The organism is Ruegeria lacuscaerulensis, assembly GCF_013034685.1.
GTDB classification, from domain to species: Bacteria; Pseudomonadota; Alphaproteobacteria; order Rhodobacterales; family Rhodobacteraceae; genus Ruegeria; species Ruegeria lacuscaerulensis_B.
Genome location: NZ_WQGO01000009.1, coordinates 56,778 through 114,448, shown reverse-complemented (window position 1 = coordinate 114,448; position 57,671 = coordinate 56,778). Strand labels below are relative to the sequence as shown.

General features: G+C 58.3%; 54 protein-coding genes (2 of these 54 cut by a window edge). 21 read left to right on the top strand and 33 right to left on the bottom strand.

Features of this window, described 5'->3' with window-relative positions; genetic code table 11:
- Window positions 1-169, bottom strand: the 5' portion of a protein-coding gene (locus tag GOV80_RS19470; RefSeq protein WP_170787235.1) for a sulfatase-like hydrolase/transferase. 1,529 nt of this gene lie to the left of the window's left edge; the window shows 169 of its 1,698 coding nt (coding positions 1-169); its start codon is at window positions 167-169; the stop codon falls past the left edge of the window.
- 173 nt (window positions 170-342) lie between these two features.
- Here GOV80_RS19470 and GOV80_RS19465 point away from each other — a divergent pair, with 173 nt between their 5' ends.
- Window positions 343-1,641 carry a tetratricopeptide repeat protein gene (locus GOV80_RS19465; protein ID WP_170787233.1) on the top strand — a complete coding sequence of 433 codons (1,299 nt, stop codon included), beginning with the start codon at window positions 343-345 and terminating at the stop codon, window positions 1,639-1,641.
- Window positions 1,642-1,891: 250 nt separating this feature from the next.
- On the opposite strand, the gene GOV80_RS19460 is transcribed toward GOV80_RS19465, so the two are convergent.
- The 4 genes from GOV80_RS19460 to GOV80_RS19445 all read right to left on the bottom strand — a co-directional run bounded on the left by GOV80_RS19460 (window position 1,892) and on the right by GOV80_RS19445 (window position 6,053).
- Window positions 1,892-2,566, bottom strand: a complete 675-nt coding sequence (locus GOV80_RS19460; RefSeq protein ID WP_170787231.1) for a lipid-binding SYLF domain-containing protein — start codon at window positions 2,564-2,566, stop codon at window positions 1,892-1,894.
- A gap of 57 nt (window positions 2,567-2,623) precedes the next feature.
- Window positions 2,624-3,484, bottom strand: a complete 861-nt coding sequence (locus GOV80_RS19455) for a tyrosine-protein phosphatase (protein ID WP_170787229.1) — start codon at window positions 3,482-3,484, stop codon at window positions 2,624-2,626.
- Window positions 3,485-3,572: 88 nt separating this feature from the next.
- Window positions 3,573-4,289: a porin family protein gene (locus tag GOV80_RS19450; protein ID WP_170787227.1), complete on the bottom strand. Its 717-nt coding sequence runs from the start codon at window positions 4,287-4,289 to the stop codon at window positions 3,573-3,575.
- A gap of 108 nt (window positions 4,290-4,397) precedes the next feature.
- Window positions 4,398-6,053 carry a sulfatase-like hydrolase/transferase gene (locus tag GOV80_RS19445; protein ID WP_336510180.1) on the bottom strand — a complete coding sequence of 552 codons (1,656 nt, stop codon included), beginning with the start codon at window positions 6,051-6,053 and terminating at the stop codon, window positions 4,398-4,400.
- 268 nt (window positions 6,054-6,321) lie between these two features.
- Between GOV80_RS19445 and GOV80_RS19440 the strand changes: the two genes are divergently transcribed.
- The gene (locus GOV80_RS19440; protein WP_170787225.1) at window positions 6,322-7,335 is read left to right on the top strand and encodes a helix-turn-helix domain-containing protein; all 1,014 of its coding nucleotides are present in this window, start codon (window positions 6,322-6,324) and stop codon (window positions 7,333-7,335) included.
- Window positions 7,336-7,460: 125 nt separating this feature from the next.
- On the opposite strand, the gene GOV80_RS19435 is transcribed toward GOV80_RS19440, so the two are convergent.
- The 9 genes from GOV80_RS19435 to GOV80_RS19395 form a co-directional block, all read right to left on the bottom strand.
- On the bottom strand, window positions 7,461-9,410 hold the full coding sequence (locus tag GOV80_RS19435) for a multiheme c-type cytochrome (RefSeq protein ID WP_170787223.1): 1,950 nt from the start codon (window positions 9,408-9,410) through the stop codon (window positions 7,461-7,463).
- Window positions 9,411-9,427: 17 nt separating this feature from the next.
- Complete coding sequence (locus tag GOV80_RS19430) at window positions 9,428-10,756, bottom strand: BatD family protein (protein WP_170775058.1); 1,329 nt, start codon at window positions 10,754-10,756, stop codon at window positions 9,428-9,430.
- Window positions 10,753-12,282, bottom strand: a complete 1,530-nt coding sequence (locus tag GOV80_RS19425) for a VWA domain-containing protein (protein WP_170787221.1) — start codon at window positions 12,280-12,282, stop codon at window positions 10,753-10,755. Before GOV80_RS19425 ends, GOV80_RS19430 begins: the two co-directional genes overlap by 4 nt.
- Window positions 12,279-13,265: a VWA domain-containing protein gene (locus GOV80_RS19420; protein WP_170787219.1), complete on the bottom strand. Its 987-nt coding sequence runs from the start codon at window positions 13,263-13,265 to the stop codon at window positions 12,279-12,281. The genes GOV80_RS19425 and GOV80_RS19420 overlap by 4 nt, the downstream gene beginning before the upstream one ends.
- Window positions 13,262-13,741, bottom strand: coding sequence for a DUF4381 domain-containing protein (locus GOV80_RS19415; protein ID WP_170787217.1), 480 nt, complete (start codon window positions 13,739-13,741; stop codon window positions 13,262-13,264). The genes GOV80_RS19420 and GOV80_RS19415 overlap by 4 nt, the downstream gene beginning before the upstream one ends.
- A complete protein-coding gene (locus GOV80_RS19410; RefSeq protein ID WP_170787215.1) occupies window positions 13,738-14,715 on the bottom strand; it encodes a DUF58 domain-containing protein in 978 nt (325 codons plus the stop codon). The genes GOV80_RS19415 and GOV80_RS19410 overlap by 4 nt, the downstream gene beginning before the upstream one ends.
- A 7-nt stretch (window positions 14,716-14,722) precedes the next feature.
- Complete coding sequence (locus GOV80_RS19405) at window positions 14,723-15,721, bottom strand: AAA family ATPase (RefSeq protein ID WP_473774199.1); 999 nt, start codon at window positions 15,719-15,721, stop codon at window positions 14,723-14,725.
- On the bottom strand, window positions 15,709-16,680 hold the full coding sequence (locus GOV80_RS19400; RefSeq protein WP_170787211.1) for an HAD family hydrolase: 972 nt from the start codon (window positions 16,678-16,680) through the stop codon (window positions 15,709-15,711). The genes GOV80_RS19405 and GOV80_RS19400 overlap by 13 nt, the downstream gene beginning before the upstream one ends.
- Before the next feature lie 71 nt (window positions 16,681-16,751).
- On the bottom strand, window positions 16,752-18,317 hold the full coding sequence (locus GOV80_RS19395; RefSeq protein ID WP_174819508.1) for an arylsulfatase: 1,566 nt from the start codon (window positions 18,315-18,317) through the stop codon (window positions 16,752-16,754).
- Between the two features lie 247 nt (window positions 18,318-18,564).
- On the opposite strand from GOV80_RS19395, the gene GOV80_RS19390 reads away from it, so the two are divergent.
- Window positions 18,565-19,599 carry a helix-turn-helix transcriptional regulator gene (locus tag GOV80_RS19390; RefSeq protein ID WP_170787209.1) on the top strand — a complete coding sequence of 345 codons (1,035 nt, stop codon included), beginning with the start codon at window positions 18,565-18,567 and terminating at the stop codon, window positions 19,597-19,599.
- A 206-nt stretch (window positions 19,600-19,805) separates the two neighbouring features.
- Window positions 19,806-21,146, top strand: a complete 1,341-nt coding sequence (locus GOV80_RS19385; RefSeq protein WP_170787207.1) for a hypothetical protein — start codon at window positions 19,806-19,808, stop codon at window positions 21,144-21,146.
- A 62-nt stretch (window positions 21,147-21,208) separates the two neighbouring features.
- On the opposite strand, the gene GOV80_RS19380 is transcribed toward GOV80_RS19385, so the two are convergent.
- The 12 genes from GOV80_RS19380 to GOV80_RS19325 form a co-directional block, all read right to left on the bottom strand.
- On the bottom strand, window positions 21,209-21,415 hold the full coding sequence (locus GOV80_RS19380; RefSeq protein ID WP_170787205.1) for a hypothetical protein: 207 nt from the start codon (window positions 21,413-21,415) through the stop codon (window positions 21,209-21,211).
- Window positions 21,416-21,699: 284 nt separating this feature from the next.
- The gene (locus GOV80_RS19375) at window positions 21,700-24,330 is read right to left on the bottom strand and encodes an Ig-like domain-containing protein (protein ID WP_170787203.1); all 2,631 of its coding nucleotides are present in this window, start codon (window positions 24,328-24,330) and stop codon (window positions 21,700-21,702) included.
- 538 nt (window positions 24,331-24,868) lie between these two features.
- Window positions 24,869-26,389 (bottom strand): histidine kinase dimerization/phospho-acceptor domain-containing protein, encoded by a 1,521-nt coding sequence (locus GOV80_RS19370; RefSeq protein ID WP_170787201.1) that lies wholly within the window; start codon window positions 26,387-26,389, stop codon window positions 24,869-24,871.
- 29 nt (window positions 26,390-26,418) lie between these two features.
- Entirely contained in the window at window positions 26,419-27,168 is a 750-nt protein-coding gene (locus GOV80_RS19365) for a response regulator transcription factor (protein WP_336510179.1), read from the bottom strand.
- Window positions 27,165-29,201: a VIT and vWA domain-containing protein gene (locus GOV80_RS19360; RefSeq protein ID WP_170787199.1), complete on the bottom strand. Its 2,037-nt coding sequence runs from the start codon at window positions 29,199-29,201 to the stop codon at window positions 27,165-27,167. The genes GOV80_RS19365 and GOV80_RS19360 overlap by 4 nt, the downstream gene beginning before the upstream one ends.
- Before the next feature lie 20 nt (window positions 29,202-29,221).
- Window positions 29,222-30,643: an exosortase T gene (gene xrtT, locus GOV80_RS19355; protein WP_170787197.1), complete on the bottom strand. Its 1,422-nt coding sequence runs from the start codon at window positions 30,641-30,643 to the stop codon at window positions 29,222-29,224.
- Between the two features lie 90 nt (window positions 30,644-30,733).
- Window positions 30,734-31,174, bottom strand: a complete 441-nt coding sequence (locus GOV80_RS19350; RefSeq protein ID WP_170787195.1) for a hypothetical protein — start codon at window positions 31,172-31,174, stop codon at window positions 30,734-30,736.
- A gap of 111 nt (window positions 31,175-31,285) precedes the next feature.
- Window positions 31,286-32,017 (bottom strand): MbnP family protein, encoded by a 732-nt coding sequence (locus GOV80_RS19345; protein WP_170787193.1) that lies wholly within the window; start codon window positions 32,015-32,017, stop codon window positions 31,286-31,288.
- Window positions 32,017-33,138 carry a cytochrome-c peroxidase gene (locus tag GOV80_RS19340; RefSeq protein WP_170787191.1) on the bottom strand — a complete coding sequence of 374 codons (1,122 nt, stop codon included), beginning with the start codon at window positions 33,136-33,138 and terminating at the stop codon, window positions 32,017-32,019. Before GOV80_RS19340 ends, GOV80_RS19345 begins: the two co-directional genes overlap by 1 nt.
- 15 nt (window positions 33,139-33,153) lie before the next feature.
- Window positions 33,154-34,449 (bottom strand): hypothetical protein, encoded by a 1,296-nt coding sequence (locus GOV80_RS19335; protein ID WP_170787189.1) that lies wholly within the window; start codon window positions 34,447-34,449, stop codon window positions 33,154-33,156.
- Window positions 34,450-34,647: 198 nt separating this feature from the next.
- Window positions 34,648-35,160 carry a TetR/AcrR family transcriptional regulator gene (locus tag GOV80_RS19330; RefSeq protein WP_170787187.1) on the bottom strand — a complete coding sequence of 171 codons (513 nt, stop codon included), beginning with the start codon at window positions 35,158-35,160 and terminating at the stop codon, window positions 34,648-34,650.
- 209 nt (window positions 35,161-35,369) lie between these two features.
- Window positions 35,370-36,239, bottom strand: coding sequence for a LysR family transcriptional regulator (locus GOV80_RS19325; RefSeq protein ID WP_170787185.1), 870 nt, complete (start codon window positions 36,237-36,239; stop codon window positions 35,370-35,372).
- 101 nt (window positions 36,240-36,340) lie between these two features.
- Here GOV80_RS19325 and GOV80_RS19320 point away from each other — a divergent pair, with 101 nt between their 5' ends.
- The 5 genes from GOV80_RS19320 to GOV80_RS19300 are packed head-to-tail and all read left to right on the top strand — an operon-like array spanning window position 36,341 to window position 42,089.
- Window positions 36,341-37,786 (top strand): aldehyde dehydrogenase family protein, encoded by a 1,446-nt coding sequence (locus GOV80_RS19320; RefSeq protein ID WP_170787183.1) that lies wholly within the window; start codon window positions 36,341-36,343, stop codon window positions 37,784-37,786.
- Window positions 37,786-38,760, top strand: coding sequence for a membrane dipeptidase (locus tag GOV80_RS19315; protein ID WP_170787181.1), 975 nt, complete (start codon window positions 37,786-37,788; stop codon window positions 38,758-38,760). Before GOV80_RS19320 ends, GOV80_RS19315 begins: the two co-directional genes overlap by 1 nt.
- Window positions 38,757-40,442 carry a hypothetical protein gene (locus GOV80_RS19310; protein ID WP_170787179.1) on the top strand — a complete coding sequence of 562 codons (1,686 nt, stop codon included), beginning with the start codon at window positions 38,757-38,759 and terminating at the stop codon, window positions 40,440-40,442. Before GOV80_RS19315 ends, GOV80_RS19310 begins: the two co-directional genes overlap by 4 nt.
- Window positions 40,439-41,068 carry a DUF3726 domain-containing protein gene (locus GOV80_RS19305; protein WP_170787177.1) on the top strand — a complete coding sequence of 210 codons (630 nt, stop codon included), beginning with the start codon at window positions 40,439-40,441 and terminating at the stop codon, window positions 41,066-41,068. Before GOV80_RS19310 ends, GOV80_RS19305 begins: the two co-directional genes overlap by 4 nt.
- A gap of 13 nt (window positions 41,069-41,081) precedes the next feature.
- Complete coding sequence (locus GOV80_RS19300; RefSeq protein WP_170787175.1) at window positions 41,082-42,089, top strand: Ldh family oxidoreductase; 1,008 nt, start codon at window positions 41,082-41,084, stop codon at window positions 42,087-42,089.
- 72 nt (window positions 42,090-42,161) lie between these two features.
- Here GOV80_RS19300 and GOV80_RS19295 read toward each other — a convergent pair whose 3' ends face one another.
- The 5 genes from GOV80_RS19295 to GOV80_RS19275 form a co-directional block, all read right to left on the bottom strand.
- Window positions 42,162-43,934, bottom strand: coding sequence for a Tad domain-containing protein (locus GOV80_RS19295; protein ID WP_170787173.1), 1,773 nt, complete (start codon window positions 43,932-43,934; stop codon window positions 42,162-42,164).
- A 403-nt stretch (window positions 43,935-44,337) separates the two neighbouring features.
- Entirely contained in the window at window positions 44,338-44,712 is a 375-nt protein-coding gene (locus tag GOV80_RS19290) for a hypothetical protein (RefSeq protein WP_170787171.1), read from the bottom strand.
- A gap of 81 nt (window positions 44,713-44,793) precedes the next feature.
- The gene (locus tag GOV80_RS19285; protein WP_170787169.1) at window positions 44,794-46,137 is read right to left on the bottom strand and encodes a sensor histidine kinase; all 1,344 of its coding nucleotides are present in this window, start codon (window positions 46,135-46,137) and stop codon (window positions 44,794-44,796) included.
- Window positions 46,137-46,796, bottom strand: coding sequence for a response regulator transcription factor (locus GOV80_RS19280; protein WP_170787167.1), 660 nt, complete (start codon window positions 46,794-46,796; stop codon window positions 46,137-46,139). The genes GOV80_RS19285 and GOV80_RS19280 overlap by 1 nt, the downstream gene beginning before the upstream one ends.
- A 35-nt stretch (window positions 46,797-46,831) precedes the next feature.
- On the bottom strand, window positions 46,832-47,383 hold the full coding sequence (locus GOV80_RS19275) for a PepSY domain-containing protein (RefSeq protein WP_170787065.1): 552 nt from the start codon (window positions 47,381-47,383) through the stop codon (window positions 46,832-46,834).
- A 197-nt stretch (window positions 47,384-47,580) separates the two neighbouring features.
- Here GOV80_RS19275 and GOV80_RS19270 point away from each other — a divergent pair, with 197 nt between their 5' ends.
- The 10 genes from GOV80_RS19270 (at window position 47,581) to trmD (ending at window position 55,234) form a co-directional block, all read left to right on the top strand.
- Entirely contained in the window at window positions 47,581-48,615 is a 1,035-nt protein-coding gene (locus tag GOV80_RS19270) for a hypothetical protein (RefSeq protein WP_170787165.1), read from the top strand.
- A 902-nt stretch (window positions 48,616-49,517) separates the two neighbouring features.
- Window positions 49,518-51,023 carry a signal recognition particle protein gene (ffh, locus tag GOV80_RS19265; protein ID WP_170775113.1) on the top strand — a complete coding sequence of 502 codons (1,506 nt, stop codon included), beginning with the start codon at window positions 49,518-49,520 and terminating at the stop codon, window positions 51,021-51,023.
- On the top strand, window positions 51,020-51,574 hold the full coding sequence (locus GOV80_RS19260) for a GNAT family N-acetyltransferase (RefSeq protein ID WP_170787163.1): 555 nt from the start codon (window positions 51,020-51,022) through the stop codon (window positions 51,572-51,574). The genes ffh and GOV80_RS19260 overlap by 4 nt, the downstream gene beginning before the upstream one ends.
- Window positions 51,571-51,867 (top strand): chorismate mutase, encoded by a 297-nt coding sequence (locus GOV80_RS19255; RefSeq protein WP_170775117.1) that lies wholly within the window; start codon window positions 51,571-51,573, stop codon window positions 51,865-51,867. The genes GOV80_RS19260 and GOV80_RS19255 overlap by 4 nt, the downstream gene beginning before the upstream one ends.
- A 67-nt stretch (window positions 51,868-51,934) precedes the next feature.
- The gene (gene rpsP / locus GOV80_RS19250) at window positions 51,935-52,324 is read left to right on the top strand and encodes a 30S ribosomal protein S16 (RefSeq protein ID WP_010437590.1); all 390 of its coding nucleotides are present in this window, start codon (window positions 51,935-51,937) and stop codon (window positions 52,322-52,324) included.
- 12 nt (window positions 52,325-52,336) lie between these two features.
- Window positions 52,337-52,972, top strand: a complete 636-nt coding sequence (bluB, locus tag GOV80_RS19245) for a 5,6-dimethylbenzimidazole synthase (RefSeq protein WP_170775125.1) — start codon at window positions 52,337-52,339, stop codon at window positions 52,970-52,972.
- A gap of 4 nt (window positions 52,973-52,976) precedes the next feature.
- On the top strand, window positions 52,977-53,123 hold the full coding sequence (locus GOV80_RS19240; protein ID WP_170356104.1) for a hypothetical protein: 147 nt from the start codon (window positions 52,977-52,979) through the stop codon (window positions 53,121-53,123).
- On the top strand, window positions 53,116-53,619 hold the full coding sequence (rimM, locus tag GOV80_RS19235; RefSeq protein WP_170775128.1) for a ribosome maturation factor RimM: 504 nt from the start codon (window positions 53,116-53,118) through the stop codon (window positions 53,617-53,619). Before GOV80_RS19240 ends, rimM begins: the two co-directional genes overlap by 8 nt.
- Window positions 53,619-54,434: a hypothetical protein gene (locus GOV80_RS19230; RefSeq protein WP_170787161.1), complete on the top strand. Its 816-nt coding sequence runs from the start codon at window positions 53,619-53,621 to the stop codon at window positions 54,432-54,434. Before rimM ends, GOV80_RS19230 begins: the two co-directional genes overlap by 1 nt.
- Window positions 54,431-55,234 carry a tRNA (guanosine(37)-N1)-methyltransferase TrmD gene (trmD, locus tag GOV80_RS19225; protein ID WP_170787159.1) on the top strand — a complete coding sequence of 268 codons (804 nt, stop codon included), beginning with the start codon at window positions 54,431-54,433 and terminating at the stop codon, window positions 55,232-55,234. The genes GOV80_RS19230 and trmD overlap by 4 nt, the downstream gene beginning before the upstream one ends.
- Here the strand turns inward: trmD and GOV80_RS19220 are convergent.
- Complete coding sequence (locus GOV80_RS19220; protein ID WP_170787157.1) at window positions 55,231-56,028, bottom strand: glycoside hydrolase family 25 protein; 798 nt, start codon at window positions 56,026-56,028, stop codon at window positions 55,231-55,233. The two genes, trmD and GOV80_RS19220, sit on opposite strands and share 4 nt — an antisense overlap.
- 367 nt (window positions 56,029-56,395) lie before the next feature.
- On the opposite strand from GOV80_RS19220, the gene rplS reads away from it, so the two are divergent.
- Both rplS and rpmE read left to right on the top strand, forming a co-directional pair.
- Window positions 56,396-56,779: a 50S ribosomal protein L19 gene (gene rplS, locus GOV80_RS19215; protein WP_170328369.1), complete on the top strand. Its 384-nt coding sequence runs from the start codon at window positions 56,396-56,398 to the stop codon at window positions 56,777-56,779.
- A gap of 11 nt (window positions 56,780-56,790) precedes the next feature.
- Window positions 56,791-57,012 carry a 50S ribosomal protein L31 gene (gene rpmE / locus GOV80_RS19210; RefSeq protein ID WP_170775136.1) on the top strand — a complete coding sequence of 74 codons (222 nt, stop codon included), beginning with the start codon at window positions 56,791-56,793 and terminating at the stop codon, window positions 57,010-57,012.
- 65 nt (window positions 57,013-57,077) lie between these two features.
- On the opposite strand, the gene GOV80_RS19205 is transcribed toward rpmE, so the two are convergent.
- Window positions 57,078-57,671, bottom strand: partial view of an AEC family transporter gene (locus GOV80_RS19205; RefSeq protein WP_170787155.1) — the 3' portion only. Its footprint extends 294 nt past the window's final position; the window shows 594 of its 888 coding nt (coding positions 295-888); its start codon lies off the right edge, out of view — the gene reads right to left on this strand; it ends in the stop codon at window positions 57,078-57,080.

Below are 57,671 nucleotides of genomic sequence, written 5' to 3'. Positions count from 1 at the left end.
TTTCCTGATCTTCGCGCGCCCATTCTTCGCCGTTCTGCGCTTCGAGAATGTAGTATTCGGCGTCCCTGACGATCGGCCCGCTCTGCGCGCCGACTTGCGTGCCGGTCAACACCGAAATACCTGCGATCAGCGCGGTTGCGAGGGTGTGGCTATTGCGCGGCTCTGTCATGCTATCATCCCGTTTTCTGATCCAAGAACCCTGATCGCCCTGCGGGTCGGAAACTTCCGAAACAGCCTGAACCATCAGATGGTTGTGCAGACAATTGGATGATGCAAAACGCAACCGAACAATGTAACTTGGGGCGTGTAACCGTTACAGATTGTCTGTGAGGCGACCCGCCTATGGCTGAGACCGAAATTGACAGAGAGGAAAAGCAAGCCGCTCTGCGTCGCGTTGTTGAAAGCGACGAATTCGGCGGGGCCGAACGCCTGAGGGCTTTCCTGACCTACGTGGTCGAACAGGAACTGGCCGGGCGACCAGACATGATTTTGGGAAAAAGGATCCTGGAAGAGGTGTACCACAAAGGCCCATGTGCCGATGGTGCGCCAGAAAACGTGGTCAGGGTCGATGCCACCAGATTGCGCCAAAGGTTAGATCTTTACTATGGCACCGAAGGTCGAGAGGACCCGGTGCGTATTTATATCGACAAGGGGGGCTACACCCCACGTTTCGAACTGAGGTCTAAGACGACCGAGCTGGCCCCTCGGGCTCGTCCCGCATTTCGGGTAAAATGGGTTCTGGGAGGCACTCTTGTTGCAGGGCTTGCGGCAGCGGTCTATTTTAGCTTCTTGCGCACGGACACAACCCCTGAGGCGCTATCGCCTGAAGCACGATCCGCGTTGTTCGAAAATAATCCCACCAACCTGTTGGCCAGAAACATGACCCAAGAGGCGCGGGGCTTGCTATTCCCAGCGCCCGAACTGGTGCGCGTTTCAGCCGCGCTGGACATGTTTGAAGAGGCAATGCGACTGGACCCGAACTACTATGGCAGCTACGCGGGGGCTTCGCAGGCGTCGACCATTCTTGCCGGGCTGTCCCCCAACGCGGAGATGCGTCAGGCCTATATGCAATCAGCTAATGAATTGGCGGAACGCGCGCTCGAACTGGATTCGACCAAATCCTGGAGCCATTCCGCCAGGGCCTTTTCGCAAATGGTACGTCGCGATTTTGCTTCAGCGCAAACCTCCAGTCGCCGTGCCTTAGAGCTTGAGCCCGATGACCTATACGCGCTTGAAATCGATGCCATAATTTCGGTGTTTTCGGGCGATTTCGAACGGGCGATAGCCAACGCAAACCCAAAACTTCATCAACATCGCCCCGGACGGGGACTGCCTTGGCGCAACACGTTGGGGAATGCGTATTTCCACGCGGGTGAATACCAAAAGTCGATCACTCACCTGACGCAAGCGGTCCGTTCTGGAGGTCCCATAAGCGAGATCAACACCGCCCATCTTATCGCTGCCTATCAGGCATCTGGACAGCATGAAAAAGCTAGGGAAATGGTTGTTGCGTTTCAAACGTCGTGGCCGGAAAGCCGTGTTTCGCAGGTCCTAAAAGCCCTGTTCGAGGACATAGCCGATGCAGAACGTGTTTTGCGACAATTGGCGGCTGCTGGATGGATCGATCCGGTCTCGCGATAAGTCCATTCGATTGTAGTATTGTTTCCTTTTTTGATTGCGTGGGTTGGGCTGGCGAGCGGAGACGTGTCGCGGCCAGTTACGATCACGCGGACTCCGCCTACATGCTTCGGAGCTATGTCGATCGCGCAAACATGGTTTGGGCTTCACATAGGCAACAGCGGGCACACTTTTTTGCCGAAGAACAATAGGGATGACCGAGATCGGTAGAACAACCAGCATCCGCTGCAAACCCAAAGGTTTAACTCCGCCTTTACTTATCGATTTTGCTGATCTTTGTCCCCTTAAGACTAGTTCCCGCCATCAAACCTTCCTGACCGAACACTATTGGAACGATATCTCCTTGAAGGTCATTGGTGCCCATGGAAGCAGACCAGCCTTGATCACCACCAACCAGTGTCGGTCCGGTGCCTGCCTCCCAGCCATTGTTGTTGCGAAAATATTCAAGGGCAGCGTCGTTCATGAAGAACATTGCATATGAGAATTGCTGAACACCCGCCTGAAACCCGTATGAGGCACCCGCAATATTGTAGTAGCCCGTTGTGACCCCATTCTCTCGCATGGCGCCTTCACCGAATTGACCTCCGACGACCAAGCCACCTGCAGTGACTTTCGGAAAAATCAAAATGGCTATCGCTTCTTCGGACAAGTCTCTGGCTTCGGATGAGTTGCTGTACAATTGATCAAGTGCGGCACTTGCCCCATTGTCGATTTCGGACGCGGTCAAACCACTGGTCGTGTCCAAAACAGCCTCGCTTGCAGTTTCAGCGACATCACCTGCCTTTTTGGCCGCGTCGGAAACGCCTTTCGTCACCTTGTCCAGAAGGTTTTCCGCATATGCGGATTGCTCGGTGGGAAACCCTAAAATGCCAACAAACAAAAATGCGGCGAAAAATATGAAACGCAACATCTTATCCTCCCTGTTCATCCGAAGTGACTTGGCAAAAAAGCACTTGCTGTCACAGATAGCATAGCTGACTTCGGATTAGTTCAAGTATCTATTGCGCAGCTTTTCCAGATCCTGATCTGTCAGCCCAAGGCCCTCATGCAGGTAATTGTCGACCGAACCGTAAGTCTCGTTCACACTGCTATAGAAGTTATTCAAATACTCCATTCGAACACCCAACGAGGGCCAGACCGCTTCAGGGGTCATGTTCGTGCCGCGTTCAGCGTTCACTTGATCAGCAATTTTCACGGATGCGTTGCGGGCATCCTTGAGAACGTTGCTCATCATGAAATCTGCCTCGATGTCTTCTTGGGTGACGCCCAACGCGCTCAACACCAAGGCAGTGGCAACACCGGTTCTGTCTTTTCCACCCGAGCAGTGATACAGCACAGCCTCCCCCTCCGGTTGCTCGATCAGGACGTCAAACAAAGCACGAAATTCTTTTGTGTAGTCAGTGGCGATATATCCGAAGGCCTCGAAAAAGAGAGTGTCCGTTTGCGTCTCGGTCGCCGTCCCTGACTTGATGCTTGCACGCATGTCTTCGATCATCTGAGCCTCTTGTTCCATGACCGGGAAATTGTAGCGTTCAGGCCCTTGTCCATCCGGCCACAAAACAGGGTCAGCGATCGATTCCAACGTGGTTCTTAGGTCCACTATGGAAGTAACCCCCAGATCCTCGACAAGAGCCATTCCGTCGGCACCCATACGATCAATTTCACCGGAACGAATAAGTTGCCCGGTTCGAATGCTGCGCCCGTCTTTGGTCTGCAATCCGCCTAAGTCCCTGGTATTGGCCACGCCTTCAATCGGGATGGCGCGATCCTCGGAGGCTTGCGTTTGCTCAGCATCCCCCAACCCGCATAAGGCGAGAGCTACGATTGCCGCGCGTACAATGGTCATTTGTTTCTCCTTCCGGGTGGTCTTAGGGTGATGATGGGAATGACCGTCAAGGGTTTGGTGAACCTCAGGTTTGGGTCACGTTTCGACCTTAGAAATCAAACCGAGCGCCGACGAAGGGACCGTCAAAGGTCAAATCCGAAATCGCCTGCGAATTACCGATGTTCCAATCGAGATACCGATAGCCCAGCACCAGGTCCCAATTGTTGATCTTATAATTTGCAGCCAAGCTAAGCTGAGTTGTCAGGTCACTTTCTCCGGCACCGATATCCGCATAGTAGGACATCCCCCAACGATCACTGAACTGGCGTGTTCCACGCAGACCGACCACAACGTCCCAGTTGTTGATCTTACCCGACACACGTTGCGAGCCGCCGGAGACTTCGATGTCAACGGTATTGTCTAGGTTCAGGCTTCTTACCCCGCCTAAAACTGTGAAAAGGGTGCCTGGCGCATCAACCAAATCGTATCCAACCGAGCCCGTAAATACGGTCCCTTCGACATCGACATCCGAAGAGGCAGGGATACCCGGACCGACGGCACTATTTTGATCGTTGCTCAGGTTGAGATACAGTGCATCGACAAAGACCGAAAGCTTTGCGCGTCGCGCTTTGACAGCGCCCATCAACCCGAAGTCGAGATTGTCCAGAATGTCGCTGAAACTTACATCGATGCTGTTCCCAGTGGTTGTTTCACCGCTTAATGCGGGCGCCCAGAGATACAGGTAGGCGGTAAAATCCCAGGTCGGGTTATCTGCCTTCGCGGGCAGAGCAAATCCGGCCCAAAACGCGCAGGCAATCGCAGACAAGCGCCATCTCTTTCCGGCGAAAAAGGTACTGTTCATTTTCAGGGCCTTTGTGAAATTTCTAAGTGCGTAGGGGCGCAGAGGTGCAAGCTCTGCGCCCGGCTGAGTGGTTTATTGCCAGCTCATGAACACGTCGCGTGTTTCCTCACTTTCAGGACGCAAGTTCTCAATACCGCCGTAGGGAATGTCTTTACCAATTTCCGAGTTGGGATATTTGGCCATCATCTTTTGATGTCGCTTGACCATGTCCTGGAACGAGGCGCCGGCCCAAAGAGAATACCCAACTAGCGGATGTTCTTCGCGCGGGTCCCTATAGACATTGTAGGTCGGCGCAGCAGCCCCCGGAGCACCCGGCGCAGGCAGATGCATCTTGAATTCCTGTTTGACGATCGACCGCAGCACGGGGCCTTCGTAGACGTAAACATAATCACGCCGCCCATTACCTTCACCCTCCAGCAGCAACGCTGTTTGGTCGACCCCGTCAATTACTCGGTCCCGCGGAATGAATTCTGTCGCCCCGGCAATGCGCGCGATCGTGGTGTAAATATCCGAGACGTGGAAAATGTCCCCTGCAGCGCTGTCAGCTTCGATCACACCGGGCCAGCGAATAAACGCATCCGTGCGCACCCCGCCTTCCAGATGCTGAGTTTTGCCGCCGCGATAGATCAATTGGTTCAGGCCAGAGGTTCCTTCGTAGTGATACATCAGGCCATTGTCGGCCATGATCATGACGATGGTATTGTCGGCCTCACCTGTCTCCTCTAGCTTGGCCAGAACGTCTCCGATCCATTCGTCCAAAAGCTGCAACTTGTCCGCATGAAACCCGCCGTTGCGCGAGAGGGCTTGATCCGGGTAGACAAAGTTCAACGGGTAAAGCGGCCAGTATTGCAGAAAGAATGGCTCATCCAGCGCCGCAACGCGCTCAAGCTGCTCCATCGCTTGCGCCTGATAGCGCTCATTCATCTCTTCATATTTGGCCTGTGTCCACTCTTCGCCCGGGGCCATTTCAACCTCGCGCGCGGGCCCGCCTGCTTCGGCCTCAACCCCTGTCACCAAGCCGTAGGGTTTAAAGCGCTCGTCCAGCAAAAATTGGTTGTTCTGACCCGAGGCATGGTATCCCAACATATTGTTGGCCTGCATTGCCTCGCGGGTCATCAGGCTTAGCTGCACCTGTTGGTGCAGCGGAAAGGCTGCGTAGTCGAAACCCTGATTGTGGGGATAGGCCTCTTCGATATCGCCCTGATGCCACTTGCCAACGTGAGATGTGTTATACCCCACCTCTTTCAGAATCTCGGGAAGCGTCACTTCGCTGGCAGGCAGACCCTCACCAACCAGAGCGACCTTGACCTCTTCAACCCCGGCCCGGATCGGATGCCGACCGGTCAACATAGCTGTACGTGTCGGCGTGCAGGACGGTTCAGTGTACATCCGCATCAGCGACATGCCTTCGCGGGCAAAACCGTTGATATTGGGTGTCTCGATCCCCATCACATAGTTCATCTTTCGCTCGCCCATCTGGCCGAAGCTGATGTCGTCAATCAGAATATACAAAAAATTCGGAGGCTTACCCCCGTTGGCCTCACGAATTTCAGCAAGTTTGGCGTCGATCTCGAGATCCTGCGCGTCCCACTCCTCTCCAAACTGAGCACGCAAAAAGCTGAATTCGCCGTCGTGTACAATGGGGTCGCTTTGCGCAACAACCTGCCCCCCGGTTAGGAATGTAAACATGGTTGTGGCCAACGCCATATATCTCAAACTAATCGTCACTGCAGGCTCTCCAGTTGGTGGTTACGTCTTGCAACGCCGCCACAAGAAGGTCGTGGCATTGGGCCGATAATGATTGATCGGACTGATGTGCCAGCTCTGTTAGGCGTCGGTACTCGGGCGGGGTGACAAAGGTCACAACCCTTTTGGAACGGGCGTCGGCATTTGGCAGACGTGGTCTGCCCATGCGAGACTTGGAAGCTTGACGCGACACTTGACTTGGCCCCCCTCCAGTTTGTTTTCTTTACCGGTAAACTGTCAGGATGCTGAAATGGACCACATCAAAAATCGGCCAAATCCTCAGGAATACGATGCCAAGGCCGCTGAAGCGACCCCTTCTGCGATCGTGCTAGATCTGATGCATCCCAATGACCTTGCCGCGATGACGCCCTGGGAACTGGATTTTCGCCAGCTTGACCCCGGCCCTTTGTCCACACAAATCGCGGTGCGCTCTAGCCCGACATGTTCTGTTTTGAACATCTCGCTCAGCGGTGCGGTTCACCAACGCGGCGTCTCACCCGACGGGTGGAGCACATTCGGCATTTCCCGCAGAGGTACAATAGATTCCTGGCAAGGATGTGCGCTCGACGACGACGCCTTTCTAACTTTTGGTAACAAAGATGGTTTCGACGGCGTGTCTACGGGACGTTTCTTTGGCAATGTCGTTTCTTTTAACACCCGGCGGTTCCAGAAGCTCGCCCAGTGTTGCGGATATTCTATCGCAAGCGAAGGCCCGGCGCTGCGACTACAGATTTCCGATGGTAATGCGCGCAGAATGGATTGGCTGGAACGAGAAATCGCAAATCTGTTGAAACACTCGGATGAGCCATGGAACGAAGATGTTGAAGAAGCTCTGATGATCAAAGTGTTAGCCATCCTGACCAGCAGCGCAGTTCATCAAGACAAGAGTTCAGCCCAAACCAGACGCCGCGCCCTTAACCGGGCTTTGGAGATGATGAACGACAATGCGCTGGAGCCCGTTTCCATCGAAGACCTGTGCGCAGCAACCGGCGCGTCATTGCGCACCCTGAACCGCGCTTTCAACGAACGCTTCGGGTATGGTCCAAAAGCATATTATATGCGACTGCGATTGGACGGTGTTCGCGAAGATCTACTGAACGGGGCTGGAGCGAAATCAATTGCCGATATAGCCAACAAACATGGGTTTTGGCACATGGGGCAATTCGCCCGAGACTATCGGCTGTTTTTTGGCGAATTGCCGTCAGAGACGCAGAGCGTGACGGTCTTCAAGCACCTCGGAATAAATTGTCCTATAAGAGCTTGAACACACGGGCCCGGCGATACCCACCACCCGACATCCAGCCCGCGACGCTCTAAAAGGGACACCATGAACATGTTTCCGGTGGCAAGCACCAACAGGGGAATTCTGTGCGCTTTGAACCTGTCAACTTATTCGTCCGGCTCGGCGGGTGGGGGCAACAGGTTCATCTCGGTTCCGGTCAGTTGGGCGATCAGGCTTTCAAGAGCAAAGTCGCCTGGGTTGGCGCGACTGGCAGCCGCGATGAGTTCTTCGACCTTTTCCTGCTGCCCGGAAACCGCTGCGATGCGGATACGCATGATCCAGGCGTCGACCAGCATGGGGTCCATTTCAACGGCGCGGGCAAAGGCCTGATCGGCGGCGGGAAGGTTGCGGGTGGTCAACGCAAAACCGCCCAGTTGCAAATGGGTTTCGGGAAAGTCCAGCCGCGCAGCCATCGCGCTTTGCCACTCGCCAATCGCCGAACGGAACGCGGCCGCAATCTTGTCAGGCAAATGCGCGATGGGCGCATTATAGAGCCCACGCGCCGCCGCAATTCGGACATTGCGTCTGGGATCATCCAGCATGGGCAACACTCGCTGTACCCGCTCATGACCGGGCAGGCTGTGCATGGCTTCGACAGCGGCGGATCGGATCACGGGGTCTGCCGCGTTGACCATATCCGAAATGCGCCCGATCTGTTTGGGGTCGCCGGTCTGGCCGATCAGCCAGATGGCAGTCGCCCGGATCAGTGCCGGGCTGCTGGCACTAAGGGCCAGGTCCACCAGATCGTCCGAGGCCAATGTGGGATTGATCTGCGCCCGCGCCAAAACCTGCCCGAAATGCGGCCCGCGGTTGGAACTGTCTGGGAACCAGTCGCGCAGCCGTGCTGCGGCCCAGTCCGGGGTCTGATCGGTGTGGCAGCTGGTGCAGGCATCCGGCACGCCAGTCTCGGCGCTCAGATCCGGGCGGGGGATGCGGAAGGAATGATCGGCCCGCCAGTCATTGCCCATATAGACCTGCTCTGTCATGTGACAGGACCTACATTGCGCCCCGGCACTGTCTTCTGGGTGATGGTGATGGGCGGGGCTGTCGAATTCGACCGGCGGCAGGCTGGGAAAGCGCGGGTTGCCATCGGGGTTATGACACTGTGCGCAGACGGCGTTGCCATCAGCTATGACTTCGGCGCTATGGGCATCGTGGCAATCGGAACAGGTGACGCCCTTTTCATGCATTTTCGATTGCAGGAACGACCCGTATACATAGACCTCATCCCGGATCTGACCATCGGTGTAATAGAGGCCGGGCCGCAGCAGCGATAGGTTGTAGGCGTCGTGATAGGCGGTGCCCGGTTCAGGGTTGCCATCAAAGAACGCCTCGCGTCGGGAATGACATCCGGCGCATTGTTGGATCAGCCCTTGCGGTGTCGACAGGTCAGCCGACAATCCAAAGTTCAAGGGGGGCTCGCCAGCGCTCTGAGCCCATCCCACATGATCACGACCGGGGCCATGGCAGGCCTCGCAGCCGACGCCAATCTCGGCCTGAGTGGTCTGATATGTATCCGAGGCCGGGTCGTATCCGGTGTCGTACCCGGTGGCATGGCAGACGCCACAGCGCGCGTTCCAGCTTTTGTACGGCCCCGTCCAGTGCAGCGCGTCCGAGGGTGGCACGTTCTGATCCGGGTAAAGGTGGAACCATTCGGACTTTTCCGTATCCCAGACCACGTCGAAGCTCTGCAACCGGCCGGGCTCGGTTTCCAGCAAGTATTGCTGCAGAGGTTCGACACCGACAACTGAATGCACCGGGTAGTCGGTTGTCACACCGTCGCGCTCAGTCACGGTAACGTGGTGGGTGCCGTCTGCTTCAATCCGAAACCGCGCGGTCATGTCGCCCAACGTGAAAGTTGTCCCGTTGAAATCCGCGCGGATGTTGTCGGGTACGGCCTCAGTCCAGGCCCCCGCGTGGTGCGAGCCTTTCCAGGCATCAGCCTCGGCGCGGTGGCATTCGGTGCAGGCGTCCGAGCCGACATAATCTGCGCTTTGAGCGATAGCCGGCACAGCAGGGCCAGTAAGGGTTAACAGGGCAGAAATGAGCAGGCGCATCAGAGTCCTTCGGTCGGTCAGGCAGGGCCCGTGGGATTCAGCGCGGGCAAAGGCTGTGCCGCGCGGGTCAGAGTGCCCGAGTGCCGGGCGGCGGACAAGGCCCTTGCAAGCGCAGCCCAGGCTGCCCCCGGCTCGCTGTCTTGCGGGCCATAGGCGGCGGCACCGATATTGGTCAGGGCAAGCTGGACGTCTGTGTGTCGACGCGGGTCGGCACCCTGTGTCATCGCCGCCCATCGGTCCAATGCGCCATAGAGGGTGTGAAGATCCCGTGCCTTGACGGTGTGCATCAGGTCGCGGAACAGGCTGGCCTCTGTCGGGGGCGGTAGGGACGCGTCACGCTTGCGGGCTCTGTGGCGGATCAATCCTATGGCGGCCAGAGTTCCCAGAAGCACGGTTAAAGCCATATAGATCAGAGTCGCCCGGTCGGCATCGGCCACGCGCGGCAAGATCGGGCCATCGACGTTATAGGGGATGGCCTCGACCGACGTGGTTTCGATCTGTCCCGTGTTTGTGTTGAACCAACGCAGCTTGATGACAGGCAGGCTGCTTTGAGCGCCGCTTTCCGCCAAATAAACCGTACGTTCGGAGCGGGTGCCGACGGTCTTTCCCCGATTCTCCCGGTCCTGCACCGTCGAGCTGTCAGGATAGGCCGCCAAACCGGGCAAAGCGCCCGTGGGCGCAAGCGCGGGCAGCAGAATAGCGCTGCTTCCCGTAATTTCAGCAGTGATAGTGCGGGTCAGAGTATCGCCGGGTTCCAGAGCCTCGGCTGATCCCTCGACGGTCTGCGTCAGACTCAGCGCTTCAGCGGCAATGAAAGGGTCAAGCGACTCGGACCCACTAGGCACCGTGGCAGTGAAGCTCTGCGCAGCCAGAGAGAGCGTCGTTTCAACAGGCGCGTTGGTCTCGGGGTCGGCCCATGTAACCGTGATCTCCAGCGACGGAATCCCAAAATTTCCCGCCACCATCGGCGTCACCTTGTAGCGTCTGCTAACACCCGACCAGTTGCTGGCGCCCACACGCTCAGTCACGGGGCCCGACCCGCCTTCAGGCAACGAGATCATCAGGTTCGGCTGATCAAAGGTCGGAAACACCGGAGGGCTGGGCATGTAGGTCGGCACCAAAACGGTCACCCGCATATCCAGCGCCTGACCGGGCACGACGTCCATGGCCGACATTTCGACCCGCGCGACGGGCTCGGTTGGCGTGGCGGCTTCACTGCCGTCGCGGGCGTCTTCCTCGGCCTTGATCTCGGCGTTGGATTTGAAACCTGGAAACGGGTCTTGCGCCGCCGCGACATCGGGTACAATTGATGTGCAAAGAGCCGCTAAGACAGGCCAGAGTTTCATTGCTCGCCCTCCGCAGCCGCCTGCGTCGCTTCCAGCAAGAAGCGACTTTTCAGGAAATCCCCAGTCTCGGTATCAACAGAGTTCATCCATTGTTCGGCGCTCTGCAGCCCGGCGGCGGCGTCCTCTTGCGGCAGGTCGACCTGAAGCTCCTGACCTTTGTTTTCCTCGTTGTCATAGGTCACGTCATCGGCGCGCAGCTCGGTCTGGTCCTGCGTATCCTGCGCCTCTTGCGCGGCTTCGACATACGCGACGATCTGTTTTGCGATCTCCAGATTTTCAGCAGCACCAGGATAGTCCGGGTCGCGCGTCAGAGCGGTTTCGAACGACCGAACCCCGTCACGGTAAGCCCGATTTCGGATGTTTGACAGACCCTGGATCATGGCAGCCTGTGCGGTATCCACACGGTCCAGCACCTGCACGGCTTCGGCATAGCGGCCCGCCCGGTACATGGCCCATCCGCGCCACAGCGGGTCACCGAACAGTTCAGAGGCGCGCGTATAATCCTTGCGATCATAGGCACGCTGCCCCTGCTGGTCAGGCGTCCAGAACCAGTCAGCCAGGCCGTCGGCGCGCGCCTGCCCGGGCGCCATCAGCATAAGTGCAAAGACCGCGGCACCCCAATGCATAGTCCAGCCCCGCCGAAACCACAAAAGCAGCAACAGTGCCGCAGGCCACGCCAGCAGCGGCCCACGATCCAGCCATGGGTCATCAGAGTTTTCCAGCAGACTTTGCCGGTATGAGGCATTCAGCGTCCGGTCCAGACGCCGGATATCGCTGCCATCGGGCTGCACAGCGATCACCCGATTGCCGAGCGCATCAAGCCCTCGGTCGCGCGTGCCTTCGGGCAGCATGGACAGAACCGCAACCGGCATCGGGGCGGTTTCGACCGCACTCACATCCGCCGGATCAAGACCATCGGCAACCAGCAACAACGCACCACCGCCTTCGTCCTCGATCAGGGCTTGAGCGCGGCTCAGGGCTTGTGCAAAATCCGCGCCCTCCTTGGGCATCACGTCTGGCGAAAGCCCTTCGAGATAAGGCAGGATGATCGAGGCATCCTCGGTCATTGGAACCACCACATGCGCGCTGCCTGCATAGGCCACCAACCCCGATCGCCCCCCTGCCCTCAGGTCTAGAAAATCGCGGATCTTTTGCTTGCCGCGTTCCAGACGGCTGGGTGCAATATCGATGGCGTCCATCGATTTGGTGACTTTCAGAACCACTGCCACCGGCGCGGATTGCGCCACCAGAGGGTTGGGTTGCCGTGACCAAGTCGGTCCTGCAGCCGCCGCGGCGAGCAACAACAAAGTCAGCGCAACCCCATCTATGGGCCGAATGCGGTGCGCCTGATTGCGTCCGACTTCCATCGCAGCTTGCAGATGCGGCGCGATGCCCTGAGACAGGGAGCTACGCCCGGACCGACGTCGTCGGGTGAGCCACCATAACCCGACGATCACTGGCACCAGCAGCAGCCAGAGCGGCCGTAGGAAATGGAACACCGACATGGCCAGTAGCAGATCGCTCATGCCTGCGCCCTCCCACCACGGTGGCCCAACGACAACCATCCCATCGCGGCGCAACCCAGCAGCGCAGCCAACCCCAGTGGTATCCACGCCAAAGACTGGCGCGGGCGATAGGACAGGGTTTCGACCTGACGCGGGCTTTGTTCGTCGATTCGGGCATAGATGGCGGTCAGGGCGGACTGGTCGGCGGCAAAGAAGTACTGACCACCGGTGCGGCGAGCGATGTCTTCAAGCGTTTTGACATCCACCTTGTCCTCGCCCGAAGCTTCGGGATCGCCAACGCCGATGGTCATGATGGTCACGCGGTTGTCTTTGGCAATCTCGGCTGCGTTCACCGGGTCCATCCGGCTGGAGGTGTCGCTGCCGTCGGACAACAGGATCAAGACGCGTTCGTCAATCTCACTGGCTTCGAAGGTATGGATCGCCAGCCCGATAGCATCGCCAAGCGCCGTTTGGGGTCCGGCCATGCCAACCTGCGTGCGGTCCAAAAGATCGGTGATCGTCTGCAAATCCTCGGTCAGCGGCGCCTGCAAATACGCCTTGGACCCAAATACGATCAGCGCCACCCGGTCGCCTTCTCGCCCCTGCACAAAAGCGCGTACAACATCCTGAACGGCCGAGAAACGCTGCCGTTTCTCGCCTTGTGCATCCGTGAAATCCACAGTGTCCATCGAGCCAGACACGTCGATGGCAAGGATCATGTCGCGGGCTGATTTTTCGATCTCGACGGGGCGACCGACCCGTTCTGGCCCTGCCAGTGCGATCACGATCAACCCCCAGCAGAACGCTGCCGTGATCATCTGTATCCGCGTTCGGGCCAACACCACAGATCCGGCGCGTGGTTCCTGCCCCAGCGCATGCGAGACCTGACGGAAGAAGGGCACCCGCAGCGCCGTCACGCGTTCTCTGTGCGGTGGCGCGAAACGCCAGATCAACCAGGGCAGTGGCAGAAGCAGAAAAGCCCATGGAAACGCCAGTTGGATCATGAGGCCACCTCGCGCTTATGTGCCTTGATCCAGCGGGCGACGCGCGCGGTCAGATCCGGCGAGGCTCCGGTGTTGCCGTGATAGGGTGCATCAAGCAAAAGCGGGCGCAGAGCGTCATTCCACGATGCACCCTCGGTGCGTTCCAGAAAGGCGATCCAGTCCATTCCCTGTAATCCGGCTACCAAGCGCCGGTCATAAGCCACCAGCGCCGTGCGACGCAGGATTTCGGCGACCTGCGCGGGGTCATCCGCGGCCTGCGCCAGCTCTGCCAGCGCTGCGCGGCGATAGGCGTTGACGCGGTACCGGGTAATCATGCGCCACAGCACAAGTACCGCCATCGCTGCTAGAAGCGCGCCCACAACGGCCCAGCCGACCGTTTGCGGCATCATCGACACGGGCGGCGGCGGATCTGGCACAACCAGTTGATCCAGCAGGTCGACCAGCGAAGTGCCGGTGGGGATTTCCGTTTCGTTCATTTCGGTCCCAGCCCCATCAGATGCCGGATCTGCGGCAGGGTTTCCTCGGCCGCTGTCAGCGGCAGAACGGGCACGCCGAACCTGCGCTGCCAATCCAGAACCTGCGCCACGCGGGCGCTGGCGAATTCTCTCAGCGCCGCATGTTGTATTGAGTCGGATGTTTTGATTTCAGCCTGCAACGCTCCGTCCGAGATGATCAGTGACAGATCGCGAGGCAGGTCCTTGGCGAAGGGATCCGTAATCAGTCCCAAGATCAGGTCGTTGCGCCGTGACAGGCCTGAGACCAACCGTTCGGTTTCTGCATCAATCACATCGAAATCACTAAGCACCACAATCAGATGATCGCGCGGTGCGATCCGAGCGACGGCGCGCAGCACGTCGGTCAGGCGGATCGGATCGGTCTCGGGGGCCTCGGCGTGCAATTGTCCGTTCGCCTCCGCCAGAATGGCCATAAAGCGCGACAGCGTGGCCCGGCTGCGCGCGGGTTTGATTTCGGCGATCTTGTCGTCGGTAAAGACGATGCCGCCCACCCGGTCGCCCTGATCGAAAATCCGATAGGCCGACAAGGCCGCAGCCTCAGCCGCGGTGACCGATTTCATGTTCAGGACCGAGCCGAAGAACATCGACATGCGCTGATCCACCACGATCAGCGTCGGACGGTCGCGTTCCTCGGTCATGACGCGGATATAGGGCTCACCGGCGCGGGCGGTGACTTTCCAGTCAATCGCGCGGATGTCGTCACCGGGCAGGTAGCCGCGCAGTTCCTCGAAATTCAGCCCGCGCCCGCGCAGGCGCGAGGCGTGGCGGCCATTCAGCACCGAGCGCGCAGGCTGGCGCGGCAGAAACCGCAGCGCCTTGGCGCGCGTCTCAAGCGCCCGCAGATGCGCGATATCAACCCGAACGCGCGGGTCGTCGGTTTCGGCGGGCCGGGGTTTGACGCGCCCCAGCCTGAGGGATGCGTTTCGGTTCAACATCTGCGCCTCACGGCAGTGCGACCTGCATCAGGATCTCGGCAATCACCTGATCGGCGCTGATCCCTTCGCCATGGGCCTCGTAGGTCAGCCCCAGCCGGTGCCGCAGCACATCTGGCGCAATGGCGCGGACATCCTCGGGGTCGACATAATCGCGCCCGCTCAGCCAGGCATGGGTGCGGCTGCATTTATCCAGCGCGATCGAGGCGCGCGGGCTTGCGCCGACCTCGATCCAGCGGCGCAGATCGTCGCCATAGGCCTCGGGCGTCCGGGTGGCCTGCACCAGATCGGCGAAATAGCGGTCGATAGCGTCCGAGACATGGATTCCACCGATCTGGGACCGGGCGTCAAAGATTGCCTGTTGCGGGATTGGGGCGGTTTTTTCGCCTTTTGCTTTGCTCTGGGCGGCGATCTCTTCTGCGCGGACCAGCCGCACGACCTCAACCTCATCCTCGACCGGAGGGTAAGTGATGAGCACATGCATCAAAAACCGGTCCAATTGCGCCTCAGGCAGGGCATAGGTGCCTTCCTGCTCCACCGGGTTCTGGGTCGCCATGACCATGAACAATGGGGCCATCTTGTGCGTGGTCCCGCCCACCGTGACTTGCCGTTCCTCCATTGCCTCAAGCAAGGCGGCCTGCACCTTGGCGGGGGCACGGTTGATCTCGTCGGCCAGCACGATATTGGCAAAGATAGGCCCGGCCTCGAACCGGAATTCGCCGCCCTTTTCGGTCTGGTAGTAGACATCCGTGCCAGTCACGTCCGAGGGCAACAGATCGGGTGTGAACTGGATGCGACTGAAATCGCTTTCCAGGTTCTTGGCCATCGCCTTGATCGCGCGGGTCTTGGCAAGCCCCGGCAAACCTTCGACCAGCAGATTGCCATTGGCCAGCAAACCAATCAACAGGCGCTCGATGACGTCGCGCTGGCCGATAATGGCCTGACCCATGCGTTCGCGCAGGGCGTCAATATGCGTACGCGGGTTGGGAGTGTCATTCATTCCGGCCATACTTTCGCCCAATCCTCTTTCATGTCGATGATGACCCAGCCGCGGGCGTCCGCCTCATCCAGCCCGTGCACCAGCTTGCCGATATGGCTGTCGCGGTCATAGGCGTATTCGCGGTCGGCATCCGTATGATGCACGATCACGCCAAGCGCCGGGCCGTCGCCTGCGGTGGCATATTCCAGCATCTGGAAATCGCCGTCCGAGTTGCCGCCCACAAAGATCGGACGCCGCCCGATATGCGAGTCGATCCCCACCGGTTTGCCCGCCTTGTCATCCAGAAAGGCGATGCCGGGGCCTTTCATGACCACTGGAACGCCATCCACGACCTCATAGCTGGTGGGCGTGACCGAGCCGACGATGCGGTTGATCGGGATGCCATAGGTCTCGCTGGCGAAGGCGCGCATGAAATGCAGGCCACCGCCCGAGACGATCCAGGTCTGGAACCCTTCGGCCTCGAGGTAATCCAGCAACTCGAGCATGGGGGCATAGACCATCTCGTTATAGGGCCGGTTGGTGTCCGGGTGCCGGGCGGTAGCGATCCAGTCGGCCACATCGGCCTGAAATGCGTCCACCGACAGACCCGAATGGGACACGTTCAGGATTTCCATTAAACCAGCCTCTCCCCCGTCGGCGACGGCGGCCATATCGCCTGCAGCGGCAGCCTTTAGGACATCCGAGGTCAGGATCGATGGGTCCGCCTCAGCCTTTTCCTTCAGGCGGTCGAGTGCGTAGATAAGCTGGAAATAAACCGGCTGTTCACCCCACAGCGTGCCGTCATTATCAAAGGTCGCAATGCGGGCCTCTTCGGGGACGAAATCGGAAGAGTTCGGATCGCTCACCCGTTCGACAAAGTCGATAATGGCGGCTTTGGTGGCGGTGTCGTTCCAGGACGCCAGCGGATCGGCCAGCGCGGGAAAAGAACCAAACGGCAAGGCAGCCACGGCAAAAACATAGCGTTTCATGAGAAATCTCTTTTGTTGCGAAAATGGCGCGGCATCGCTCCGCGCCATGAAGTTTTGTCCGGTCTAGGCCGTTACTGACTGCCGGCTGTTTGCAGGCTTCTCAGGACCTGATCAATTGAGAAGCTGGCCGGTTCCTGACGTGGCGGGTAGTCCTGGAACGTGCCAAGGAACTGCGCCACAATGGCCTGCGCGGGTACCAGCAGATAGGTCCGGTCCAGACGCCAGCGGGAATAGCCGATGGATTCGTCCTGCGCCCGCTCGAACGGGTCGGAATACAGGTCGATGATCTTGGGTAGACGCAAGAAAGTCAGCGGTTCCTGCCAGACGTCGAACCCATGGGCGCGCTGTTCGGCAAAGACCACTTTCCAGCGGTTGTAACGCAGGTTCACCAGATCGCCGCCATCCGAGAAATAGATGAACTCGCGCCGCGGGCCGACCTCAGTTTCCCCTCGGAAATACGGCATGAAGTCATAGCCATCCAGATGGACGGGCTCGTTTTCTTCGCCAAAGGGGGCCTCGGTGAGCATGCGCTCCTTCATGTCAGGATCGCCCAGCGCGGACATGAAGGTCGGGAACCAGTCCAAATGGCTGATGATCTGGTTTGACTTGCGACCGGGCTCAATAACGCCGGGCCATTTGATCATCATTGGAACGCGATAACCGCCTTCCCAGTTGTCGTTCTTTTCACCTCGGAACGGCGTAGTGCCACCATCGGGCCACGAGAACACCTCGGCCCCGTTGTCGGTTGAATACATTACGACGGTGTTGTCGGCGATGCCAAGCTCATCCAGCTTGTCCAGCATCTGGCCGACCATGCCGTCATGTTCGACCATGCCATCAGGATAGACGCCCAGCCCGGTCACGCCCTGACTTTCTTCCTTGAGATGCGTGTGGATATGCATCCGCGTGGTGTTGTACCACAGGAAGAACGGCTTACCCTGATCATGGGCGCGCTGCATGAAGTCCAGTGCCCCGGCTGTGACTTCCTCATCTATGGTCTCCATCCGTTTGCGGGTCAGCGGGCCGGTATCCTCGACCGAACCGTCCGCTGATGACCGGATCACACCGCGCGGGCCGAACTGTTCGCGGAAGGCCGGATCTTTGGGATAATCCTCGTTTTCAGGCTCTTCTTCGGCGTTCAGGTGATAGAGGTTGCCGAAGAACTCATCAAATCCGTGGTTGGTGGGCAGGTGTTCGTCCAGATCACCCAAATGGTTCTTGCCATATTGCCCGGTCATATACCCCTTGGAGCGCATGTATTCGGCAATGCTGGGATCTTTCGGCGACATGCCTTCCTTGGCCCCCGGCAGACCCACTTTCAGCAGACCTGTGCGAAACCCTGACTGACCCGTGACGAAGGCCGCACGCCCTGCGGTACAGGACTGTTCCCCGTAGCTGTGCGTGAACAACATCCCTTCATTGGCAATCCGGTCGATATTGGGGGTTTCATACCCCATCATGCCCTGATTATAGGCGCTGATGTTCCAATACCCGATATCGTCGCCCCAGATGACCAGGAAATTCGGTGTGTCGTTCGCGCCCTGGGCCAACACCGGCGCGCCCAGAGCGGCCAGCGCCAGAACCCCACCGCTGAGCGGACGGGCGGCCCGTTTGACTAATTGTCGGAATAAAAGCAATGTTTGTCTCCCTGAACTCGAAATAACCGGGGGTAGTGCCTTCGGCTTGTGGACATGGATACGATGTCACGCCCCCCGGCTGCCCAAGACGCCTCGGGCTGTGTGATGACAACTTACATCCTGTCCACGCGTATCAAGTGATAGCACATTTCACTTGTCATTTCACGCCAGAGCCGTGCAAAAATTTATATACCTCAATAATTTGCTCCGTCTCCAAAGTAATACATAGATAAAATCAGCATTAACGATGTCAAAACTAAAAACCGCCACCACGACCGCAGCCGGGATGGGACATTTGCCGGACCGGCTGCAAAGCTGCGCCGGACCGGCAGCGGTTGAGCGAGTCTTTGAACGGGCCAACATTCCGATTGATGTGCTGAACGATCGGTTTGTGCGAATCCCGCTATCGGCAATGGTCGGTGTTTTTGCCGAGGCTGAACGCGTGTCGGGCCACCCGTTTTTCGGATTGCATGTCGGGCTTGGCATGTCCGGGGCGGAAATTGGTCCGTGGTTCGAATTTGCCGGTCAGGCCCCTACGTTGCGTCAAGGGATTCATCGTCTTGCGCGGGCCATGCCCCTGTTCCAGAACGGCCCCCGCGTTTGGTTGGTTGAAATGCGCAGCGGCGGAATCATGCGCTATTTCGTCCCGCGCGGTGATGACGTCCCCATCTGCGCCCACAGCGACCACAACATCCCATTGATGCTGGGATTTGTCCGACGCTTCCTTGGTCCTAGCTGGCGACCGCGGTGGATCGAAATTGACTACCCCGACCGAGGCCAAGGGGATGAATTACGCGATTTGTTGCAGTGTCAGCCGCTTTACGGCCGCTCGGCGCTGTCCCTGCCGCTGACCGCTATTGAGTTGGATACGCCGCCATTGCAACACAGCATGGCTGAGGCGTCTATGTGCTGGGCGGATGTTCAGGCAAAAATGACAGCGCCCGGCAGCGACTTCATTATCGCGTTGGAGGCCTGCATCCTGCTGGATATGTTTGAAGGCACCCCTGAACTGGACTCCGTTGCACGTCGCATGAGCATGAGTAAGCGCACTCTTCAACGGCGCCTGACGCTTGAAGGGCAGTCCTTTCGAACATTGCTGAGCAAGGTCCGTCATCGCCGCGCCTTAAGCTTGTTGCGCGATACGGATTTGGGCTTGACCGAGATCGCCCACAGGCTGGGGTATAGCGACATGGCCAACTTTACCCGAGCGTTCAAAACTTGGGTGGGATACGCGCCATCCATTGCCCCGCGCACCAAGGCAACTACGGGCACCAATTCATAAACGACAAGGGGCAATCGGAGCGTTCGGCACGGCTGATACAATTGATACAACATGCGACACAACCCGGACACTTGGACCACATAGCTTACCGCTATTGAACGGCAGATCGGCTCAGTGGCGGCCTGGTTGTGCATGCACCCGCGGGAGGATGGCGGGAAGTTGCCCTCTGATCCCATTTTGCCAGCTGGATTGGAGAGGAACGCTTCGTGATTTGGATTTCGCATAAGGCAAAGGACGGCGGCACGCTGGCCTCGATCGTAAAGCAATATAAAATCAAGGATCAAAACGCGATCCTGAAATATTCCAAGAACAAGAAAGTCTCGGTGCGTCTGAAGAAAGGTGAAGCGCTCAAAAAGGGAGAAGTCGTTTGGGTTCTTAACCCGAAAACAAAGGCTTATGTGGTCTCGGACGGTAAGCGCAATGTTCTGCTGGATGAACGCGGTTACAAAGCTACGGTCAAAGAGGTCCATCGCGTAATGGACCGCGCGCTGGAACATCAGCGGATCAATTTCTACGCTGCCTGTGATCGTCACAATGCCCAGATCGAGATCAACAACCAACAGCGCTATGTCTACACGTTCATCAACGCGGTAAGCCGCGCCGAAGATCCGCGCCCCTACTACACCAAAGCAGCGGCGGCCTACAAAACATTGGCCAAAACCGTCAGCGGGCGCGACTACAAGGGGTTCAAGAAAGCCCTGGTCGCCTGCGACGCGGCTGTCGTGAATTACAACAATGCCGTCATCGCATGGGTTCATGGCCTGATTGATGCCACGGCGAAAAAGATCAAACAGGCGGGATATGTGCGAGCGGCGGGTGAATTCGCGACCTGCGCGCTTATTCTGACCGCCTGCCCTCCGGCCGGGTTGGGCGCAGGGATCGTTCTGAACGCCACAGCCGCCACCGTTACAGGGTTGGCCTTTGACGGCTACGACGCCATTGGCCGTGAAATCGCAGGCGAAAAGCAGATGTCGACAAAAGAAATCAGCGAAAGAATGGTGAAGAATGCGATCACGGGGGCTGCTGCAGGGTTGATTGTGGGTGGGGTAGTCAAACTTGCGCGCCCCTATATCACAACCAGTGCCCTTAGCCCGGCCTTTTTGAAAACGTGGTCGGAACGCGCGGCAACCAGACTCGTGCCCAAGGGCATAATCAACGCCGAATTGAAGATAGCGGCCAAGGTTCTGGAAAAACGCGGCGGGCAGCTTGGCCTTGAAGTCTATATCCGTTCGGTCGCGCCCGAGCGTCTGCTGCCTCTGGCATTGCGCCGTTTTGCAACCCAGCTTGGAACGTCAGCAATGCTGAAGGTTCTTAGCAAAATGGAACTTGAGAAACTGCTTCTGCCATGGCTCAAAAGCGGCCCCAAAGAGCTTATGGGCGAGGACAACGTCAAATTGGGCAAGGCTGCGGCGAAATTCTTAATGGACGCTGGCCTGGGTAGTTCGTTGATGGAAACCTTGCTCAAACGGAACATGGATAAGTTCCGCGAAATCCTGCGCGTGCTGATCATTAAGGAAATGGAAAAAGCCGAGAAATCCGCGGCGTGATCTTTGTTCGTCCGCGACAAATCACTTAGGCTTGGCTACCAGCCCAAAGCGGACTGGATGCATCACATCAGAACGGAAACGTAGTTTTCGACACTGGCTTTGTGCAGGCAATAGGCCAGCAACAGAAAGAAAACAGATGCAGGAACAGCCAGTTCCAGCCCTAGCCGGATGGACTTAGAAGAGCCGTCTCCGGTCGTTTTCAACCCCGGAATAGAAGACTTCCATTCGACCGGAAACAGCTCTGTCAGATATTTGTTCAGCTTAACCATGCTCAACTCTTTAACAACTACACCTGCAATTTACCGGGGGCCAAATTAACCCAATGTTAATCCGTGAACTTCCCCCGTTTTCGGCTATTTTTTGATCCAAATCTGCGGATAATTTTTTGAAAACGGCTTGAATTGTTCCGCTTGGCGCGACGATCAGCACCTCAAACATTGCAAATTACCCTCAAATTCCCGCATGCACGATTCAATAAAACTGTCAGCGGGTATTTTTTAGATCGTCAAGCTGAGGCGGCCAGTGCATACTGACCGCCTCATTGGATTTTGCCTTAAACAATTGAGAATACGGAGTCTTCGTCGGTGCCATCCACGTATATCGTGAAGCTTGCCGGGCTTCCGTCTGCCACGTCACCGTCACCGGTCGGGTCGACGCCATCCAAGGCGTCTTCCCCTGCCGCCAAGGTAAAGTCCAAATCAAAGTCATCGACTTCGATTGTTGTCAGCGTCTGGAAGTTGTTGATCCGTAGCTTGTCGTTGTTGTCGACGCCATCAAACGCGAGGTAGAGCGTGTCATAGGTGCCACTGGGCAGAATCGCGACATCTTCGACCGTCTTGTCGGTTGTGGTCATCTGGGTCAGGTCAATCCGCCCGCTGTCGATCAAGACGGGTGGAACGACGCTGGTATCCCAAGCCTCCCAAACCAGATCCAGTGGATCATTGCCTTGTACGCCACCGCCATTGCCGGTCACGTCCAGCTCGAACCCTGTGGTTGTTGCCGAGTTGATGTTGGTGATCTCGATGACCTCGTTGATCTCGATATTCCCGTCGCCCATTCCAAAGCCACCGCCACTGTTCGGGTTCAAGCGATAGTCGCCATCGCCTGCTTCGGTATTGAAAGAGGCCCCCAGATTGTATGAGGTCTGGCCATTGGTCATACCTTCAACAACACTCCCGGAACCACCGTCGAACGTAAGATTGCCGAGGTTAGTAAAGATAAACTCATCTTGCGGCGCACCGGCGCTGACCGCGTCAAAATCGAGGTCCAGCAGGTCCGAGGGCGGATCAAGAAGCATGGTGAACTGGTAGGATCCGGTATTCGAACCAGCACTGTCGTTCAGTACCAGAGTGTACAGATCCTGATCATCCAGCGTTCCGCCGTCTATCGTCCCCGTGACGGTTTGTGTCATCGGATCATAGACCGAGTCGACATAAACCTCGCCGCCCGGCGCATCGGGATCGCTGTCGTACAACATGAAACGCGCGGGAACGGCTGTCACCGACAACGTCGCCTCATCGGCACCTTCAAAATAGTCGAACGTATCCGACGTGGTGTTGTTTGTGTCGGACGAGAATGAGACCGGAGCACCCACTGTGTTGCCTTCGACGTCATTGTCACTGGCTTCATCCGCAACCGGGGAATTGCCCAGATAGGGGCTGTCATCCTTGACGTCAATTGTAACCGTCAGCGCCTTGGAGCCTCCATTTCCGTCCAGCACATAGACGGTGAACATTTCCTGTTCGGTTACGCCGTCCGTGTCATGTTCGGCAGAGCCGGTCAGCGTATACGTCACCGTTCCGTCATTGTTGATCGCCAATGTCCCATAGAGCCCCGCGATCTCGTCGCCAGGGGTATAGTTCATCGCGGCTGATGTGCTGGACAGAAACGGCATGTCATTTGTGTCCGGGTCGCTGATGTTCAGGTCAATCGTTTGGACAATGTCTGAATTGCTCCCCGAGTCGGGTATTGTGTTCGGTTCGGGCTGTGTTCCAGTGGACAAGCCACGTTCATAAACCGTCGCCGACCCGTTCGAACCGTTCGGGCCGTCATTCTGACCCTGAACCTCAATCGTGACCGTCGCAGAGTCCGAGGCGCCCTCTCCGTCATAGGCAATGTAGTCGAACTCGATATAGGCGGTTTCGCCAACACCCAGGCTTTCAAACTCAGCATTGGGGTCATAGTCGAAGGTGCCGTCTGCGTTGAAATCGACCAAAATACCGGTGTTGCCCGCAATGGGGTTGCCCATGTCATCCACGCGCGTCAGGGCGCTGCCGATATCTGTAGACAATTCAGCAGCAATCAACGGCGCGTCATCGACATCTGTGTCATTGCCCAACACAGTTGCCATACTGGTTTCACCCGCGTCTTCGCTGATGGTCCGTGTGTCGTCCACAGCGTCGGGCGCCTCATTGCCGGGCAAAACAGTGACGCGGACAACGCCCGTATCTTCACCGCCATTGCCATCGCTGACTGTGTATTCGAACGTATCGATGCCAAAGAAGCCTTCAGCAGCGGTGTAGACCAACTCGCCAGTGCCCGCATCCAGTTGAACTGTGCCACCGGTATCGGTCGTGATCATCAACCCGTCGCCCAGTGAATTGTCCGAGCCACCTGCCGGGCCGGCTTCATCCGCGATGTCTGCAATTCCGATGACCTCAAGGTCAAGCTTGTCAGCCGTGGGCCAGATATCCACATCCGTGTCGTTGAACACGACATCAATACTGACATTGTCGGTCGTGTCCTGATCGAACTCGACCGCGTCATCGACCGCGTCCGGGTCATCGTTTTCGCCGAGGATCATGACGCTGACCGTCGCCTCATCCCCGTCCTGGCCGTCATTGGCCTCGTAGGTGAAGGTGTCGTAGACGATGGCCCCTGCCCCCAACGAGTCGAACCCGTTGGTCAGCGTGACGTCACCATCAGTCATGTCACTCAGCGTTGGGTCGGTGCCATCGGTGTCTATATACAAAACGCCATGATAGCGGGCGTCATAGGTGAACGTTCCATTCGTCTTAAAGTCGAACAGCGGGTTCTGAGGATTGCCGGTGATACTGGCCGCCAGGCCATCCCCATCGGTATCCGTATCGTTGTCCAGAACACTGTTGCTTGGATTAACCTTTAGAACATCGTCTTCGCTGACAGAGAATAAACCGATGTCGTCCATTGCGTTAGGAATAGCCATTATTTTGCCCCCAAAATAAAAACAAAAGCAGTCTTGGCCGCACAAGCTACCAAGCCGTACAGCGCGCAATTCGCCAAACTCGTGACGCGCAAATTTTGTGACTGTGCCGTTCAACATCTGACGCGATGTCAATAAACTCCAGTAAACGGCACCCTGTTGGCTCTTTAGGTCTAATTACCCAGCCTCGCCCCGAGAGTATCAAAAAATCCATTTCAATTCAAATGATTGAAAGCGCAGGTCGAGTTGACAGGCCTTGCAAATAACGCTTGCTCTATACGTTACAAACCATTCAGGGTTCAAATAGGCCCAATCTGAATACCAAGCCAAATTAGGCGCTTACCCCAAACTTCCCGTATCAGACCATCTGCAATTTCGCGGTGCTTCTCAATCTATCCCCGGTTTAGGACTGCCGAACCTATAGCCTAATTATTGCCACAATTTTGCCCAATTTTTGCCGAATTTCTCGAGCCCATAGTCTCAAGTTGATTCGAAACACTGCGCGTTACTTTATGCCTTTCACACGTCGTGAAATGTCTGGTCAGTATTGCTGTAAGCCGGGCCTATTTTTCGCGAATTCAATTCGGAATTCTGCCCCCATATCTGAAGGCTCAACCTTCAGCGTGGCCCTATAGCCTTCGAGGATCGCGGCAACGATCGCAAGACCCATTCCAGTGCCGCCTTCTTCGCGACGCGTTGTGAAGAAGGGCTCGGTTAGCCTGTCTGCGTCGTGTTGTGAAATCCCTTCACCGTTATCCAGAACCCGCAGGACACTATCAGAATAAGACAAGATCACCTCGGTAGCACCGTGGGACCTTGCGTTCTGAGCCATGTGCAGCAAAACAACCTTCCCGTGTTCCTCTGACAACGGCAGCATCAGGTTCTGACCCTCGGCAATCCGAATTTCCAGCCCTTCCACAGCGGGCAGCATGGCAGGCAACAGACCCGGACCCGATTTCGGGGCTTGCCGCAACTTGCTTAGCTCACGCAGCCGGCCCAGTAGAGTGTTCATGCGCGCAGCTTCGGTCTGGATATTGTCCAGCAGCCCGGCGCGATCTTCAGGCGACAGCGCAGGTTCGGACAAAAGCTCAGCGGCTCCAGCGATCGAGGTGACTGGGGATTTCAGTTCATGCGTCACGTGATCGGTATAAATCGCAATCTCACGTGATCGGGCCTGCAACGTATCGGCCATCGACAACATGCTTTCACCAAGATCGGCCAGTTCCCGCATCCCGTAATGTGCAAGCGGGTCCGAGACAGGGGTATCCCCCGAAGCCACCCGGCGCGCCTCATCCCGCAGGCCCCGAACCGGACGGGACATCAACCGGTGCAAAAGCCATCCGATCAATGCAGCACCGCTTAGCGTGAACAGCGCCATTATGATCAGCGCGTCTCGTTCGCGGTACAGAAATTTGCTGAGGTTCAGCGGCGTGCGGGACAGCAGCACAACCCCGATCACACGATTCTGTGCCAGAACGGGATAGGCCACGAACACCCGAAACCCCGTATCCCGACTGATCGAGGTCAGCGGATGGCGGTCAAATTCATCTGCACGCGCCCGCAACGCCGTACCGACACGACCAGTCAATGCTTGCTGCACTTCGGCCAAATCGGCGAAAGCACGCAACCCCGCCTCGCCGGTGCCCTGCCCCTGATGGTCCAGAAAAATCACCCCGGCCAGTGTGCTCTTGCCCGCAGACCGGGCCAGATCGGCCATGCCCGGCAAAACTGTTTCATGACGCGGATCGGATATCGCCCCGACCTTTGGTCCCTCCGGCAGTGGCGGAAGAACCCGGTCGCGGCGCACGTTTATCTGGGCCCGGATGGGGCGGACCTCGGCGGCCCAAAACTCTTGCATTTCGGGCGCAAGTTCAGGGCCGATCTCGGGTCCGTCCATGGCCTGAAAGCGGGTGCGATAAATCTCTGCGTAGACTGCAGCCTGTTTCAGCAGCACCTGTTCGGTTTCCCGCACAAACTGGTTCGAGGTTAGCTGCACCGTCATCATGGCCGCCAGCGGAATTGAGACCAAAGCCACACAAACCAGCGCGACGACAAACGCCATCGACGGGCGCCATTTTCGGCGGATCGTGCCTATCTGTCGCACGTACATGCGCCCAGCTTGATACCGACGCCGTGGACCGTCTGGATGATATCTGCGCACCCGGCCTGAGACGCTTTGGCCCGAATGTTACGCACGTGGCTATCAATCGTGCGCCCGGACAATTGCGTGCCTGTCCCATACAGTTTTTGGGCCAACGCATTTCGGTCATGCACCTGATCGGGACGCTCGGCCAGAGAATACAGCAACTGAAACTCGGTCGCCGTCAGATCGACCGGCGTGGTCTCGATGCGGCAGGTGTGACCGGCCATGTCCAGCTCCAACCCGCCCGTGCGCAAAGGGCGCGAGGCCGAGCGGCGGCCACGGGACAGAATGGCCTTGATCCGCAGCACCAGTTCACGCGGGCTGAAGGGTTTGGCGACAAAATCATCGGCACCCAGTTGAAAACCCAGAACCCGGTCGATTTCGTCATCCTGCGCGGTCAGGAACAGGATCGGCAGGTCCGATCGCGCCCGAATGGCCTTGCAGCATTCAAACCCATCCATCTGAGGCATCCCGATATCCAGCAGCACCAGATCGATCGGTTCACGTCCGACATGGGTCAGCGCAGCCTGCCCGTTCGCGGCTTCGGTTGTACGCATACCCGCCCCTTTCAGGGCGATGCGGATCACATCGCGGATCTTGGGGTCATCATCAACAATCAGGATATGCGCTTCCATAAGAAGGTTCTGACAAGCGATCCGGGCGATGTCCATATCAACCTGCACGATCAGCGACCTCATACCCGTCGCGCCCGCCGAGGACGCAGACCCAATACGGTCATGGCCGCGACCATGATCAGACCCAAAATCGCCTGCGGCTCGGGCGAGGATGACCCGGCGAAGCCCTGCGAGGGATAGGCCGCGGCTGTCACACCGGACACCATCGGCAATGGGACATCGGCCTGCACAGCCATCTGCCCGCTGTCATTGACGATTTGCTGCGACACGGCCACGAATGAGGTGTTCCGGGTTTGCAGCGAATAGGCCAGCCCCAGACGTGTGATCTCGGCCTCGGCCTGCCCGGCGCGATCCCCGACCGCGATCTGTCGTTCCAGCACGCCGATCCGGTCGCGGGCCCAGATCAGCGGCAGTGCGGCATCGCCCTCGGTTTCGGTCAGTGACAGCTTGACCGGCATCTGCGCGGGGCGGCCTTGCACCAGCCCTTTCAACGTGATTTCGCCCTCAAAAGCACCGTCGTAGCGCGCCATCAAGCGTAGGCCGTTGCCCGCAAACAGATCGGGCAGACGTGCTGGCGTAACATCCTGCACCTCCAATCCGCCCCAGTCGATCTCAAGATCTGTCAGCAGAGGCGACTTGAGGTTTGCAGCCAGAGTCTCTGCCACTTCAAGCGCGTCTTCGTCCAGCGCGACATAGCGGGAATAGCCGCGCCCCTCTTCCGCCATGGAGTCCAGAAGGTAGCGGTTCACGGCGTTGCCCACCCCGAAGGCATAGATACGGACCTGACCGATTTGGCCACGAATGGTTTTGAGAACCCGCGCCTCGTTGCCGATATAGCCGTCGGACAGAAAGACCACGATGCGGATCGCGCCCTCGGGCGAGTCGGTCGCAAAGGCGGCGCGAACCGCATTGTCGATCTCGGTCCCACCCCCTGTGGACAGGCCGCGCACAAAATCACGCCCCTTGCGGATATTCGACGGGGTTGCGCGGGTCGAAGTGTTCGAAAAATGCCGTGCCGTGTTGGAAAACGGGATGATGCGGAAATGATCCCCCTCCCGCAGCCCTTGCAAGGCAGCATCCATGAAGCGTTTACTGGCCTTCATCGGCTCCCCGCCCATCGAGCCGGAGGTGTCCAGCACAAAGACCAACTCGCGCGGGGTTGCTGTGGCCTCGTCCGGGACCGCCGGGGGTTCGATCAAAACCGACAGGAAGCCACCGCGCTCGTCATGATGGGACAGGGTTGCCGCCTGCAACTCCGCCCCACCCAGCGTATAGCGCAGCACCAGATCGCGGTTGTCCATGACTTTGCCATCGGCAAACCGGGCAGTCAGGCTTTCTTGGTCCTGATCGATTTGCAACGGATGGGTCGGGCTGTGAAACCCAGATAGCTCAACCCCAGCAGTCAGAGAGACATCCAGCGAGACCCGCTCGGACGTCACAGTATCGGGCAGGTCCAGCCCCGCGACCGGAGGATAGGCGGGGATCGGGCTGACAGACCACGTGGCGTTTTCCAGCGGAATGTCCTCGGCACTGGCCAGCTCAGGCCGAGGAGTGTCTAGCGGGCTTTGATAGCGCGGGCCGACGATCAGAGGGATCACCATCTCATGCTGGCCGTCGATCTTGGGCACCATCTGGACGTAGCGCAACGTTACCTCGACCGGACGCCCCGGCATCAGGTTGGCAATCCTCTGCGTGAACATGTTGGGGCGGTGCTGGGTCAACAGCGCAGCCGCCTTGCCCTCGGACGCGGCCTGATCGAACTCTGCCTCGGCCTGTGCTTTTTCACGGATCACGGCCCGTACCAACTCATCGCCTACGCGCATCTCCATCCCGTAAACGGCGGCTTTTTGGTTCAGGGGGAACAGGTATTCAGCCTCGACCGGAACCATCGCTGGGTTCTGGAACGTCTGCCGCAGTTCAACTGTCGCCATATCGCCCTGAATGGTGACATGTAGGGCGCTGTCCAGCAGGGGCAGATCGAAAACCCGGTCGCCAGCATGGGCGACAACGCGCCCGGCCACGTCGGCGGGGTCGGGTTTGGCCGCGGCCACCATCGGCCAGACAAGTAGGATCATCACAGGGAAAAGGGCACGCATTTGGATCTCCTGAGCAAGGGTTACAAATCAAGGGCGGCTAGAACCGCAGCCTCATAGGCGGCGCGGTCCGAATCTGACATGGATTTCGGGGTAATGCGCTGGATCGAGCGCCATTCGCGGGATGAGCCGTTCAGCCAGCTCCAGACGGCTTCGCCCACGCCAGCGGTGCGCTGACCATCGCCCGAGACAAAGCTGACCGCGACCGTCCAGACCTGCCCGTCCGGGCCCGTTGCTTCGTAAACCGAGCTGGGCAGCGGATCGAACCGGGTGCCCAGAAACCGCACTTGATAGCCCATACCAAGCAGGCAGGCGGCCGGAGAATGCAGGTGGCGCAGGGGCGAAGTCGTGCGTACGACATTCACCCCCATGGGGCCGAACTGTACTTTGCGCGCCGTGCCGCCATAGGTCGCGAAATAGGCGCGTTCAACGTCAGAGAGTGCGACCTCTTGCGCGGGGTGTCCCAGCAACTGACCGGGCAGTTCGGTCGGGGGCACCAGAGCGGATTGATCGACCGGCGCGCGCGGGGCACTGACGATTGCCAGCGACAAACCCAGCGCCGATACAACCGCTGGGAAATGCAGGACGCGCGGCAGGGAAAACGTTGTGATCCGCGCAGGTCTGGGCCGGGCGGGTTTCGGACGGTACAGCAGCACAACCGTCAAGGCGATCAGCGCCAGTGTCCCCAGCCCGATCAGGCTGTGCAACGTGGGGGCCATCGTGTCGACCCCTTGCGCCAAACCCGCCGCCAGCAGGGTGATGCGCAGGCCATTGCCCAGCACCGTTGCTGCTGCGATTAACAGACCTTCGCCCAGTGCGGGCAAAAACGCCGGACGGTAAAACGTATTCAGGCAGGCCCAAAGGCTGACAAGCTGCAACAGACCCACCGCGCCCGAGCAGGGCAGATCGACCAGAACATCCACGCCGCCCACACGCAGCCTGACACCTTCGCATAGCAGGTCCGGGAAAAAGGGCGACAGCATTGCGCACGCCACGTGGGCGGACATCACCTGCAACGGAAACCCTGCCACCCGCTCAAGGATCGGTCCAAGCGGCAGGCAGAACAGAAACAGCGCCGCCAACCACATGGGCGACAGCGCAATGCGTCGCTGATCCAGTCGCAGGAAAACGGCCAACGCAAAGACATCCAACGCCAGAGCCAATGCGCTGAGGATATTGATGGCCAGCACCTGCCCCCCCAAGCGAACGCAGGCCGCACCCAGGAAGACGGCAAAGACCCGCCCGCGCCGGTCCGGCCCCTGCGGGCGAGAACTTGTCAGAGACAGAAGCACCAGACCGGCCAGCAGCAGGCCGTACAGCGCGCCATAGGATTGGTAAGACGGATCGCGCCAGCTTTGGATCAGCCACAGGACGGGCTCGATCGCCAATACGGCGGATGCAAGGGCCAACCCGGCCCACAGTAGGTAAGATCGGTTATGTTCCATACCGCCTTGTCACACCTTGATGTGCAAACCAGCGGCGGATGTTGTGCAGGATTTGTGCAGATCAGGCGGGGGTGCCGCCTTGGGTCATGACTACGCCCGACGCTGGGCGCCAACCCAAACAGGAACTGGTTGATCGACCGCTGTGACTGCCCGCATGGATTGAACCGCAAAGGTGGCCCAGCTACGCAGTTGCAACAAAACCATTGCACCTCCGATCACAATGGTCGCGCCGATCAAGGGTGAGGCCGCAACCTCGTAACTTTGCGTGCCGGCGACCCAAACGGCGAAACCCAGACGCGTTACTGCGACAGCATCTGTCACGCGGGCTAGTTTGGGCAGAAAATACGTAGACACAGCCGTCGCGAACACGATCATCGACATATATAGCAGCCCGGTGAACACCGGCAGGGGCATCCCGAAACGTGTCACCTCGATATGGGAGTACAGGACATATCCGGCAGAAAACGCCAGAAACGCAATCGCGTAGAGTCGCCTTTTCTGACTGTCGATATGTCCAATGATGCGCTTCACAGCAAAGACCCCCTGAACCTTCATGAAGATCTTTGTGCGCCCTGATTTTGCGGATCATCTGACCGAATAAGGGCGGAAATTTGGCTTTGTGCCGCAAACCCTGCGAAACCGCTAATAGGATGCCGAGATCATGTCCGCGTAGTTGTCTGCCAGCATTCGCGCATCGGTGCGGTCGAATTTCACCGTCGGCAGGGCTTGCATATCAATCAGCGCCGCGTTGTCGAACAGTTTGGCCAGATCGACATCAAGATTTATCTGCGTCTCCCCTGCCCGCGTCATGTCTGCCGGAACCAGAACCGAGACCTCGCGGGCGTTCTCGGAGAACCCAACATGATAAACCAGTGGAGAAATGGCTCCATCCACATCCAATGCACCCTCGAAGAGAACGAATTTATACCCGACCTCCCAGTTCCACGCCATCTGGCTGTTGGGGTCCAGATCGCCCCGCGCAAGGATCGACCCGTTGGCGTCCGGGTCCACGCCGATCAAAAAGCGCAGTCCCTCGATCCGGCGCAGTGGCACATCGGACAGAGTGATCACATAAGATCTGTCCGCATTGTCGAACCGGGCAAGGTAATAGCTGTCGGGCTCCACGAACTCTTCATCGCCAGAGGTCAAAACCAGATTACTGAGGTAAAACCGAAAATCTCGTACCCGAAACGCGCCGGGTCCAGCGGGGTTGTCATACATGAACTGGTCGAAGGTCAGCGGGGCCCCGTTCATGGTCGCCCGCAGCGTGACGGTGACATCGGTCGTGCGTTTGGGGCCAGGGACGAACACAATCCATCCGATGGCAAGCAACACCAACAGACCGAAACCGGACATGGCTTGCAGGCGGGACATCATGAGCCTCCTTCAAACGGATTGGAAAAGGCAGGGTCGGTCAAAAAAACTTCGTCGGTCAGCGTATGTAGAAAAGCGATGATTGCGTCGATTTCCTCAGGTGTCATGCGCAGGCCCACCGTATCCGACGGGGTGTCAGGGGCGTTATCGGCTTCAAGGATCAACGGGCTGAGCGTGTCGCTGACGACAATGCCGTCATTATAGTGATTCATGACATCTCGCAGCGTCTCGAACCGGCCGTCATGCATATAAGGAGCGGTCACGGCAATATTGCGCAGGGTTGGAACCTTGAAGAACCCTTTGTGAGCAGGGTTTCCCGTGACCGCCATCAAACCAGGTGCCAGCGTGTCCTCTGGGTCGAGCCCATTGTTCGAGAACCCGTCCAGCGCGTCCCGAAACCCCGAGGTCAGGAACTGACTGTGGCAATCAATGCAATTCCCGCCGCGCAGGGACACTTTGGTGTCAGGATGGGCCATGAACAATTTGCGCCCATGTTCTTCCTGCGCGTTCAACCGCACCTCACCGCGCAGGTATTTGTCGTATTTGGAATTGTCCGAGATCAGCATCCGCATGAAACTGGCCAACGCCCGGGCGATGTTGTCGGCGCTGACTTCACCATAGGCGCGGCGAAACATGCGACGATAGCTAGACGAGCTGGACAGCTCTGCAACCAGCACGTCGATATCCTGCCCCATCTCTTCGGGGTGCTGGATCGGCATCAGCGCCTGCTCTTCAAGCGAGGTCGCACGGCCATCCCAAAAGAACCTCTCCTGCCCCCAAAGCAGATTGACCAGGCTCATGGCGCTGAACTCCAGCTCACCGCCCGATAAGGCCGGAGATCGGGAACGCCCGTCGGTGAAAGCCATCGCCTGAATGTGGCAAGTGGCGCAGGACACTTCGTTGTTCGCGGATAGAATAGGGTCGTAGAACAGGTGCCGCCCCAAGGCGAAACCTTCCTGAGTCAGCGGGTTATCAGGCGGCACGGCAAACCGCCCGAACACAAACGGCGCCGAGAAGTCGGCGATGGGTGTCGCCACCGGATCGCGGATGAAGTCCCGGATCAGCCACCCCGCCGCGACCAGAATCGCAGCGGCGGCCAGCAGAACGATCACCCGAGGCATGGGCCACCCGATCCGTTAGTGGTGATGCACAAAGCCCGAACCAAACAGACCCTCAACGTTGTCCACGCCCTTGTTGTAGCGTTCCTTGAAATTGACTGTCCCGATACGTTCACCGGTTTCCAGATCATGCACCGAAATCGTGTGCGCGTTCAGAGAAGCAATGAAATCCACATCGGTCGGGTCATTGTCCGCACCGTTGCCCAGATTGAGCAGATTGTTCTGAATCGCGATCAACTCGCGCCCTGAGGCGGAGGTGAAAAAGATCATGTGATGTGCACCGGGATCGGTCACGATGTCGGGGCCGCTGGACACCAGGTCCGGCAGTGCGCCCAGTTCGTACCGTTTCACCACACCGGGCAAAGCGTGCGAAATGAACAGCTCATCCTCGGTGCCATAGAATTCCAAGGGCACGGCAGTGTCATTGGCGACACCGCTATAGATGACCTCGGGCGCGCCAAAGGTCTTGGCCTTGGCGTCATAGGGGATTTTCCACGTCTCGAACCCGAACATTGTATTGGCCAGAATGGCCGGTTCGATATCGGGGTGAATGCTGGGCCGCGCGAACAGAACCTCGACCGGAGAAGACGGGAAGTTCAGCGGCTTTTCATTCTCGACGGTGATGTTCTGGATAGGCTCCAACGTGTTCAGATCAATGATCGTCAACGCGTTCCCAACACCAGTAGCCAAGTCAGGATGCACGGTCGATGTCACCACCATACGGTCGTCAAACGCCGAAATGCCGTGCGGGTACATGATATACGGGGCACCTTCGCCGATCTGACTTTTGCGGGCTTCGATGATTTTGACCACGGCGTTGGTTTGCGGATCAAACACCCCGACCGAGCCGCCATCATCACCACCAGTGCCCCCCATGAAGGTGACAAACATGTATTCCTGCCCGTTCGAATTGGCCCACATGATATCTTCGCCCACGATCTGGCCCTGCGTGTCCAGACAGGTGATGCCTTCGATCACCGGCGCACCGCCAGCGTCCCTCGACAAGCCAATCTCGGCCAGACTGCACGCCGGATCGAGCCCGGTGGAATACAGCCTGCCGTTCGGGCTATAGTAAAGGTGATGCAGAGGGTGCTCGATATCGGGTTGCTCAACCTCGCTGAGAATTTCTCCAAAGCGATCAGATTCCGGGTCCAATTCAACAATGGCAACGCTGTGATGGGTATCCAGCGTCGGCAACCCGCGCAGCAACACCATGCCATGGCTTTCTTCACGGGTCTGCGCGTAACTGGCTGAAGTGCTGACGACCAACCCTGCCGCAAACAGAATGGTTGCTCCAAATCCCATGTATTTCATAGCCTTCCCCCTTGTTGCACAGCCCTAAAAAGTTCAGGGTTAGATGTATCTTACGTAACGTCATATCACAGTGAGACGCCTGCACCAAACACCCCGGCGCTTTACCGGAAATCAGTATGCGGCAGTAAGGAAGTCACTGTGTTTCAAAACAGTTTGACCACTGCGTGAGCATTCCCCAAGCGTGGCCCGAAACCGCGCCTAGGGATCACCGAAAACCCCGCGCAGAATTCGGCGAATATCCTGCGCGAACGCCTCGCGCGAAGACGCAACAACCAAAGCGCCCCGTGTGGCGGTTATCAAAATATGCGCCAGATCCTGCGCCCGTTCCGGCGTTGCAGCCAGGTCGTGGCGCAAGATAAATGCCCCCAGCTTCTGGGCATACAGGCTGGGCCAATTTTCGGGCTGGGCGCTTGCGACGGCCAGAGCATCCTCGAGCAGCTCGGACCCGTGCCTGGATTCAGCCAGTTCGACCGAATCTCCGACGACAGAAATCAGCGCCGTTTCCACTACAGCCATCGGCGCGTTTTCAGCCTGATCGAGCATCGCGAAAACATGCTGGTACAACGCTTCTGTATAGGCCCTCAGCGCCCAAGCGTAACACGCGTCCTTCGATCCGAATTTCTTGTAGATCGACTGGCGAGACAGACCCACCGCGCGCGCAATGTCTTCCATTGACGTTTTGCGAAATCCGTACTGGGCAAAGGCGGTCATGATATCTTGTGGGTTCACGCCGGAAATTGTGTTCGCAGTCGCCAAAAATACCCCACTTCCCGGTCAGGCAGGGCACAAACACAAAGTACCGCCTTTGACCAATCAATCACATTTTTACATTTCTGACACTGTTCGTGAAAAATGACAACTGGCCAGCCGCAGCCAATAGGGAACGCCCTATCCTTGGGAACCACAGCGTTGACGTGACGCTAAGCGTTTTCCGCCAAAATGATCTTCTCGGTCGCGCGAACCAGGTCAGGAAACCGTGATCGTTCGTGGATATATAGGAATACCTGCCTGTGATCTGGCAAGTCGCGGATCAGTCGAAATGCGGTGGCTTCCGGAATGAACCCTGTCACCGTTTGTGGCAAAACCGTCACCCAATCACCGGTCCGAACCATCGCAATCAACGAATGCGTGTTGTGGATGGTCACTCCCGCCCGGTCAATCGCGGCGTGAAACTGCGGCGACTCGATCAGGTCGCACAATGCGTTGCGAATGAATGGAACCGAGGCGATTTGGGCAAGGGTCGGCGGCGCCTCTTGCGCGATCAACGGATGCTCTGCAGAGCAGACCAGCCCGAATCGGTCCCGCAACAGCGGCACCGCGCGAATACCATTCAACGCATGATACCCCGAGGCGATCCCGATATCGGCTCTGCCTTCGACAAGCGCGTCAAGAACCTGCTGCGTATCGGTGTCGCGCAAATCGACTTTCACGCCGGGATACTGCCGCGCAAGATGCGATAACACGCGTGGAAAAATCAAAGCCGCAACCGACGGCACCGAGGCAATGCGCAAGAGCCCCTGCTCGGCGATCGCGGCCTCTTCGATGTCCTGCACGGCCTGATCGAACTGACGCACTTGTTTCAGCGCCAGTTCAAACACTTGCGCTCCCAATGGGGACAAACGGCTCTTGCGCTCACCTTCAAACAGCTTTCGACCCAGATGGTCCTCAAACTGTTTCAATGTCATCGATACCGCCGACTGCGTGCGCCCCAAGCGATCCGCGGCCTCGGTCAAATTGCCGGTTTGGGCAACGGTGCAGAAACAACGAAGGGTTTCAATCTTGAGTGCCATATTTCAGTTTTCCTGAACTTTTGTTCATTCGTTTGAATTTGACTGATATACGGCGGAAAAGCCATCCTAAGCGCGACTCTTATTTTGCTCTGGGGCGCATTGTGACCAAACTGAACCTGATCGCTGGCGAATGGCTGGCGGGTGATTCTGAAATCGAAAACCGCAACCCTTCGGATCTGAGCGATCTGGTCGGCATCTTCGCGCAGGCCAGCACGGATCAGCTTGAGGCAACACTGGATCAGGCGCGTGTGGCGCAGGCCGAATGGGCCGCTTACCTGCCCGAACGCAAACAGGCCGTTCTGAACGCCATTGGCAATGAATTGATCGCCCGCGCGGAAGAGCTGGGCACGCTCTTGTCCCGCGAAGAGGGCAAACCGCTGGCCGAGGGCAAAGGTGAAGTCTATCGCGCCGGTCAGTTCTTTACCTATTACGCCGCTGAATGCCTGCGCCAGATCGGTGAGAATGCCGATAGCGTTCGACCCGGTGTTGAGATTGACGTGCGACGCGAGGCCGTGGGCACTGTTGCCATCATCAGCCCGTGGAACTTTCCGACCGCGACCGCTTCGTGGAAGATTGCACCAGCGCTGTGCTACGGCAACGCCGTCGTATGGAAGCCTGCGAACATAACCCCGGCCTCGGCCGTAGCCCTGACCGAGATCATTGAACGTCAGGACATCCCCAAGGGCCTGTTCAGCCTGATGATGGGCTCGGGGCGCAGCATCGGGCAGCGTCTGGTGGAAAGCCCCAAGGTGAACGCGATTTCATTCACCGGGTCGGTTCCGGTGGGCAAGGGGATTGCGGCAGCGGCCATTCAGAACCTGACCAAGGTACAGATGGAGATGGGATCCAAGAACGCGCTAGCCGTCATGGACGACGCCGATCTTGATCTGGCTGTGACGCTGGCGCTGGGGGGCGCGTTTGGCGGCACTGGGCAGAAATGCACCGCCTCGTCACGGCTGGTTGTTCATGCGGGCATCCATGATGCATTCGTCGAGAAACTTGTCGTTGGTGCGCAAGCAATGAAGGTCGGGCACGCGCTGGAAGACGGCACTCAGATGGGGCCGGTTGTCAGCGAGCAGCAGTTGCAGGAAAACCTCGCCTATGTCGATCTGGGCAAGTCTGAGGGCGCTGAGCTAGCTTGTGGCGGCGCGCGGTTGGAGATGCCGCATGACGGGTTCTACATGTCGCCCGGAGTGTTCCTGAACACCACCAACGACATGCGCATCAACCGCGAAGAAATGTTCGCGCCGCTAACCAGCGTCATCAAGGTCGGCAGCTATGATGAGGCGCTGAGCGTCGTCAACGACACCAAATTCGGCCTGACTTCGGGCATCGTGACCCAAAGCCTCGCCCGCGCCACCCATTTCCGCCGCAACGCGCGCACTGGCGTAGTCACGGTGAACTTGCCGACAGCGGGCACCGACTATCACGTACCCTTCGGCGGACGCGGCGACAGCTCATATGGCCCGCGTGAGCAGGGAAAAGCGGCAGCTGAGTTCTACACCACCGTCAAAACCGCCTATATCAGCGCCGGGACGCCGGTCTGATGCGTATCGACGGGCTGCAATATGCCAACTGGTCGGAAAAGATTTTCCGGCAACTGCGCGAAGGTGGCGTGGATGCAATCCACGTCACCATCTCTTATCATGAGAACTTCCGCGAAACCGTCCTGAACTTTGAAAAGTGGAACCGTTGGTTCGAGCAATTCCCCGACCTGATCATGAAGGGTCGTTGGGCCAGCGACATCGACACAGCGCGCGAAACCGGGCGGACGGCGGTATTCTTCGGCTTTCAGAACCCCTCGCCCATCGAAGACGATATCGGTCTGGTCGAAATCCTGCACGATCTGGGCGCCCGGTTCATGCAGTTGACCTATAACAATCAATCCCTTCTGGCCACCGGCTGCTATGAGGCCGAAGATACCGGCATCACCCGCATGGGCAAGCAGGTGATCAAAGAGATGAACCGCGTGGGCCTTGTTGTGGATATGAGTCACTCGGCTGACCGATCCACAATCGAGGCTGTTGAACTGTCCGAGCGTCCCATCGCCATCACTCACGCCAATCCGCATGACTGGTCGCCTGCGCTGCGCAACAAGCGCGACGCAGTGATCCGCGCGGTGACGGAAAATGGCGGGATGCTTGGCTTTTCGGTCTATCCGCATCATCTGAAAGACAAATCCGCCTGCACGCTGGATAGTTTCTGTCAGATGATCGCCCGCACCGCCGACAAATACGGAGTCCAACATCTGGGGATCGGCACTGACCTGTGTCAGGACCAACCCGACAGCGTGGTCGAGTGGATGCGCGTCGGGCGCTGGACGAAAGAAATCGACTATGGTGAAGGCTCGGCTTCGGCGCCCGGTTTTCCGCCCATGCCAAACTGGTTTCAGGACAACCGCGATTTTGGGAATATCGAATCCGGACTACGTTCCGTGGGTATGAACGAAGATGAGGTCTCAGGTATCATGGGCGGCAACTGGTATCGTTTCTTTGCTGAAAACTTCGGACCACGCGTATGATCGATCTGTACCGCGATATTGCACGCCGGGACCCCGCGCAGGTCATGCGACTGTCGCGATTGGGGTCGCTGCACCAATGTCGCCTTAGTTTCATGCGGCAATTGACCCGGCGGATGGCGCGCGAGAACTGGCGTTTTACCCGGCCCGTTTTTGACATCGACACGAACGGGGTGGGTCATGCGGTCTATACCGCGCACGGCCCCGAACGCGCTTATTCACTGGTTGCTTTCGCTCATGACCTGCCGCCCGAGCAACGCTCCGACCGCGTGATAGCCGAGGCTTGGGACGCCACATTTACCCTGTTCGATGGCATCCCCACGGCCGAAGACATTGACCGCCTGTCTCAAAACGTCCCCTTGCAAGAGGCCGGGCGGATCAGCGAAAGCGAGTTGTCTCTGTCTCGCGCCAACCGTTCGGTCCGGCTTTGGGCGCATGTGGTCGACGCGCTGGCAGCAGGCACACAGCCGGACCCCGAGCAGATCTATCAGGTGGGCTACCTGATGCGCACCACGGCCGTTTATGGATCGGGCAAGTTCGGGGCGGCTGATCGTGAGAAAACTGCCGACCGCCCGGAACTGAGCGCCCCTTTCCAAACCGAGATGCTGTCGGTTTATCTGACCCGCACCTTCGTGCGCGATCTGGTGCAGCACATGGCGCAGGCCAAAGGGGGCGACCAAACCGCTAGTCTGGACCCAACGATTGCGCAATGGCTGGGCATCGGCAATTCGACCGGTCTGGGCATGGCGCCCTTCATCGTCAACCATCCCGTGCTGTTCAACAACTGGATCATGGTTCGCGAAGAGGCCATCGCGCGGGTGCGGTCCGTGCCCCAAGCCACACCTGACCGCATCGCGCAGTTCCGCGCGATTTTCGAACGCAGCAAGCTGTCGGTGTCGTGGTGGCGCTCGGATCATCTCGTTCAAATCGACAAGCTGGCCGTGCTCAGGGCTGATCTGGACACGCTCACCGCCGAACTGGCCCAGCGCGACCTGACCGAAAACCTTCCCTGGGACGCCCTGATCCGCTGGTCCGAAGATCATCTGAGTGAAGAGGGGCAGGAATTGCTCGCCTCGCTGATCCTCGAACCTTACGGCGATCTGGTCGACGGTTTGGTCGATTGCATGGCCGACAGCAACGCCGGGGCGCAGGTGATCGACGGCAATATGAGCGTCGCACAGGTTCGCGCGCTGATCCGGCAGAGTTTTGACTGGGCGCTTGATCTTGATTGGAAAGCGCAGGCCAACTGCGCCCGCGCCTGGTACGTGTCCGAAGAAAAGCTGGAACCCCGCCTTGGCGAACGGTTCGAAGAGCCCATCGCGGAATACGAACAACCCTTGGCCCCGGCCCGCGATGCGGCAACGGCCTATGACGCCCTGTCCCACTGGCCGGACACCACACACATTGCCGCGTTTCTGTCGCAGCACCCCGAACATCGCCACACGATCCGGCGCGCGCAGATGGGACAGGTCGCACCCTATGGTGAAATACGCGACAATACGATCGGCGCGGATGTCATGCCCATCGACATGCTGCGAGCGAAACTCTCGTTCTTCGGTGCCACGCATTTCGATCCCCGCTCGGACCGTTGGGTGCGGATTTGCATGTATGCCGGTGCCCCCTACCCTGAGGATCTGTCCGCAGATACCGCTGATCACTGGGTCTACCCAAGGGCAATGACATGAGCTTTTCATTAAACGAGGTCGAGGCCACCGCCAAACGCGCCACGCGCGGCGCGGGCTATGGCTGGGGCCTGTCCGAAGAGGCCGGAAAGGCCTCCCGCTGGCTATGTGCCGCGGGACTGGACGGCGCGCAGATTCTGGCCGATCTGTTGGACCGGGGCTTGGCACATGCGCCGGGCCGGCACCGCCCGGCATGTCAGGGCAACGAATGGCGCGGGGATGAAATCCTTTGCCCTCTGGCCACCGGGGCAGCCTTGTCCGACCATATGGGCTCGCTGCGGACGGGCGAAATCACACTGACCAATGTCGCCGCCCCTGCCCTGTTGCTGCCATTCGCCGCGAACATTGCGCGCAATTTGAAAACGCCCGTCACAATCACCGTGGATGGCGTTGAGGTCGTCACAGATGGGCCTTCTCTGGCCATGAACCCAGCGCTGCCCAGCGACGCCACTTTGGTGAAGGTCGCGCTTGGCGGAATCTTGACCGCACCCGCTGCCTGCGCCTCACGCGCGGTGCCCGATCCGGCCGCATGGGCCGTATTGAACCGTTTTGCCCACCGCACCTATGCCCCCGCGACCGAGGCCTCTCGTCTGCTTGGGGCCGGGTCTGGCCTGTCCGACAACGATTGATGAAAGCGACACGATGGAAACCCGCACTCTGACCCTGACCGAAATCGAAGACCTGGCCTTTCGCGCCCTTGTTGCCGCTGGCACGACCGAAGCCAACGCTCGCCCGCTGGCCGTTGCCACGGCGGCAACCGAAGCGGATGGGGTGGCCAGCCACGGTCTGGCCTATATCCCGATCTATTGCGAACATGTGCAATGCGGAAAGGTCGACGGTGCCGCAAAGCCCGTCTTGGACCGGCCTCGCTCTGGCCTGATCACGGTTGACGCGGCAACAGGGTTTGCACATAGCGCAATTGACATGGGGTTTGACGCCCTAATCCCAGCCGCCAAGGAACAGGGCATCGCGGCCTTGGCCATCCGCAACAGCTATAATTGCGGGGTCCTGGGCTATCACACGCACCGGTTGGCGCAGGCGGGTCTGGTTGGGTTGGGCTTTACCAATGCACCTGCCTCAATCGCGCCATCGGGCGGGTCGAAGCCGGTTATCGGCACCAACCCGTTCTCGGTCGCGGTACCCGGCACAGATGGACAGCCCGCCGTTCTGATCGACCAAAGCGCTAGCACCATCGCCAAGAGCGAGGTCATGAAACATGCCCGCGAAGGCAAACCAATCCCTGTGGGCTGGGCGCTGGACGCGGATGGGAACCCAACCACGGACCCTAATGTCGGGCTCAAGGGCTCGATGGCCCCATCGGGGGGCTACAAAGGAGTGGGCATCGCTTTGCTGACCGAGATCATGGCCGCAGCCCTGACCGGCGCGACGCTCGGCATTCACGCCTCGCCGTTCTCGGGCACAGCTGGGGGGCCTCCCAAAACCGGTCAATTCTTTATCGCCATCGACCCGGCCGCTGCGGCGCAAGACATGTTTGCTGAGAATATCAGCGCATTGGTTGGCGCGATCCATTCTCAGGACGGCGCGCATCTGCCGGGCGACGGACGGCGCGCAAAACGCATTGCCGCCGAAACCGAAGGCGTCGCGGTCAACACGGCGACCTTGGACAAGATCGCGGCTATCCTGGCCTAACGCTGCGCACCCCCTACAGAACGAAAAAAGGGCGCCGTATTGGCGCCCTTTCTCGTTCTCGACCACATTGGGTTATTGGATCAGGCGCAGTTTCTGGATCGAGCCTGCAATCGACACGAAGGTGTCGATGATCTCTTCACCGGTCACTTCATAGTAGTGCGACCAGGACGAAGCACAGGTTCTGATCTCGGATGCGGCCTGCTCCGTGGTTTCGAACGCGACGGTATAAACAACGGCACCTTTCGTTTTGGCCAATTCACACTGTTCTTGGAACAGTTGCAGGTTGGTCAGCTGCGACGAGGCGATGGTCGAGTCATCACTTGGACGCGCAGTCAGCTCCGTCAGGCCGTTTTCCTCTTCCATCTCATCGGTGGGGCGAACCTGCGGGGTGGTTTGTCCATCGGTCATGATCACAATGATCTTTGAGCTGTTTTCGTGATCCCAGCTCAGCGGGCGGTCTGCGAACTCGGCGGGAACTTCCCCAGCTTGGCTGAGATAGGCAAACTCATCCTGACTTGACGGGTCCAGCAGGGCCAGCGCGTATTTCAGGCTGTAGTTGGTGCCGGTTCCATCGAACAGGCGCAGACCGTCGATGAAATTGTGCAGTTTGGTTTCATCGTTCTGGGCGTATTGGATGCTCATTTCGTCTTCCGGGCACCAACCCCAATTCTGGGTAGTCTCATCATATTCCCAGTTCACGAAATAGGGCGTCTGATCGATCGAACCTGAAGGCAGGCTTGTATTCAGGAAATCCGAATAGGTCATTTCCAGGCAAGACGAGGTATTGTTCGGAATGTTGCCCACATAGCTGTGGAAATCCGAATACTGAAGCTCGATGTCGACGTTATTGAACTTGGTTGGGCCCGAAGCCTCACTATAGACCGTCGTTGTCCGGTCAATGCTGTAATACATCGTCTCCTGCTTCCCGCCCTTGATGGATGCACCCACCAGTTCGGCGCTCTCAGGCAGCTGGGACGAGTTGTTGATGATAAAGTCCCGGACATAGTGATAGTACGTGTCGACGTCATCCTTGTTGAACAGATCGGTTTCGTTGTCCGGGAAGCTGTCGATCTTGACGGAAAAATCGGGGTCAGCATTGCCGTCTGTATCAAACCAGAACACGACGTTCGAGATATCCTGCTTCCATTCCGGGAAGAAATCGTCGTCGGTGGTCGTGCCAAACCGCTCGCCGCCCAAGTATTCGAACATCACCGAGCCTGGGTTGGTTTGACCTGCAAACGGGATAACGCTGACCGAGGTCGCGCACTCGGTGCCTGGGTCGTTGTTATGCTCCAGAGTTTTTGTGACAAATGCTTTGGCTGCGGTCTGCATTTGGGTCAGGCGTTGATTGTTCCCCATACTGCCTGAGATGTCTAAAACCATGGAAATCTCGGTGCACGGTGCCGCCTCATGCGCGGCGGAATTCACGCCCAATGAAATCGTCTCAACACCGCTCAACCGCATGAAATTGGTGTCAAAACCAGATGTCAGGCTGGCACGGACAGTGCGGTCCAGATATTTGTCTTCAACAGAAATCGAACTTGCGTACTCGCCCAAACCGGATGCCGCCAGATGTGCTTCGACAACTTGGGCAGGATCGAGGGTTTGCTCAAGGCTCGCGGCAGAGAGGACAGCGTTGTCCAGAGCCCACTGCAATTTCGCGCGGTCGCGCTCATAATTCATTACATCGACGGCAATACCCGCCGCAGCCAATAATAGAAAAAAGGCAAACAACGCGAAAATCGTCAAACCACCTTCTTCGCGTTTCGCAAACCAACCAACATCCGCAACCGAATTTCGGAGAGTTTTTGAAACGGCTTTCTTCCGTGAATTCAGATTAAACATTTCTTTCTCCAGACATCCTTATTCGCGAATAAGATGCCCAAAGAAGTTGTCTCTATTTTGCCGTAATGTTGCTATTTGGGTTACCGGAGGTGAACCCATTTTTAACTCAAAATGAACGCGCGGGTGACGTGGAAAACACGGAACTGTCACGAATTCGAATAAAAATATTTAAAATCAATATGATATCACGCATCCGTGAAAACGACGCTTTGCACGAGGACCACTGACCGAAAATTAACAGACCGAGTGACCCTGGGTAACCTTGCCACATTCCCTTATTTTTAGGCCTCCGAGTCGCGAGCCTGGAAATTTCATCGCGGACACCTCACGTCAGGCCTTGCCGCCCAACGGTTCCACTCGGCCCACACACACGCCTAAAATTACCGTGAAAATAGGCCTCTCACTACTCGTCTTCATACGGAAAACCGGACCAGCGCATGGCTTCTTCCTCGGCTCGGGACAGGTCCAGTTTCTCCATCCCCATGTGCAAATGATCCAGAAGTTTTCCGCACAAAATTGACATATTCAACGCAAAATCCGCGCGGTTGACCGCCGCCGTCACAACATCCTCAGGCGCATTTTCTAGGACATCCACGGTGGCCCGCACATCATGAGAAATAACCCATTCTGCACAGGCCTGCCCTCCGATGACCAAGCTGGAGACACGTTCCAACTCTCGACCGGACCGTTCATCATACCATTGATAAAGCGGCAGGACCGCAGCAATTGCCGCGCCTATGACCGTGCCTTTTTCAATGATGTCCAAAGTTATCCGCATATGCCCCACTCCAAGCTATCAGAATGAGCCAAGATTACTTAAGAAAAGCCGTTTGCCCTAATTGCACCCAACCGACGCAATCTAAGGTCTTTTCCAGCCCGTCGGAATAACGATACGACACTCCAGCCCGCCCAGGCTCGTTGAACGGCCAAGGTCGAGTTTTGCCCCATACGCGTTCAGCAGATCGACCGCAATCGCAAGACCAAGCCCGCTGCCGGCAACCGATGTGTCCAACCGCCCGCCCGAGCGCAGGGCCTCGCGCCGGTTGTCCTCGGGGATGCCCGGCCCATCATCCTCGATTAGAACCTCGACGTTGCCTTTTCTAACCTGCGCCACAACCCGAACAGTCTTCTGGCACCATTTAACGGCGTTATCCATCAGGTTGCCCAGAACCTCTTCGATATCCTGAGGGTCCATGCGCACCCATAATCCGGTTTCGCGAGTGACTTGAAATTGTTTGCCTTCCCGTTCGGTCATTCTCGAGAACAAGCGCGCAAGACGGTCGACCGAATTTGAAAGATCCGTACGGGAATGGGTCAGTTCGGCCGTATTCATCGCACGCATCCGCGCCAGTGAGCGGCTGAGCTGCGCATCGATCCGGTCCAGTGCCTCTTGCGCCGTGTCTGTCGTGGCACCTTGTTCGGAAAGACTGGTTAGTTCATTGCGCAATATGGCCGTCGGAGTCTTGAGGGCATGAGCCAGATCAGCGGTCTGCCGTCGCGACCCGAAGACGATGTCCCGGTTGCGTCGCGACAATTGATTGAGATCCTCAACCAGCGGCGAGACTTCTTCGGGGTAGTCATCCGGCTTCAACCCCTCATCCGTGTCCCAGCGATGGGACACATCTGTGCGTAGTTTGCGCAGCGGCCCCAGAATAGCCGACATCAAGAATAGCGACCCAGCCACCCCGATGAGACCGACAAGCGTAAAGACCGGCAGAAGGTTCCGCTGGGCCGCGCGCCGTTCGCCCATCAATTCCTCGCGGCTTTCAGCCACGCTGACACCCCAGACCGTTCCGTCTTCGTAAGAAATTTCCTGGTAGATACTGCGCACGGCCTCATTTTCGGGGCCTTGCGTGTTCCAAAAGGTAGGCGCGTTGGGAAGGCCCCGGGGCTCGGCCAGCGTTTCATCGAATAACGAGGCCGAGGTATATACCGACCCATCGCTACCGGTGACCTGCCAATAGCGCCCGGAAAACGGTGTGCCATAAGCCGGGTCGAACATTAGGTTGCCAAGCGCATCGGGATTGTCTGTCGTGACGCTCAACCCTACCACAAGCTGGGTGTGGCGATCCCGCAGCGCGGTGTCAAACTGGTCGGAGACCCTTGAGTTGATGTAGGAAAACACTGCCAGAGTCCCCACGCCAACCGACACCGCCCCAGAAGCGATCCCCCCCAGCAATGCGCGCTGACGCAGGGAAAGCATCAGTCCGTGTCAATCATATAGCCGCGTCCACGTACCGTCTTGATCAGGTCCGATCCCAGCTTTTTGCGCAGGCGTGTAATGAAAACCGCAATAGTGTTGGAATCCCGATCACCGTCATATTCATAGATATGCTCAGAGAGTTCGGTGCGTGAGATCAGCCGTCCGCGATTGTGCGACAGATATGTCAGAACCGCGATTTCCTGCGCGGTCAGGTCCACCGGCACATCCTTGACCGTCACCCGCCCGGTCTTTGTGTCCAACGCCACATCGCCCATTTCGATGACAGCGCTCAGCTGTCCGCTTTGCCGGCGCAATATCGCGCGCACCCGCGCGGCCAGTTCAGGCATATGGAAGGGCTTGATCATATAGTCATCCGCGCCTGCATCCAGCCCGTCGACCCGATCGCTCCACCCATCGCGCGCGGTCAGGATCAGGACCGGCGTCGAAACCCCGGCCTCACGCCATTCCCGCAAAACTGTGATACCATCGCGTTCAGGCAGGCCGATATCGAGAATGATCATATCGTAAGGCTCGGTCGACCCCAGATGCAGGGCCTCCAAGCCGTTTTGAGCGGTGTCCACGACCCGCCCTTCAGCATTCAGCAATCTCTTGATTTGAGCGCTCAGATGCGGCTCATCTTCTGCCAGAAGTACTCTCATAACGCGAATTTACAGCTATTCAGTTGCGTATTCATCTAGTTTTTCTTGCCGCCGCCGCCATTTCCGCCGCCGCCGCCATTTCCGCCGCCGCCACCGTTGCCGCCGCCACCGCCGTTGCCACCACTGTTGCCGCCGCCGTTGTCACCACTGTTGCCGCCGCCATTGTTGCCTGAATTTCCGCGGTTCCCGTTATTGCCATTGTTGCCGTTATTGGACTTGGCATTGGAAGCACCGTTGGACTTGGCCGTTGCAGAATTGCCCGGTGAAGTCTTCGCTGCCTCTTTGATCTGCCGCCCGATACTGGACCCGTTTGAAATAACCGCGCCTGTCTGAGCATCTACGATCACGCTAATGATCCGGCCGTTCGGCTTTTTCACCAGAATGCGGTAGTAAACCTTGTCATCCTTAAATGCGCGGGCATCCACAGGGGTGCCGCCAAAAACTTTCTCAACGCCCTTGATGACTTTCTTCAGGCGAATCGCCCCGCCTACAAGCGTCGCTTGCCGCAATTCGGACTGCTTGAGTTCGCGCACAGCAGAATGCCCTTCTCCAGTCAGGAGAAGGGACGCCACAAATGCCGTCGCCAAAAGCTGTCTCATCACTGTCAACTCGTTCTCGCGCGAAACGGTCTAAAGCCTAATTTATTCTATGTGAACCAGTGATGAACAAACGGTTTTTCGTGTGTTCAGGGTGCATCAGTTCAAATGAGGTCGTGGGGTGATTCTGTCGCGCGTTTGCCGTGCCGGAAAACATGGATGCAAACACATGACCCGTGAGGACTGATATGAAGACCAAAACCAACATCCTGCTGAAAGCTACGGCAGTCGCAGTCGCTTTGGTCGGCTCCACCGCAATCGTGACGACACTTGCTGTCCCTGACGCGGCCTATGCCAAAAATGGCAATGGTGGCGGCAACGGGAATGGTGGCGGCAACGGGAATGGCGGCGGCAACGGGAATGGTGGCGATAAAGGCGGCAATGGCAACGCCAACAAAGGTGATGGCGCAAAAGCCAAAGGCAATGCCGGTCGCGGCAAAACTAAGTCCGGCAGCTCCGGGAAAAAATCCGGTGGCGGTTTTTCCCTGAAAGAGCTGTTCAACGGGAACAAGTCGAAAAAGAAATCCGCCCGCGTGGCCAGCACGACGACCTCAACCACCGAGGTAGAGGAATCCGTCCGACCAAAGGGCCGCAAGAAGGGCAACAAGGCTTCGGCTGAATTTGGTGCGCACCCGTCCGAGTTGGGCGCGTTGAACGCCGCCAACGCCAGCGAGACGGCCCTGCAAAACGCATCGCCGAATTCACGTGTGGGTCGCATCGCCACCTACCGTGACACGGTTCTGGCCGGTCAGGCACTGAGCGAGGAACTGGAAGAAGCCCAGGAATTCCTGGATGGCTTGGAACCTCCTGCTCGCCCCACCGAAGACATTGAGAACGACCTGACCGATGCTCAGCAACAAGTTGAGGAAGATCAAGCGCTTGTGGATGATCTGACCGAGCAACTTGAAAATGCCCCGGACGACGAAAAGGAAGCGCTTGAAAATGAGCTTATGGAAGCTGAAGAGGCGCTTGAAGCCTCGCAGATGGCCGCGTCCGAACTTGAAACAGAACTCGCAGACGCCGAGGAATATGAAGACGCTGTCGAAACGGTCGACACCCTGACGGAACAGGTCGAAGCTCAGCCCGAACTGGAACGTGAAGCGTTGGAGGCTGCGGCGAACAAACCCGTCACGGATGAGGTCGAAGCGACCGTAAGGGCAATGTTGGGTCTCGACCCGGTTGAGGAACCTTTTGAAGAAGAAGAGGTATCCGAAGTCGAATAAGAACCAATCACCGATCTCGGTGCCCTTACACTCACGGAGGCATGGGGGGCCGGGCCAGCCATTTCATCCACCTACATGAGCCTTTGGCTGGCCCGGAACAAATTCACAGAACCCCACGACGTTCTGCCCAGTACCAGGTATCGCGCACCTTTTCTCACTCTAGCCGCGATAAAAGCCCGCTCTATTTTGAGCGGGCTTTCCCTTTTCACCGTACCTATTCCGTATGTCTTGTCCTGATGCGTTCTACTTTGCCGGAACGCTTCTTTTTGCCTCGATAAGCCGCATCTCATCGATGATAGAAGACAGTGTAATGTTAATCGGAGGAAAGCGGTTTCCGCGCGTCTTATCGCACGGTGTTTTTCCGTCACGCTGAACCAAATTCCGGGACCGATTAGCAGCGGTGGTCCGAGGTCCGGCAATCAGGATGGCAGACTTTGTCATGCGTTTCCCCTTTGCATGAATTCGGGTAAATGCTCACTTTCGTTAAGAATCGATGCCGCGATTATGCAGATTTCCGTTGAACACACAGCAAATACATTGTTCAGCTTGCGTTAATGTTGTCGCGAAAATCGCAACAAAACCAAATAGGGCGCGCGAATCGCCTCGGGTCAGATCCTTGTGTTTTCGAGCCATTCATCCGTTCTGCACCCCTGCGAACCCAAGCCCGAGTTGACAGTCGGCAGCGTCTCGGATAACACCCGCCGCAACATCCGGAAGCGTCTGATCTTCCGGTCCCTTGAGTCGTTCAGGGATCGCCCCCCACCAGCGAGTTTCGCCCGTGGGGGCAATGCCACTTGGCATGACCCCCACGTCAAATTCAGTGGGAGGGGGCGTTTGTGCATTTAACCGACGCATCCTATCTAGGAGGCGCCACCAGATAACCGGCTAAGGAGGCCGAAGGCATGTTTGAAAATCTATCCGAACGCCTTTCCGGCGTCTTTGACCGGCTGACCAAACAGGGCGCGCTATCCGAAGAAGACGTGAAAACTGCCCTGCGTGAGGTTCGCGTGGCCCTGCTTGAGGCCGACGTCTCGCTGCCCGTCGCCCGTGCTTTCGTCAAGAAGGTGCAGGAACAGGCGACCGGTCAGGCCGTCACCAAGTCGATCACCCCCGGCCAGCAGGTCGTCAAGATCGTGCATGACGCGCTGGTTGACACGCTGCGCGGTGAAGAAGACCCCGGCAAGCTGAAGATCGACAACCCGCCTGCGCCGATCCTGATGGTCGGTCTGCAAGGCTCGGGTAAGACGACCACGACCGGTAAGCTGGCGAAACGCCTGAAAGAGAAAGAGGGCAAGAAGGTCCTCATGGCCTCGCTGGACGTCTATCGCCCGGCGGCGATGGATCAGCTGGCCGTTCTGGGGACGCAGGTAGGCGTCGACACGCTGCCGATAGTGCCCGGTCAGAAGCCGGTTGATATCGCCAAGCGCGCCAAACAGCAGGCGACTTTGGGCGGCTATGACGTCTACATGCTCGACACCGCGGGCCGCCTGCATATCGACGAAGTCCTGATGGACGAGGTCGAGCAGGTCCGCAACGTGGTTGACCCGCGCGAGACCCTGCTGGTCGTCGACGGCCTGACTGGTCAGGTTGCCGTGGAAGTGGCTGAGGAGTTCGACGCCAAGGTAGGCATCTCGGGCGTGGTCCTGACCCGTATGGACGGTGACGGGCGCGGCGGTGCGGCGCTGTCGATGCGCGCGGTCACTGGCAAGCCCATTCGCTTTGTCGGTCTGGGCGAGAAGATGGACGCGCTTGAGACCTTCGAGCCGGATCGGATCGCCGGACGTATTCTGGGCATGGGTGACATTGTTGCTCTGGTCGAAAAAGCCCAGGAAACGATGGAGATCGAACAGACCGAGCGCATGATGAAGCGCATGGTCAAAGGTCAGTTCAACATGAACGACCTGAAAATGCAGCTGGAGCAGATGATCCAGATGGGCGGTATGCAGGGCATGATGGGTATGATGCCCGGCATGGGTAAAATGGCCAAGCAGATGGATCAGGCCGGTCTGGACGACAAGATCTTGCGCCAGCAGATCGCCATGATCCAGTCGATGACCAAACGTGAGCGTGCCAACCCTCAGCTGTTGCAGGCCAGCCGCAAGAAGCGCATCGCCGCCGGTTCGGGGATGGAGGTCAGCGACCTCAACAAACTGCTCAAGATGCACCGGCAGATGTCGGACATGATGAAAAAGATGGGCAAAATGGGCAAAGGCAAGATGCTGAAACAGGCCATGAAGGGCATGTTCGGCAAAGGCGGCCCATCGCCCGAAGACATGGCCGCAGGCATGGACCCCAAGGCGCTGGAACAGGCCGCAAAGGCCATGGGCAAAATGCCCGGTGGCATGCCTGGCATAGGCGGCGGCATGGCCCTGCCTCCGGGGCTGAGCGGGTTCGGTAAGAAAAAGTGAACCTGATCGCCGATCATATCCCCCGGCTTGAGACCGAGCGCCTGATCCTGCGCGCGCCGTCCGAAGCTGATTTCGAGGCCGAGGCCGAGTTTTTCGTGTCGGACGCGGCTGCGTTTCTCGGTGGCCGCAAAAGCCCTGATGAGACATGGCGCTTCATTGCGCAGCTTTTGGGCCATTGGGCGATGCGCGGCTATGGCTTTTGGGGTGTCGAGGAAAAGAACACCGGGACGTATGTGGGGCATGTCGGCCTATGGTATCCGCACAGCTGGCCCGAACGCGAAGTGGGTTGGACCCTGATGAACCACGCCACCGGCAAAGGCTACGCGACCGAGGCCGCAATGGCCGCGCGCGCTCACGCCTATGACGTATTGGGCTGGGACACCGCGATTTCGCTGATCGACCCCGACAATCACGCCAGCAAGGCCGTGGCCAACCGGCTGGGGGCCACGCTCGACTATCACTATGACCACCCGAAATTCGGCAGGACAGAAGCTTGGCGGCACCCCGCCCCCGCCGATCTGGTGAATGGCGGCATGGAGGCTTACGCATGACCGACCCCGTGACACAGGCTGCCACGCTGCTGAAAGAACATCGCGAAAGCATCGACCGGCTGGACGCGATCCTTGTCTACACGCTGGGCGAGCGGTTCAAGCACACGCAAGCCGTTGGCAAGCTTAAGGCGCAACACGACCTTCCCCCGTCCGATCCCTCGCGCGAGGCTGCGCAGATCGCTCGGCTTGAAGACCTGGCGAAAGAGGCCGATCTGGACCCCGACTTCGCCAAGGCTTTCCTGAATTTCATCATTCAGGAAGTCATCCGACACCACCGGAAACATCAGGAATGACCCGTCGTTTCCACCAATAAGAATACCCGGTCCGTGACCGGTCACGCCATCTTAAGGAGATACCACCATGGCAATGAAAATTCGTCTCGCCCGCGGCGGCTCGAAAAAGCGTCCCTTCTATCGCATTGTTGCGGCTGACAGCCGTATGCCCCGCGATGGCCGTTTCATCGAGAAACTGGGCACCTACAACCCGCTGCTGCCCAAAGACAGCGAAGAGCGCGTGAAAATGAACATGGAGCGCATCCAGTACTGGCTGGATCAGGGCGCTCAGCCCACCGACCGGATCGCACGTATGCTGGAAGCCGCTGGCGCCCGCGACAAGGCCGAGCGCAACAACCCCAACAAGGGTACTCCGGGCAAGAAAGCCCAGGAACGCGCCGAAGAGAAAGCGGCCAAGGCTGCTGAGGCGGCAGAAGCTGCTGCGGCACCGGCTGAAGAAGCGGCTGCAGAAGAATAAGCAGGCAAGCGCGTGCGGGATCAGACTTTCACCGACGATTTTCGCGCGCAGTTTGACCTGTTGCTGCGACTCCGACGCGATGTGCGTCGGTTTCGCACCGACGCGATTGACGAGGCAGTGCTGACGCGCTGCCTCGACGCGTTTCGGCTGGCCCCTTCGGTGGGGCTCAGCGAACCCTGGCGCGTGATCCGCGTCGAAAGCCAGCCCGCGCGCGACGCGGCGCTGCGAAATTTTCAAACCGCCAATGCGCAGGCATTGGGCGGGTATTCCGACGAAAAGGCGCAGCTCTACAGCCGCCTGAAACTGTCGGGGATGCAAGAGGCCCCGGTGCAACTGGCCGTGTTCTGCGACGACACCACCGACAAGGGGCAAGGTCTGGGCGCAGGCACGATGCCCGAGATGCGGCGCTATTCCGTGGTCTCGGCCATCACCCTGTTCTGGCTGGCCTTGCGGGCCGAGGGTCTGGGGCTGGGTTGGGTGTCCATTCTGGACCCTGACCAGATGGCGCGCGATCTGGACGTTCCCGAGGATTGGCGCCTGATCGGCTATTTCTGCGTTGGCATGCCGGAAACGCAATCGGACACGCCTGAACTGGAACAGGTCGGCTGGGAATGCCGCAACGACAGCTTGCCGATCGAGGTACGATAGGCGCATGTTTGGACTGTTACGCCTTCCCATCCTGCTGATGATCGCCTTTATTGTGGGCGTGTTCTTCGAACGCTCGAACCAACGCGAGGCGTGCGAAGGCATCGGGCAATGGGATGACGGGCTTTGTGTGACGGATGGGGCAAATGAGTGATCTGATCTGCGTCGGCAGCATTGCGGGATCATATGGCGTGCGCGGTGAGGTGCGGCTGAAAAGCTATTGCGCCATCCCCGAGGATATCGAAGCCTATTCCCCCCTGACTGATGAGGCCGGTGGAGAACGCTATCCACTGATCCTGACCCGGTCGATCAAGAACGGCTTTGCGGCGCGTTTGGGAGGAGTTGAAACCAAAGAACAGGCCGATGCACTGAAAGGTCTGCGACTGTTTGCGCGGCGCGATCAACTGCCCTCGTTACCCGATGATGAGTTCTATCACACTGACCTGATCGGGCTTGAGGTCTATGACACAGGCGGCACCCTGCTGGGCCGTGTGAAGTCTGTGCAAAACCACGGCGCTGCCGACCTGCTGGAACTGCACGGGCCGGGGCTGAAGGCCACCGTTCTGCTGCCCTTCACGCTTGAGGCCGTCCCCACGGTCGATCTGGACCAAGGCCGCATCATCGCCGACCCGCCCGAAGGGCTGATCTGATGCGCCGCGCCCTGCTGCATTTGGGCCTGCACAAGACCGGCACCACTGCGGCGCAATCCTTCCTCTACGACAACCGCGAATTGATCTGGCCGCATTTCGCGCTGGTTCTGCCTTATCGCACGCGCAATTCGGGATTGTCGCGGGCAGCAACTAACCATTCCGTTTATGGCACCGTTGGCACTTTGTCCGAATTCGGTCGCCAGATGCGCGACTTCCTCGATACGCTGGATTTTGGAGAAAAGCGCGGCTTGATCCTCAGCGAGGAAAACTTCGCGGGTCTCCGCCCCAGTCGCAATCTGGAACAGGGCTACGCGGCGGCTCCCGATCTGGCCGCCTGTCTGGTAGATTCGATCCACCAGAGGTTTTCAGGGCAGGAGGTCGAGATCACGCTTTACCTGTCTTTGCGCCAACGGGGCGGTTGGCTGCGCAGCCTGTGGGCGCATGATTTGCAGCGGATGCGGCAGGTGCAAGATTTCGACACGTTCCGCGACAGCATCGACCACTTACCCGCGTTGCAAGAGACCGTTGACCAGATCCGTGAGAAACTGCCCTCGGTCACCGTGACCACGGAATGGCTGGAGGAACTGCAATTGCGTCAATTCGGGCTGGGTGCGCCCTTTGCCGAGTATCTGGACTTACCCTATGACAAGGCGCAACGGCTGGTTCCGCCCTCCAAATCTAACACGCGACTGCCCGAGAACGTTTTGGCGGAATTGCTGAACCTGAACAGATCACGGCTGGACGAAGCCGCCTTGGTCGCGCAAAAGGCCGCCGTAGTTGAACGGGCGCAGCAGGCGCTGATGGGTGCGACATGACCGAAAAACCATCGAAATCTCATGGGCGCAAGGCGATCCGCCCGACCCTGAAACCGCGTGAGTTGCTGACCCCAACGCCCGACCTGCACGGAGTGTGGAAGGCTAAGATCATCACTCTGTTCCCTTCAGCTTTTCCCGGTGTGTTGGGCGAGAGCCTGACGGGTAAGGCACTGCAAGAGGGCCTCTGGCAGTTGGAAACCGTCGATCTGCGCCAATTCGGCGTCGGAAAGCACCGCAATGTGGACGACACGCCTGCCGGTGGCGGCGCGGGCATGGTGCTGCGCGCCGATGTACTGGGCGAGGCGATTGAACACACGATGACGGGGGTGCGGGGTAACTGGCCACTGATCTACCTCAGCCCGCGTGGCCGCCGGATGGATCAGCTCATGATGCAGAATCTGGCGCGCTGCGACGGTATGACCCTGTTATGTGGCCGGTTCGAAGGAGTCGATGAGAGGGTGCTGGAGCATTACGGCGTACAAGAGGTCAGTCTGGGCGATTTCGTCATGACCGGCGGCGAGATTGCCGCGCAGGCTTTGATCGACGCCACCGTAAGGCTGATCCCCGGCGTATTGGGCAATCAGGCCTCGGCTGAGGAGGAGAGCTTTTCCTCAGGTCTGCTGGAACACCCGCAATACACACGCCCCGCCGACTGGAAGGGCCGCCCGATCCCGGACATTCTGATGTCGGGCCATCACGGGCGCATTGCCAGCTGGCGGCTTGAGATGTCGGAGCGGATCACACAGGAACGCCGCCCCGACCTGTGGGACGCCTACTCCAAAGCAAAGTCCGAAGACTAGCCGTTCTTCCACCGCGCCCAGATCTCGGGCGGGCCGTTGAAGGTGTTGATGTCCACAGGTCCCTGCACGCCGGGCACCAAACCAGTGCCGGTATATTGCCAGAACCGCCAAACCGCCTTGGGATAGACGTTGCGGGGGTGGCCTGCCACTGACCTCAGCCAGAACTCAGTCTTGGGCAGGCGCCCTATGTCCGTGTCGCCGTAGAAATCCACGGTGGTGTAGACAATCGGACGCCGCCCGTAGTGACGTTCGAGAATATCCAGAAACCTCTTCGCCTCGGCCCGGACGGTCGCGCCATCGGGGCGTAGGGTGCAGGTCTTGGAATGCGGCGTCCATTCCATATCCAGAACATGCGGCAGGTCCGATCCTTTGGGAACGTTCTGGATGAACCACCGCGCCTGCTCGCGCGCTGGGCGGCAGAAATAGTAATAGTGATAGGCCCCCCAAGGCACTCCGGCCGCCTTTGCTCCGCTGCTGTGACTTGCAAACATCGGATCAGCTACATCACCACCCTCGGTCGCCTTGATGAAGACAAAGCTAACTCCCGAAGCCTTGGCCTTGTGCCAGTCAATCGGCCCTTGCCAACGCGACACGTCCAGACCGTGCACCGGATAGTGGCCCGGATGGCGCCCCTCCCACGGGTGCGGATCAGCATCGCCGAAAGCCGGGAAAATCACCGAAGGTGAGGTCGTGTCCAGAAACGCGTTGGCCTCGACCTGTTGCGGCGGCGGGCTGCTGCGACCGCAGGACAGGATGGCAAAAGCCGCGATGGCAAGCATCAATGCAGTGCGCATGTTCTGTTCCTGTATGAAATGACTGCTCTTGTAATTGCCCTCAGAATGCCTGATCGATGGATCAAAGCAATGATGCTGTTTTGAGGCGGCGGAATCCCACCGTTTCACAGCATTTTGGGCTTGATCCCTGCACATAATGCCTTTAAACGACCGCAATCCGGTGCCGCGTCATGCGACTCCGGTGTTTTGGTTTGGTCCATGTCGTGACGCCCGGCTTTCTTCGGCCACGGCGCGGCGGAACAAACTGGACTAAGGAACATTCGATCTGACCTCTGGCGGGCTGCATGCAGGACCCGGTGAAGACCAAGAGCTCTCAGCCCGTGCCCAAACTTCGTGGACCAACCACGAGCAGATAGGAGTGAATGCGATGGACCTGATCGCACAGCTTGAGGCGGAACAGATTGCCGCCCTGGGGAAAGACATCCCCGATTTCAAAGCCGGTGACACTATCCGTGTTGGCTTTAAAGTAACCGAAGGGTCGCGTACCCGTGTGCAGAACTACGAAGGCGTCTGCATCGCGCGCAAAGGTGGCAGCGGCATCGCCGGTTCGTTCACCGTCCGCAAAATCTCGTTCGGCGAAGGCGTGGAGCGTGTATTCCCGCTGCACTCGACCAATATCGACAGCATCACCGTTGTCCGCCGTGGCCGCGTCCGTCGCGCCAAACTGTACTATCTGCGCTCGCGTCGTGGTAAATCCGCGCGTATCGCCGAAGTCACCAACTACAAGCCCAAGGCTGGCGCCGAGGCGTAAGGAGCGGAAAGATGAAAAAAGACATCCATCCCGACTACCACTTCATCGACGTCAAACTGACCGATGGCACCGTGATTCAGATGAAATCCACCTGGGGCAGCGAAGGCGACCAGTTGGCCCTGGAAATCGACCCCTCCGTGCACCCCGCATGGACCGGTGGCGGCGCGCGCCTGATGGACGCCGGCGGCCGCGTGTCGAAGTTCAAGAAAAAATACGAAGGTCTGGGCTTCTAAGCCTGACCCGGATCAGATCCGAAAGGCCGTCCCTTGGGGCGGCCTTTTTCTTTGGGCTGGCGCCATCAGATCCAATAGGACAGCGCCACAGGCAGAACCAGAATGGTTGCCAGGGTCGAGACAAGAATGAAACCAGCCACGTCAGGGCCGTATTCCGGCAGATGCTGGTCGACAAACAAATAGGTCGCCACCGAGGACGGCATCAGGCAGCACAGGATCACCGCGCCACGCTCGCCCCCCGTAAACCCAAAGACCCAGACGAGGCTCGTTGAGATGGCAAACGCCATACCCAGATGCAATGCGGTCAGGCTCACCGCACGCCCCAGACTTTGCACCCTTAGGCTGGCCAGCGTATGGCCCAGCGTCAGCAGCATCAGCGGGATCGACAGCCCACCGAGGATGTCAAAGGACTTCGCCACGGGTTGCGGCAGGCTGTACCCGGTCGTCATCAGGATCAGTGAGATGACGACTGCATAAATAACCGGAGAGGTGAGAAGCTTTCTGGCCGAGAACTCTCCGGCCGGGATCCACATTCCCAGGGTAAAAACGCTGATCAAAACGACGACTACAAAACCCATCGTATAGGCCATCCCGGCATCGCCCAGCGCCAGCAGAGTAATAGGCAGGCCGATATTGCCTACATTCCCATGAATCAATGG

Coding starts and splice junctions, on each gene's coding strand:
- GOV80_RS19365 (WP_336510179.1), bottom strand. CDS start 27,168: ATGAGGTCGCTGATCGTGCAGGTTGATATGGACATCGCCCGGATCGCT.
- GOV80_RS19345 (WP_170787193.1), bottom strand. CDS start 32,017: ATGTCCCGCCTGCAAGCCATGTCCGGTTTCGGTCTGTTGGTGTTGCTT.
- GOV80_RS19270 (WP_170787165.1), top strand. CDS start 47,581: ATGAAGACCAAAACCAACATCCTGCTGAAAGCTACGGCAGTCGCAGTC.
- GOV80_RS19455 (WP_170787229.1), bottom strand. CDS start 3,484: ATGACCATTGTACGCGCGGCAATCGTAGCTCTCGCCTTATGCGGGTTG.
- GOV80_RS19430 (WP_170775058.1), bottom strand. CDS start 10,756: ATGAAACTCTGGCCTGTCTTAGCGGCTCTTTGCACATCAATTGTACCC.
- GOV80_RS19375 (WP_170787203.1), bottom strand. CDS start 24,330: ATGGCTATTCCTAACGCAATGGACGACATCGGTTTATTCTCTGTCAGC.
- GOV80_RS19310 (WP_170787179.1), top strand. CDS start 38,757: ATGATCGATCTGTACCGCGATATTGCACGCCGGGACCCCGCGCAGGTC.
- GOV80_RS19290 (WP_170787171.1), bottom strand. CDS start 44,712: ATGCGGATAACTTTGGACATCATTGAAAAAGGCACGGTCATAGGCGCG.
- GOV80_RS19420 (WP_170787219.1), bottom strand. CDS start 13,265: ATGATCCAACTGGCGTTTCCATGGGCTTTTCTGCTTCTGCCACTGCCC.
- GOV80_RS19380 (WP_170787205.1), bottom strand. CDS start 21,415: ATGGTTAAGCTGAACAAATATCTGACAGAGCTGTTTCCGGTCGAATGG.
- GOV80_RS19240 (WP_170356104.1), top strand. CDS start 52,977: ATGTTTGGACTGTTACGCCTTCCCATCCTGCTGATGATCGCCTTTATT.
- GOV80_RS19330 (WP_170787187.1), bottom strand. CDS start 35,160: ATGACCGCCTTTGCCCAGTACGGATTTCGCAAAACGTCAATGGAAGAC.
- GOV80_RS19370 (WP_170787201.1), bottom strand. CDS start 26,389: ATGGCGTTTGTCGTCGCGCTGGTTTGTGTGGCTTTGGTCTCAATTCCG.
- GOV80_RS19390 (WP_170787209.1), top strand. CDS start 18,565: ATGTCAAAACTAAAAACCGCCACCACGACCGCAGCCGGGATGGGACAT.
- GOV80_RS19285 (WP_170787169.1), bottom strand. CDS start 46,137: ATGCTTTCCCTGCGTCAGCGCGCATTGCTGGGGGGGATCGCTTCTGGG.
- GOV80_RS19335 (WP_170787189.1), bottom strand. CDS start 34,449: ATGAAATACATGGGATTTGGAGCAACCATTCTGTTTGCGGCAGGGTTG.
- GOV80_RS19360 (WP_170787199.1), bottom strand. CDS start 29,201: ATGCGTGCCCTTTTCCCTGTGATGATCCTACTTGTCTGGCCGATGGTG.
- GOV80_RS19300 (WP_170787175.1), top strand. CDS start 41,082: ATGGAAACCCGCACTCTGACCCTGACCGAAATCGAAGACCTGGCCTTT.
- rpsP (WP_010437590.1), top strand. CDS start 51,935: ATGGCAATGAAAATTCGTCTCGCCCGCGGCGGCTCGAAAAAGCGTCCC.
- GOV80_RS19325 (WP_170787185.1), bottom strand. CDS start 36,239: ATGGCACTCAAGATTGAAACCCTTCGTTGTTTCTGCACCGTTGCCCAA.
- GOV80_RS19460 (WP_170787231.1), bottom strand. CDS start 2,566: ATGAACAGGGAGGATAAGATGTTGCGTTTCATATTTTTCGCCGCATTT.
- GOV80_RS19465 (WP_170787233.1), top strand. CDS start 343: ATGGCTGAGACCGAAATTGACAGAGAGGAAAAGCAAGCCGCTCTGCGT.
- GOV80_RS19220 (WP_170787157.1), bottom strand. CDS start 56,028: ATGCGCACTGCATTGATGCTTGCCATCGCGGCTTTTGCCATCCTGTCC.
- GOV80_RS19425 (WP_170787221.1), bottom strand. CDS start 12,282: ATGAGCGATCTGCTACTGGCCATGTCGGTGTTCCATTTCCTACGGCCG.
- GOV80_RS19415 (WP_170787217.1), bottom strand. CDS start 13,741: ATGAACGAAACGGAAATCCCCACCGGCACTTCGCTGGTCGACCTGCTG.
- GOV80_RS19295 (WP_170787173.1), bottom strand. CDS start 43,934: ATGTTTAATCTGAATTCACGGAAGAAAGCCGTTTCAAAAACTCTCCGA.
- GOV80_RS19440 (WP_170787225.1), top strand. CDS start 6,322: ATGGACCACATCAAAAATCGGCCAAATCCTCAGGAATACGATGCCAAG.
- GOV80_RS19255 (WP_170775117.1), top strand. CDS start 51,571: ATGACCGACCCCGTGACACAGGCTGCCACGCTGCTGAAAGAACATCGC.
- GOV80_RS19230 (WP_170787161.1), top strand. CDS start 53,619: ATGCGCCGCGCCCTGCTGCATTTGGGCCTGCACAAGACCGGCACCACT.
- ffh (WP_170775113.1), top strand. CDS start 49,518: ATGTTTGAAAATCTATCCGAACGCCTTTCCGGCGTCTTTGACCGGCTG.
- GOV80_RS19435 (WP_170787223.1), bottom strand. CDS start 9,410: ATGCGCCTGCTCATTTCTGCCCTGTTAACCCTTACTGGCCCTGCTGTG.
- GOV80_RS19340 (WP_170787191.1), bottom strand. CDS start 33,138: ATGCCTCGGGTGATCGTTCTGCTGGCCGCCGCTGCGATTCTGGTCGCG.
- GOV80_RS19405 (WP_473774199.1), bottom strand. CDS start 15,721: ATGGCCGGAATGAATGACACTCCCAACCCGCGTACGCATATTGACGCC.
- rpmE (WP_170775136.1), top strand. CDS start 56,791: ATGAAAAAAGACATCCATCCCGACTACCACTTCATCGACGTCAAACTG.
- GOV80_RS19305 (WP_170787177.1), top strand. CDS start 40,439: ATGAGCTTTTCATTAAACGAGGTCGAGGCCACCGCCAAACGCGCCACG.
- GOV80_RS19400 (WP_170787211.1), bottom strand. CDS start 16,680: ATGAAACGCTATGTTTTTGCCGTGGCTGCCTTGCCGTTTGGTTCTTTT.
- GOV80_RS19280 (WP_170787167.1), bottom strand. CDS start 46,796: ATGAGAGTACTTCTGGCAGAAGATGAGCCGCATCTGAGCGCTCAAATC.
- rimM (WP_170775128.1), top strand. CDS start 53,116: ATGAGTGATCTGATCTGCGTCGGCAGCATTGCGGGATCATATGGCGTG.
- xrtT (WP_170787197.1), bottom strand. CDS start 30,643: ATGGAACATAACCGATCTTACCTACTGTGGGCCGGGTTGGCCCTTGCA.
- GOV80_RS19315 (WP_170787181.1), top strand. CDS start 37,786: ATGCGTATCGACGGGCTGCAATATGCCAACTGGTCGGAAAAGATTTTC.
- trmD (WP_170787159.1), top strand. CDS start 54,431: ATGACCGAAAAACCATCGAAATCTCATGGGCGCAAGGCGATCCGCCCG.
- rplS (WP_170328369.1), top strand. CDS start 56,396: ATGGACCTGATCGCACAGCTTGAGGCGGAACAGATTGCCGCCCTGGGG.
- GOV80_RS19410 (WP_170787215.1), bottom strand. CDS start 14,715: ATGTTGAACCGAAACGCATCCCTCAGGCTGGGGCGCGTCAAACCCCGG.